General features: G+C 60.7%; 60 protein-coding genes (1 of these 60 cut by a window edge). 31 read left to right on the top strand and 29 right to left on the bottom strand.

The annotated features are described in order from the left end of the window. A protein-coding gene (locus MK745_RS14235) for an acyl-CoA dehydrogenase family protein (RefSeq protein ID WP_243613964.1) crosses the window boundary here: on the bottom strand, window positions 1-747 show its 5' portion. 399 nt of this gene lie to the left of the window's left edge; 747 of the gene's 1146 nt are visible here — the first part of the coding sequence; the start codon lies at window positions 745-747; its stop codon lies off the left edge, out of view. Window positions 748-941: 194 nt separating this feature from the next. On the opposite strand from MK745_RS14235, the gene MK745_RS14230 reads away from it, so the two are divergent. From MK745_RS14230 to MK745_RS14185, 10 genes are all read left to right on the top strand, one after another. Continuing rightward, window positions 942-1817, top strand: coding sequence for a TIGR01459 family HAD-type hydrolase (locus tag MK745_RS14230; protein WP_243613963.1), 876 nt, complete (start codon window positions 942-944; stop codon window positions 1815-1817). A gap of 102 nt (window positions 1818-1919) precedes the next feature. Then, window positions 1920-2363: a MaoC family dehydratase gene (locus tag MK745_RS14225; RefSeq protein WP_243613962.1), complete on the top strand. Its 444-nt coding sequence runs from the start codon at window positions 1920-1922 to the stop codon at window positions 2361-2363. Between the two features lie 118 nt (window positions 2364-2481). Continuing rightward, on the top strand, window positions 2482-3414 hold the full coding sequence (locus MK745_RS14220) for a bifunctional riboflavin kinase/FAD synthetase (RefSeq protein ID WP_243613961.1): 933 nt from the start codon (window positions 2482-2484) through the stop codon (window positions 3412-3414). Continuing rightward, entirely contained in the window at window positions 3411-3887 is a 477-nt protein-coding gene (locus MK745_RS14215; protein WP_243613960.1) for a YcgN family cysteine cluster protein, read from the top strand. The genes MK745_RS14220 and MK745_RS14215 overlap by 4 nt, the downstream gene beginning before the upstream one ends. Then, on the top strand, window positions 3887-4930 hold the full coding sequence (locus MK745_RS14210; protein WP_243613959.1) for a threonine aldolase family protein: 1044 nt from the start codon (window positions 3887-3889) through the stop codon (window positions 4928-4930). Before MK745_RS14215 ends, MK745_RS14210 begins: the two co-directional genes overlap by 1 nt. Before the next feature lie 12 nt (window positions 4931-4942). After that, window positions 4943-5596 (top strand): DUF2161 domain-containing phosphodiesterase, encoded by a 654-nt coding sequence (locus MK745_RS14205; protein ID WP_243613998.1) that lies wholly within the window; start codon window positions 4943-4945, stop codon window positions 5594-5596. 201 nt (window positions 5597-5797) lie between these two features. Further along, a complete protein-coding gene (locus MK745_RS14200) occupies window positions 5798-6085 on the top strand; it encodes a co-chaperone GroES (RefSeq protein WP_243613958.1) in 288 nt (95 codons plus the stop codon). A 40-nt stretch (window positions 6086-6125) separates the two neighbouring features. Further along, window positions 6126-7766: a chaperonin GroEL gene (groL, locus tag MK745_RS14195; RefSeq protein WP_243613957.1), complete on the top strand. Its 1641-nt coding sequence runs from the start codon at window positions 6126-6128 to the stop codon at window positions 7764-7766. A gap of 150 nt (window positions 7767-7916) precedes the next feature. After that, the gene (locus tag MK745_RS14190) at window positions 7917-8750 is read left to right on the top strand and encodes a DMT family transporter (protein WP_243613956.1); all 834 of its coding nucleotides are present in this window, start codon (window positions 7917-7919) and stop codon (window positions 8748-8750) included. Window positions 8751-8786: 36 nt separating this feature from the next. After that, the gene (locus MK745_RS14185; protein ID WP_243613955.1) at window positions 8787-9254 is read left to right on the top strand and encodes a GNAT family N-acetyltransferase; all 468 of its coding nucleotides are present in this window, start codon (window positions 8787-8789) and stop codon (window positions 9252-9254) included. On the opposite strand, the gene MK745_RS14180 is transcribed toward MK745_RS14185, so the two are convergent. Beyond that, a complete protein-coding gene (locus tag MK745_RS14180) occupies window positions 9230-9700 on the bottom strand; it encodes an NUDIX domain-containing protein (protein WP_243613954.1) in 471 nt (156 codons plus the stop codon). The genes MK745_RS14185 and MK745_RS14180 overlap by 25 nt on opposite strands. Window positions 9701-9759: 59 nt before the next feature. On the opposite strand from MK745_RS14180, the gene MK745_RS14175 reads away from it, so the two are divergent. Then, entirely contained in the window at window positions 9760-10503 is a 744-nt protein-coding gene (locus MK745_RS14175) for an alpha/beta fold hydrolase (RefSeq protein WP_243613953.1), read from the top strand. Then, window positions 10500-11630 (top strand): alpha-D-ribose 1-methylphosphonate 5-triphosphate diphosphatase, encoded by a 1131-nt coding sequence (locus MK745_RS14170; RefSeq protein ID WP_243613952.1) that lies wholly within the window; start codon window positions 10500-10502, stop codon window positions 11628-11630. The genes MK745_RS14175 and MK745_RS14170 overlap by 4 nt, the downstream gene beginning before the upstream one ends. Here the strand turns inward: MK745_RS14170 and MK745_RS14165 are convergent. From MK745_RS14165 to MK745_RS14155, 3 genes are all read right to left on the bottom strand, one after another. Beyond that, window positions 11627-12703, bottom strand: coding sequence for a 5-(carboxyamino)imidazole ribonucleotide synthase (locus MK745_RS14165; protein WP_243613951.1), 1077 nt, complete (start codon window positions 12701-12703; stop codon window positions 11627-11629). The two genes, MK745_RS14170 and MK745_RS14165, sit on opposite strands and share 4 nt — an antisense overlap. Further along, on the bottom strand, window positions 12696-13184 hold the full coding sequence (purE, locus tag MK745_RS14160) for a 5-(carboxyamino)imidazole ribonucleotide mutase (protein WP_243613950.1): 489 nt from the start codon (window positions 13182-13184) through the stop codon (window positions 12696-12698). Before purE ends, MK745_RS14165 begins: the two co-directional genes overlap by 8 nt. A gap of 99 nt (window positions 13185-13283) precedes the next feature. Then, complete coding sequence (locus tag MK745_RS14155) at window positions 13284-13508, bottom strand: YdcH family protein (RefSeq protein WP_243613949.1); 225 nt, start codon at window positions 13506-13508, stop codon at window positions 13284-13286. 155 nt (window positions 13509-13663) lie between these two features. On the opposite strand from MK745_RS14155, the gene MK745_RS14150 reads away from it, so the two are divergent. The 3 genes from MK745_RS14150 (at window position 13664) to MK745_RS14140 (ending at window position 15270) form a co-directional block, all read left to right on the top strand. Next, window positions 13664-14077, top strand: a complete 414-nt coding sequence (locus MK745_RS14150) for an Hsp20 family protein (protein ID WP_243613948.1) — start codon at window positions 13664-13666, stop codon at window positions 14075-14077. Window positions 14078-14079: 2 nt separating this feature from the next. Then, window positions 14080-14307, top strand: a complete 228-nt coding sequence (locus tag MK745_RS14145) for a DUF1150 family protein (RefSeq protein ID WP_243613947.1) — start codon at window positions 14080-14082, stop codon at window positions 14305-14307. Window positions 14308-14403: 96 nt separating this feature from the next. After that, window positions 14404-15270: a glycosyltransferase family 10 domain-containing protein gene (locus tag MK745_RS14140; RefSeq protein ID WP_243613946.1), complete on the top strand. Its 867-nt coding sequence runs from the start codon at window positions 14404-14406 to the stop codon at window positions 15268-15270. Window positions 15271-15333: 63 nt separating this feature from the next. On the opposite strand, the gene MK745_RS14135 is transcribed toward MK745_RS14140, so the two are convergent. Continuing rightward, window positions 15334-17412, bottom strand: a complete 2079-nt coding sequence (locus tag MK745_RS14135) for a bifunctional sulfate adenylyltransferase/adenylylsulfate kinase (protein ID WP_243613945.1) — start codon at window positions 17410-17412, stop codon at window positions 15334-15336. Window positions 17413-17703: 291 nt separating this feature from the next. Further along, the gene (gene trxB / locus MK745_RS14130) at window positions 17704-18648 is read right to left on the bottom strand and encodes a thioredoxin-disulfide reductase (RefSeq protein ID WP_243613944.1); all 945 of its coding nucleotides are present in this window, start codon (window positions 18646-18648) and stop codon (window positions 17704-17706) included. A gap of 214 nt (window positions 18649-18862) precedes the next feature. On the opposite strand from trxB, the gene MK745_RS14125 reads away from it, so the two are divergent. Then, window positions 18863-19363 (top strand): Lrp/AsnC family transcriptional regulator, encoded by a 501-nt coding sequence (locus tag MK745_RS14125; protein ID WP_243613943.1) that lies wholly within the window; start codon window positions 18863-18865, stop codon window positions 19361-19363. A gap of 77 nt (window positions 19364-19440) precedes the next feature. Here the strand turns inward: MK745_RS14125 and MK745_RS14120 are convergent, their stop codons facing one another. The 4 genes from MK745_RS14120 to lgt form a co-directional block, all read right to left on the bottom strand. Continuing rightward, window positions 19441-19584, bottom strand: coding sequence for a hypothetical protein (locus MK745_RS14120; RefSeq protein WP_243613942.1), 144 nt, complete (start codon window positions 19582-19584; stop codon window positions 19441-19443). Between the two features lie 163 nt (window positions 19585-19747). Continuing rightward, window positions 19748-20506: a peptidoglycan editing factor PgeF gene (pgeF, locus tag MK745_RS14115; protein WP_243613997.1), complete on the bottom strand. Its 759-nt coding sequence runs from the start codon at window positions 20504-20506 to the stop codon at window positions 19748-19750. Next, window positions 20503-21564, bottom strand: coding sequence for a class I SAM-dependent methyltransferase (locus MK745_RS14110; protein WP_243613941.1), 1062 nt, complete (start codon window positions 21562-21564; stop codon window positions 20503-20505). The genes pgeF and MK745_RS14110 overlap by 4 nt, the downstream gene beginning before the upstream one ends. Continuing rightward, window positions 21557-22450: a prolipoprotein diacylglyceryl transferase gene (gene lgt / locus MK745_RS14105; protein WP_243613940.1), complete on the bottom strand. Its 894-nt coding sequence runs from the start codon at window positions 22448-22450 to the stop codon at window positions 21557-21559. The genes MK745_RS14110 and lgt overlap by 8 nt, the downstream gene beginning before the upstream one ends. Before the next feature lie 96 nt (window positions 22451-22546). Between lgt and MK745_RS14100 the strand changes: the two genes are divergently transcribed. The 8 genes from MK745_RS14100 (at window position 22547) to MK745_RS14065 (ending at window position 30108) form a co-directional block, all read left to right on the top strand. After that, a complete protein-coding gene (locus MK745_RS14100) occupies window positions 22547-22786 on the top strand; it encodes an accessory factor UbiK family protein (RefSeq protein WP_243613939.1) in 240 nt (79 codons plus the stop codon). 111 nt (window positions 22787-22897) lie between these two features. After that, a complete protein-coding gene (locus MK745_RS14095) occupies window positions 22898-23608 on the top strand; it encodes an ABC transporter ATP-binding protein (RefSeq protein WP_243613938.1) in 711 nt (236 codons plus the stop codon). A 4-nt stretch (window positions 23609-23612) separates the two neighbouring features. Then, complete coding sequence (locus MK745_RS14090) at window positions 23613-25976, top strand: ABC transporter permease (RefSeq protein ID WP_243613937.1); 2364 nt, start codon at window positions 23613-23615, stop codon at window positions 25974-25976. 7 nt (window positions 25977-25983) lie between these two features. After that, window positions 25984-27201 carry an efflux RND transporter periplasmic adaptor subunit gene (locus tag MK745_RS14085; RefSeq protein ID WP_243613936.1) on the top strand — a complete coding sequence of 406 codons (1218 nt, stop codon included), beginning with the start codon at window positions 25984-25986 and terminating at the stop codon, window positions 27199-27201. A gap of 277 nt (window positions 27202-27478) precedes the next feature. Next, window positions 27479-27979: a YbjN domain-containing protein gene (locus tag MK745_RS14080; protein WP_243613935.1), complete on the top strand. Its 501-nt coding sequence runs from the start codon at window positions 27479-27481 to the stop codon at window positions 27977-27979. Window positions 27980-28011: 32 nt separating this feature from the next. Further along, on the top strand, window positions 28012-28827 hold the full coding sequence (proC, locus tag MK745_RS14075) for a pyrroline-5-carboxylate reductase (protein WP_243613934.1): 816 nt from the start codon (window positions 28012-28014) through the stop codon (window positions 28825-28827). Continuing rightward, on the top strand, window positions 28820-29158 hold the full coding sequence (locus MK745_RS14070; protein WP_243613933.1) for a tRNA-binding protein: 339 nt from the start codon (window positions 28820-28822) through the stop codon (window positions 29156-29158). The genes proC and MK745_RS14070 overlap by 8 nt, the downstream gene beginning before the upstream one ends. Further along, window positions 29155-30108 carry a 2-hydroxyacid dehydrogenase gene (locus tag MK745_RS14065; RefSeq protein ID WP_243613932.1) on the top strand — a complete coding sequence of 318 codons (954 nt, stop codon included), beginning with the start codon at window positions 29155-29157 and terminating at the stop codon, window positions 30106-30108. The genes MK745_RS14070 and MK745_RS14065 overlap by 4 nt, the downstream gene beginning before the upstream one ends. Here the strand turns inward: MK745_RS14065 and MK745_RS14060 are convergent. Next, window positions 30091-30687: a thymidine kinase gene (locus MK745_RS14060; RefSeq protein ID WP_243613996.1), complete on the bottom strand. Its 597-nt coding sequence runs from the start codon at window positions 30685-30687 to the stop codon at window positions 30091-30093. The two genes, MK745_RS14065 and MK745_RS14060, sit on opposite strands and share 18 nt — an antisense overlap. A 376-nt stretch (window positions 30688-31063) precedes the next feature. Between MK745_RS14060 and MK745_RS14055 the strand changes: the two genes are divergently transcribed. Beyond that, the gene (locus MK745_RS14055) at window positions 31064-31519 is read left to right on the top strand and encodes a hypothetical protein (protein ID WP_243613931.1); all 456 of its coding nucleotides are present in this window, start codon (window positions 31064-31066) and stop codon (window positions 31517-31519) included. Window positions 31520-31529: 10 nt separating this feature from the next. Here the strand turns inward: MK745_RS14055 and MK745_RS14050 are convergent, their stop codons facing one another. Together MK745_RS14050 and truA are read right to left on the bottom strand one after the other, a co-directional pair. Then, window positions 31530-32654, bottom strand: coding sequence for a beta-ketoacyl-ACP synthase III (locus MK745_RS14050; RefSeq protein WP_243613930.1), 1125 nt, complete (start codon window positions 32652-32654; stop codon window positions 31530-31532). Between the two features lie 87 nt (window positions 32655-32741). Next, a complete protein-coding gene (gene truA, locus MK745_RS14045) occupies window positions 32742-33509 on the bottom strand; it encodes a tRNA pseudouridine(38-40) synthase TruA (protein ID WP_243613929.1) in 768 nt (255 codons plus the stop codon). Window positions 33510-33630: 121 nt separating this feature from the next. Here truA and MK745_RS14040 point away from each other — a divergent pair, with 121 nt between their 5' ends. Together MK745_RS14040 and MK745_RS14035 are read left to right on the top strand one after the other, a co-directional pair. Beyond that, window positions 33631-35046, top strand: a complete 1416-nt coding sequence (locus tag MK745_RS14040; protein WP_243613928.1) for a YcjX family protein — start codon at window positions 33631-33633, stop codon at window positions 35044-35046. Then, window positions 35043-36035 (top strand): YcjF family protein, encoded by a 993-nt coding sequence (locus MK745_RS14035; protein ID WP_243613927.1) that lies wholly within the window; start codon window positions 35043-35045, stop codon window positions 36033-36035. The genes MK745_RS14040 and MK745_RS14035 overlap by 4 nt, the downstream gene beginning before the upstream one ends. A gap of 2 nt (window positions 36036-36037) precedes the next feature. Here the strand turns inward: MK745_RS14035 and MK745_RS14030 are convergent, their stop codons facing one another. Then, window positions 36038-36451, bottom strand: a complete 414-nt coding sequence (locus tag MK745_RS14030; RefSeq protein WP_243613926.1) for a group III truncated hemoglobin — start codon at window positions 36449-36451, stop codon at window positions 36038-36040. Window positions 36452-36573: 122 nt separating this feature from the next. Between MK745_RS14030 and MK745_RS14025 the strand changes: the two genes are divergently transcribed. From MK745_RS14025 to MK745_RS14015, 3 genes are all read left to right on the top strand, one after another. Then, window positions 36574-37284 carry a VIT1/CCC1 transporter family protein gene (locus MK745_RS14025; protein WP_243613925.1) on the top strand — a complete coding sequence of 237 codons (711 nt, stop codon included), beginning with the start codon at window positions 36574-36576 and terminating at the stop codon, window positions 37282-37284. A gap of 199 nt (window positions 37285-37483) precedes the next feature. Next, the gene (ileS, locus tag MK745_RS14020; protein WP_243613924.1) at window positions 37484-40399 is read left to right on the top strand and encodes an isoleucine--tRNA ligase; all 2916 of its coding nucleotides are present in this window, start codon (window positions 37484-37486) and stop codon (window positions 40397-40399) included. Between the two features lie 74 nt (window positions 40400-40473). Beyond that, window positions 40474-40926, top strand: coding sequence for a methylated-DNA--[protein]-cysteine S-methyltransferase (locus MK745_RS14015; RefSeq protein ID WP_243613923.1), 453 nt, complete (start codon window positions 40474-40476; stop codon window positions 40924-40926). Between the two features lie 49 nt (window positions 40927-40975). On the opposite strand, the gene MK745_RS14010 is transcribed toward MK745_RS14015, so the two are convergent. Then, the gene (locus tag MK745_RS14010; RefSeq protein ID WP_243613922.1) at window positions 40976-41665 is read right to left on the bottom strand and encodes a CDP-alcohol phosphatidyltransferase family protein; all 690 of its coding nucleotides are present in this window, start codon (window positions 41663-41665) and stop codon (window positions 40976-40978) included. Window positions 41666-41812: 147 nt separating this feature from the next. On the opposite strand from MK745_RS14010, the gene MK745_RS14005 reads away from it, so the two are divergent. Next, window positions 41813-42292: a DUF4405 domain-containing protein gene (locus MK745_RS14005; RefSeq protein WP_243613921.1), complete on the top strand. Its 480-nt coding sequence runs from the start codon at window positions 41813-41815 to the stop codon at window positions 42290-42292. A gap of 18 nt (window positions 42293-42310) precedes the next feature. On the opposite strand, the gene MK745_RS14000 is transcribed toward MK745_RS14005, so the two are convergent. The 13 genes from MK745_RS14000 to MK745_RS13940 form a co-directional block, all read right to left on the bottom strand. Next, window positions 42311-43618, bottom strand: a complete 1308-nt coding sequence (locus MK745_RS14000) for an ATPase (RefSeq protein WP_243613995.1) — start codon at window positions 43616-43618, stop codon at window positions 42311-42313. 114 nt (window positions 43619-43732) lie between these two features. Then, window positions 43733-44227: a prepilin peptidase gene (locus MK745_RS13995; protein ID WP_243613920.1), complete on the bottom strand. Its 495-nt coding sequence runs from the start codon at window positions 44225-44227 to the stop codon at window positions 43733-43735. A 20-nt stretch (window positions 44228-44247) separates the two neighbouring features. Beyond that, entirely contained in the window at window positions 44248-45096 is an 849-nt protein-coding gene (locus MK745_RS13990; protein WP_243613919.1) for a tetratricopeptide repeat protein, read from the bottom strand. 31 nt (window positions 45097-45127) lie between these two features. Beyond that, window positions 45128-45691, bottom strand: a complete 564-nt coding sequence (locus MK745_RS13985; RefSeq protein ID WP_243613918.1) for a tetratricopeptide repeat protein — start codon at window positions 45689-45691, stop codon at window positions 45128-45130. A gap of 12 nt (window positions 45692-45703) precedes the next feature. Then, window positions 45704-46657 carry a type II secretion system F family protein gene (locus MK745_RS13980; protein WP_243613917.1) on the bottom strand — a complete coding sequence of 318 codons (954 nt, stop codon included), beginning with the start codon at window positions 46655-46657 and terminating at the stop codon, window positions 45704-45706. Between the two features lie 12 nt (window positions 46658-46669). Then, window positions 46670-47638, bottom strand: coding sequence for a type II secretion system F family protein (locus MK745_RS13975; protein WP_243613916.1), 969 nt, complete (start codon window positions 47636-47638; stop codon window positions 46670-46672). Between the two features lie 5 nt (window positions 47639-47643). Continuing rightward, window positions 47644-49116: a CpaF family protein gene (locus tag MK745_RS13970; RefSeq protein ID WP_243613915.1), complete on the bottom strand. Its 1473-nt coding sequence runs from the start codon at window positions 49114-49116 to the stop codon at window positions 47644-47646. Between the two features lie 14 nt (window positions 49117-49130). After that, window positions 49131-50378, bottom strand: coding sequence for an AAA family ATPase (locus tag MK745_RS13965; RefSeq protein ID WP_243613914.1), 1248 nt, complete (start codon window positions 50376-50378; stop codon window positions 49131-49133). Between the two features lie 287 nt (window positions 50379-50665). Beyond that, the gene (locus tag MK745_RS13960) at window positions 50666-51298 is read right to left on the bottom strand and encodes an OmpA family protein (RefSeq protein WP_243613913.1); all 633 of its coding nucleotides are present in this window, start codon (window positions 51296-51298) and stop codon (window positions 50666-50668) included. A 12-nt stretch (window positions 51299-51310) separates the two neighbouring features. Next, a complete protein-coding gene (locus tag MK745_RS13955) occupies window positions 51311-52714 on the bottom strand; it encodes a type II and III secretion system protein family protein (RefSeq protein ID WP_243613912.1) in 1404 nt (467 codons plus the stop codon). A gap of 193 nt (window positions 52715-52907) precedes the next feature. Then, window positions 52908-53771, bottom strand: coding sequence for a Flp pilus assembly protein CpaB (gene cpaB, locus MK745_RS13950; protein WP_243613911.1), 864 nt, complete (start codon window positions 53769-53771; stop codon window positions 52908-52910). A 171-nt stretch (window positions 53772-53942) separates the two neighbouring features. After that, complete coding sequence (locus MK745_RS13945; RefSeq protein ID WP_243613910.1) at window positions 53943-54119, bottom strand: Flp family type IVb pilin; 177 nt, start codon at window positions 54117-54119, stop codon at window positions 53943-53945. 166 nt (window positions 54120-54285) lie between these two features. Then, a complete protein-coding gene (locus MK745_RS13940) occupies window positions 54286-54462 on the bottom strand; it encodes a hypothetical protein (RefSeq protein ID WP_243613909.1) in 177 nt (58 codons plus the stop codon). Between the last annotated feature and the right edge of the window lie 412 nt (window positions 54463-54874).

Below are 54874 nucleotides of genomic sequence, written 5' to 3'. Positions count from 1 at the left end.
GACGATGCGTTCGTTCTGAAAGTTCTGCATGATGGCGTAGAAGCCGCGCCCTTCCTCACCGAGGACGTTTTCGACCGGAACGCGCACGTCTTGAAAGCTGAGTTCTGCCGTATCAGACGAACGCCAACCATGTTTGTCGAGCGCACGGCTCACGGTGAAGCCGTCCATGCCCTTCTCAAGCAGAAACATGGTCACTGACTGGCTCGCCGGGCCGTCGCGGTCGGTCTTGGCGGCGACACAGTAGAGATCGGCATGCACCCCGTTCGTGATAAACATCTTGGAGCCGTTGAGGACGTAGTGATCCCCTTCGCGGCGGGCAAAGCTACGGATGCCTTTGACGTCAGATCCTGCGCCGGGCTCAGTGACTCCGACAGCGACGATCTTCTTGCCAGCGATCACGTCCGGCATATGGGCGGCGCGCTGTGCCTCGCTGCCCGCATTGTAGAGATGGACCGAGGCCATATCCGTGTGCACCAGCGCCGTGATCGCAAAGCCGGAATAGGTCGAGCGGCCAAGTTCTTCGGCAAGCACGGCGGTGGCGCGGGTATCCATCTCACTGCCGCCATAGTCGGCCGGATAGCGGATCCCGAAAAAGCCGAGGTCGCCCATCTCGCGCAGGATGGCGCGCGGGACCATGCCGTCTTCTTCCCAGGCGTCTGCCACGGGTTTGACCCGCTCGGTCACAAAGCGGCGGATCTGGTCGCGCAGAAGGCTGTGTTCCTCGCCAAGAAATAGGTGCTGTTCCATGGTCTTGTCCTCCCCTTCGGCACGGTTTCATGGTCGCCGCGCCCCTGTCCAGCGCGACGTTGCGCCGCCGCAGTGCAGCACTGACGCAATACCGACGTGATACCGACGCGATACAGACCCCGGTTTTCACTGGTATCGCTGCGCCCGCTTTGTCATACCTTGCGCCACCAGCGACAGGCCAACAGGACCCTCCCATGACCGAGATCATCTCTGCCCTTTCCGACGTTTCCGACCGCTACGAGGCGCTTTTCGTGGACCTCTGGGGCTGTGTGCACAATGGGGTCACGGCCTATCCCGAGGCGGTGGCCGCGTTGCAGGCCTATCGCCGCAAGGGTGGCATCGTGGTGCTTGTGACCAACTCGCCCAAACCCCGCGCTGGGGTGGCGGTGCAGATGGCCAAATTCGGCGTGCCCGATGATGCCTATGATACGATCGCGACCTCTGGGGACTCGGCCCGCGCCGCGATGTTTACCGGCGCCGTGGGCGAGAAAGTCTATTTCATGGGTGAATGGGAGCGGGATGAGGAATTCTTCCAACCCCTTGAAGTCATTGACAACCCCGTCGAGATAACCCGCGTTCCGCTGGCCGAGGCAGAGGGGATCGTCTGTTGTGGTCCGTTCGATCCGATGGCCGATCCGGCGGTGAACCGGCCCGATTTCCTTTATGCCAAGACCAAGGGGCTGAAGCTCCTTTGTGCCAATCCCGATATTGTCGTGGATCGAGGAGAGGTGCGCGAGTGGTGCGCCGGGGCGCTGGCGCGTCTTTATACCGAGATGGGCGGCGAAAGCCTCTATTTCGGCAAGCCGCACCCGCCGATCTATGACCTCGCCCGCCGCCGGTTGGCCGCGCTCGGCAAGGACATTCCCGCGGCCTCGATCCTCGCCATCGGCGACGGCGCCCAAACCGACATCCGCGGCGCCATGGGCGAAGATATCGATTCGCTTTTCATCACCGGCGGCCTCGCCGCCGAAGACACCCAAACCACCCACCAACCCAACAAAGACGCGCTAGAGGCTTATCTTGAAAAGGAAAAAGTCGCTCCGAACTTTAGTATCGGACAGCTCCGCTAGACGATTGGGGGTTGATTTTCTGCGTTTGCAAAGTAATAAAGTTGCGAAACGCGGCCTGCGGCTGCTTGAAAATTACACGAACAACCAAAGCCGGAGGGCGGAATGTTGGATAACCTGCCACGCGGAACGATCTGCATCGAAGACATCGAGATGGGCATGTCCCGTTACCTTCAGAAGGTCGTGACCGACGAAGATATCGAGATGTTCGCGCAGGTCTCGACCGACAGGAACCCCGTGCACCTTGACGATGACTATGCCAACGACACGATCTTTGAGGGCCGCATTGCGCATGGGATGCTGACGGCGGGTCTCATCTCTGCGGTGATCGGCGAACAGCTTCCAGGCCATGGTACGGTCTATATGGGGCAGACGCTCAAATTCCTCGCGCCTGTGCGCCCCGGTGACACGGTCTATGCCGAGGTCAAGGTGATCGACATCGAACACGCCAAGCGCCGCGTAAAGCTTGATTGCCACTGCTCGGTTGATGGCAAGAAGGTTCTTATTGGCGAGGCCACCGTGCTGGCGCCGTCGCGCAAGTTCGACTGATCCAGCGCCGCAGTCATGCAAAGGGCCGTCCCAAGGGGCGGCCTTTTTTGTGGGCTGGTCGCCGCACTGCCGTCGCGCCCCTCTTGCACAGTCCGAAGCAACGGGCTACCTCCGCTGCATGCGGATCATTCGGGATTATCAGTTCGTAGCCGAGGAAGACCGGGGCGCCAGTGCGGCGATCGGGAATTTCGACGGTGTGCATCTCGGGCATCGCTCGGTGATCGATCTGGCGCGCGACGCCGGACAGGGGGCACCTCTTGGTGTCATGACCTTCGAGCCGCATCCGCGCGAGTTTTTTGCGCCCGACGCCCCGCCGTTTCGTCTGACCAGCGCCGAGACGCGCGCCCACCGCCTTGAGAAGATCGGTGTTGAGCGCCTCTATGAGCTGCCGTTCAACGCGACGCTCTCGTCGCTCACACCCGAGGAATTCGCCCGCGATGTGATCCATGAAGGGCTTGGCCTGAAACATGTCGTCGTCGGTGCGGATTTCTGTTTCGGCAAGGGCCGGGCGGGATCGGCGGAGGATCTCGTGACCTTGGGCAAGCGCCTTGGTTTTGGGGTCAGTATCGCGCCGCTCCTCAAGGGGGAAGGGGGGCAGGTGTCCTCGACCGCGATCCGCCAGGCGCTGAGCGACGGGCGACCGCGCGATGCGGCGGCGATGCTGGGTCATTGGCACCGGATCGACGGGCCGGTGATCGGCGGCGCGCAGCGGGGCCGAGACCTCGGCTTTCCGACCGCGAACATGTCCATCGACGGGCTGCATCCGCCGAAGTTCGGCGTCTATGCGGTGCTCGTTGATGTGCTCGACGGGCCGCATAAGGGCAATTACATGGGGGCGGCCTCCATCGGGGTGCGGCCGATGTTCGGCAAGAACCGGGCCAATATCGAAACCCACCTTTTCGATTTCTCCGGCGATCTCTACGGCACGCCGCTTTCTGTCGGGCTGATCGACTTCCTGCGCCCGGAATGGAAATTCGAGAGCCTCGAGGCACTGGTTGCGCAGATTGATGCGGATTGCCAGCAATGCCGCGAGATCTTGGCCAAGCTATGAGTGATCCCGATCCGATCGAACGCGGCGGATTTAAGTCCCGCTTCTGGGAGCGCAAACCGCTTTCCAAGATGTCCCGTGCGGAATGGGAGGCGCTTTGCGATGGGTGCGGGCGCTGTTGCCTAAACAAGCTTGAAGATGGCGATACGGGCGAGGTTGCTCTGACCCGTGTGGCGTGTCGTTTGCTTGATGACGAGAGCTGTCGCTGTGCGCAGTATGATATCCGCCATCAGTTCGTGCCGGAATGCATTGTCCTGTCGCCGAAGAATATCGAAAGCCATGCTTACTGGATGCCACGCACCTGCGCTTATCGGCTGCTCTGGGAGGGCAAGCCGCTTTATGATTGGCACCCGCTGATCTCCGGCACGCCGCAATCCGTGCATGACGCGGGGATCTCGGTGCAGGGCTGGACGGTGTCCGAATTTGAAGTGCACGAAGACGAGTGGGAAGACCATATTATCGAGGAGATCACCTGATGTTTTTTGCCTCTGACAATGCGGGTCCGGCGCATCCGGCGATCATGGACGCGCTGGCAAAGTCGAACGAAGGCTATGCGCCTCCTTATGGTGCCGATCCGATCATGGATGAGGTGCGCCAACAGATCCGTGAGATTTTTGAGGCGCCGGAGGCGGCGGTCTATCTTGTTGCAACGGGCACCGCGGCGAACTCGCTTGCATTGGCGACGCTGTGCCAGCCGTTCGAGACGGTGTTCTGCGCGCCCGTGGCGCATATCCATGAGGACGAATGCAACGCGCCGGAATTCTATACCGGCGGGGCCAAGTTGACGCTGGTGGGGGATGCCGACAAGATGACGCCCCAAAGCTTGCGCGCGTCGATCGAGACAGAGGAAAGTCGCGGCGTGCATGGCCCCCAACGCGGCCCGGTGTCGATCACGCAGGTGACCGAGCGTGGCACGGTCTATAGCGTCGAAGAGTTGACCGCGCTGTGTGGTGTGGCCAAGGAGTTCGGCCTGCCGGTGCATCTTGACGGCGCGCGTTTTGCCAATGCGCTTGTGGCGCTTGGCTGCACCCCTGCCGAGATGACATGGAAAGCGGGTGTTGACGCGGTGAGCTTCGGCGGCACCAAGAATGGCTGTGTCGGGGTCGAGGCGGTGATCTTCTTTGATCCGGCGAAGGCCTGGGAATTCGAACTGCGCCGCAAGCGTGGGGCGCATCTCTTTTCCAAGCATCGTTATCTCTCGGCCCAGATGAACGCCTATCTGAAGGACGATCTCTGGCTCGAAAGCGCGCGTCGGGCGAATGCGAACTGCGCGCGTCTCGCCGAGGGCCTGCGCGACGCGGGTGTCACGTTCACCTATCCGCCCGAGGCGAACACCGTATTCTGCACCTTCCCGCGGGCCATTCATCAGCGCCTGTTTGATGCAGGTGCGGCCTATAATGTTTGGTCCGGATCTCTTGAAGGCACAGACCCTGACGAGTTGCTCGAGGCGCGGTTCGTCTGTGAATGGTCGATAGAGGCGGCTGAGATTGACCGCTTCGTCGGATTCTTCCGGGAGTAAGCGGTGGCCCCCTTGCGCGAAACCGACCTCTATGCGCCGATCAAGGCGTGGCTCGAGGCGCAGGGGTTCGAGGTCAAGTCCGAGGTGGGCGCGGTCGATGTCATGGCGCGCCGGGGGGACGACGATCCGGTTATCGTGGAGTTGAAAACCGGGTTCACGCTCAAGCTTCTGCAGCAGGCCGTCGCGCGCCAGAGTGTCAGCGATTGGGTCTATGTCGCGGTGCCGCGCTGGTCGGGTAAGGCGGCGTGGCGCATGTTTAAGGGCAATGTGGGGCTGTGTAAGCGGCTTGGCATCGGGGTTCTGTCGGTGCGGCTCGAGGATGGGCATGTGCAGGCGCATTGCGATCCGGTTGAGTTTCGGCCGCGCAAATCCAAGCCCCGCAAAGGTGCGCTCCTGAAAGAGTTCGATCGCCGCAGGGGCGATCCCAACGCGGGCGGAACGCGAGGCGCGATTACAACGGCCTACAAGCAGGAAAGCCTGCGCTGTGCTGCCTATCTGGCCGAACACGGGGCGAGCAAGGGCGCGGATGTGGCCAAAGGCGCCGAGGTTGCGGCGGCAACGCGCATGATGCGGGACAACCATTTGGGTTGGTTCGTGAAAGTGGCGACTGGGGTCTATGACCTTGGCCCAGAAGGGCAGGCGGCCCTTGCTGCATCGCAGCAATGAGGCCAAGGGCAAGCTGTTGAGAACCAAGGTTTTTCGCTACCCGCCAAAGGCCCCTCAAATTCCGCTCAAAAAAGTCGCGCGATCTGGTTGACTCGGGTTTGTGGCCCTCCTAACTATGCGCTGTTAGCACTCGCCGACAGGGAGTGCTAACGACTCCGCTGAGGAGTCAGGGAGACAAATTTAGTTAGGGAAACCTAGACAATGGCACTTACACCTCTGCATGACCGCGTGCTGGTTCGTCGCGTTGAAGGCGAAGAGAAGACCGCAGGCGGCCTCATCATCCCCGATAGCGCAAAAGAAAAGCCCGCCGAGGGCGAAATCGTTGCTGTGGGCGCTGGCCTGCGTGACGACGACGGCGACCGCATCGCGCTCGACGTGAAAGCGGGTGACCGCGTTCTGTTCGGCAAATGGTCGGGCACCGAAGTTTCCGTCGACGGCGAAGAGCTGCTGATGATGAAAGAATCCGACATCATGGGCATCCTGTCCTGATCGTCTGACCCCATCCAAGAATTCAAAGAGGTAAAGCACAATGGCTGCTAAGGACGTAAAGTTCGACACAGACGCCCGTAATGCAATGCTGCGCGGCGTGAACATTCTCGCAGATGCCGTTAAGGTCACCCTCGGCCCGAAAGGCCGTAACGTGGTTCTCGACAAATCCTTCGGCGCACCCCGCATCACCAAAGACGGTGTGTCGGTTGCCAAGGAAATCGAGCTTGAGGACAAGTTCGAAAACATGGGCGCGCAGATGGTGAAAGAAGTCGCCAGCCGCACCAACGACGAAGCCGGCGACGGCACCACCACCGCGACGGTTCTGGCTCAGGCCATCGTCAAGGAAGGCCTCAAGCAGGTTGCAGCGGGTCTTAACCCGATGGACCTCAAGCGTGGCATCGACATGGCAACCGCCAAGGTTGTCGCAGGCATCCGTGAGATGGCGCGCGAAGTCAAAGACTCCGCAGAAGTCGCTCAGGTCGGCACCATCTCCGCCAACGGCGAATCCGAGATCGGTCAGCAGATCGCAGACGCCATGCAGAAAGTCGGCAACGAAGGCGTGATCACCGTCGAAGAGAACAAAGGCCTCGAGACCGAGACCGTTGTCGTCGAAGGCATGCAGTTCGACCGCGGCTACCTGTCGCCCTACTTCGTGACCAACACCGACAAGATGGTTGCAGAGCTCGACGACTGCCTCGTCCTGCTGCACGAGAAGAAACTCTCGTCGCTTCAGCCGATGGTTCCGCTTCTCGAGCAGGTCATCCAGTCGCAGAAACCGCTCCTCATCATCGCTGAGGACGTGGAAGGCGAAGCGCTCGCGACCCTCGTGGTCAACAAACTGCGCGGCGGCCTCAAGATTGCAGCTGTCAAAGCACCGGGCTTCGGCGATCGCCGCAAAGCCATGCTTCAGGACATCGCGATCCTCACCGGCGGTCAGGTCATCTCGGAAGATCTCGGCATGAAGCTCGAGAATGTCACCATGGACATGCTCGGCTCGGCCAAGACCATCAACATCACCAAAGACGAAACCACCATCGTCGACGGTGCTGGCGAGAAGGCAGAGATCGAAGCGCGTGTCGCTCAGATCCGCAACCAGATCGAAGAAACCACCTCTGACTACGACCGTGAGAAGCTGCAAGAGCGCGTTGCCAAACTGGCGGGCGGTGTTGCTGTGATCCGCGTCGGCGGCATGACCGAAGTCGAAGTGAAAGAGCGTAAGGACCGTGTGGACGATGCTCTGAACGCGACCCGCGCAGCCGTGCAGGAAGGCGTGATCGTTGGCGGCGGTGTTGCCCTCGTTCAGGCTGGCAAGACCCTCGAAGGTCTCGAAGGTGCGAACCCCGATCAGAACGCCGGTATCGCCATCGTGCGCCGTGCGCTCGAAGCGCCGCTGCGCCAGATCGCTGAGAACGCAGGCGTCGACGGGGCCGTTGTTGCGGGCAAAATCCGCGAGTCGGAAGAAAGCTCCTTCGGCTTCAACGCGCAGACCGAAGAATATGGCGACATGTTCGCATTTGGCGTGATCGACCCGGCCAAAGTGGCCCGTACCGCTCTGGAAGACGCGGCATCGGTTGCTGGCCTGCTGATCACCACCGAGGCGATGGTTGCCGACAAGCCGGTCAAAGACGCACCGGCCGGTGGCGGCATGCCCGACATGGGCGGCATGGGCGGCATGATGTAATCCCGCCGTTCCATCCGGAACACTTCAAAGGGTCGCCTCCGGGCGGCCCTTTTTCTTTGCGGTGGCGTCACGTCGGGCGCTTGTGCGGGTTGCATGGCGCCGCAGCCTCGCGCAGGTTGTCTGCCTTGGACATTTTCACCCGGACCCCCCATGAAGTTGCTTCTCCTGACCGCCCTGACCATGGTCGCCTTTGCGGCCAACTCGGTTCTCAATCGCCTTGCGCTCGCTGATGGCGCAATGAGCGCAGAGGCGTTCGGTGTCCTGCGCCTTGTGTCCGGCGCGGTGATGCTCCTCGTGCTGCTGGCATTGCGGCGGCAAGAGGTCTCGCTCGGCGGGTGGCGCAGGGTTTGGCCCGTTGCGGCGCTTCTTGCCTATATCTTTGGTTTTTCTACCGCCTATGCCGCCCTCGCGCCGGGCTTTGGCGCGCTCATCCTGTTCTCGGTCGTGCAGGCCACAATGTTCCTTGGGGCGCTCGTTGCGCGCGAAGACGTTCCCCCGGCGCGCTGGGCCGGGGCGGGGCTTGGCCTAATCGGTCTTGCGTGGCTCTTGTGGCCGGTGGGAGGCGTGGTCCTGTCTTGGCCCCACATCTTTGCGATGGCAGTGGCGGGGATCGGCTGGGGCCTCTATTCGCTTTTCGGACGTCGCGCGGGCGATCCGCTTCAGGCCACGGCGCTCAACTTCGCCTTCGCGGCAATTGTCGCTGTGATCTGGTTGCTGATGAGTGGTGGTCTTGAGACCTGGCCGCTCAAGGGGGTGATCCTTGCCGCAGTGTCCGGCGCGATCACCTCCGGCCTCGGATACGCGCTTTGGTATCATATCTTGCCTGCACTCGGCGCTACGCGCGCCGCCGTGGCGCAGTTGAGCGTTCCGGTGATTGCATTGGCGGGTGGGGCGCTTCTCGTCGATGAACCTCTGACACTGCGTTTCGCGCTCGCCTCGGTGCTCGTCATGGGGGGCGTGCTCCTTTCCTTGCGGCGGGGCTGACTTGTTGCGCCGGGCGGATGGCCCTAGTGTCGCGCCATGATTATTCGTGGATATGGTCCCAAGGACGAGCCCAAGGTGCGAGACGTCGTGAAACGCGCTTTTGGACAGGATGATGAGGCGGTGCTTGTCTCGGCGCTGCGCCACGGCGGGCATATGGCGCTCGAGCTTGTGGCCGAGGATCGCGGGCGGATCGTCGGGTATGTGGCACTTTCAAGGATGGAGGCGCCTGACGGGTGGCTTGCCCTCGCGCCGGTTTCTGTCGATACGAAACGCCAGAAGAAAGGCATAGGGTCGGCGCTCTGCCAGATGGCCGTGAGCTATGCCAATGCGCCGGTCGTGGTACTTGGCGATCCGACTTACTATGCGCGGTTCGGGTTCGACTATGAGCGTGCGGCGAAGCTCCAGACGCCGTTTCCCGTTGCCTATACGGGTCTCTACGCGCCCAAGCTCGACATGGCGCAGCCCGAAGAGACCTTGCGCTATGCGCCGCCTTTCCGGGCCTGACGCGGCTTCACCAAGAGCTCCAGCGGATCATAGCTGATCCCAGCCGCACTCCATGCGACCTCTGGCAAGCTGTCGGGTTTGAAACGAATCCCGGCCATCTCATTGCGCGCAAAGAACCGTCGCCGCGTGACGATTGCCTCAGGGTCTTGCCAACTGTCGTCGAGCGCACCTTCTGTGATCGTGCACCGGAAATAGAGATCGACCTGATGGAAGCGATCCTCGGGGTTGTGAAACTCATTCACGAGGCACGGCGCACCCACCGCGATCCGAAGCCCGGTTTCCTCCCACACCTCCCGCGCGAGGTTCTCGGGCAGGGAGGCGTTCTTCTCAACCCCTCCGCCGGGCGCGCACCAAAGATCATCAACCTCGCCGGGAAACGCATTCACGAGCAAAAGGCGATCCTCCTGCATGATAAGCGCGCGCACGGCGAGGCGAGGGGAGAGCATGGGCGGTTTCCTCTTGGACAGGGCTTTTGTAGACGCCCAACAGGGCCTATCTCAATAGGATGCGTCTCTTCGTCTTCATATTGGCCCTGATTCCGGGTCCGGCACTGGCCGATTGCGTGATCCTGCTACACGGATTGGCGCGTACCGAGGCGAGCTTTGTCGTGATGGAGGCCGCGCTGCGCCGCGAAGGGTATGATGTGGTGCGTCCGGGCTATCCCTCGACCAAGGCCGAGGTGCAGGCGCTGATCGACCCGCTCTTGCCCAAGGCCGTGGCGCAATGCGGAGAGGGCAAGGTGCATTTCGTCACCCATTCCATGGGCGGCATCCTGACCCGGCTCTGGCTCTCGCAGAACAAGCCTGAAACCCTTGGGCGCGTGGTCATGCTCGGCCCGCCCAACAAGGGCACGAAACTGGTCGACGAGATGACCGCCTGGGGCAAAGAGGTCGCGATCTGGGGCGAGGCGTTCGAATGGTTCAACGGTCCGGCTGGGGCTCAGTTGGGCACGGACGGTCTCCCGTCTCATCTGCCGCCGGTTGATTTTGAGCTTGGCATCATCGCCGGGAACCGCTCACTCAACCCCATCACTTCGATGATTGTGCCCGGCGCCGATGATGGCAAGGTCTCGGTCGCGTCTACACGTGTCGCGGGGATGGCGGATCATATCGTGTTGCCGGTGACCCATACCTTCATGATGAACAATCCGCATGTGATCGCCGAGACCATGTATTTCCTTGCCCATGGCCGGTTTCATCACGATATGTCCTTCGGGGATGTGCTTTCCGGGGGACGAGGCGGACGATGAAATTCTGTAACGCGACACTTCTTGCGCCCGATGGCTTTGTTTCGGGCGATATCGCGCTTGTTGAAGGCAAGATCGCCGAGGATGGCGATGGACGTGAGATCGACCTCGCGGGGCTGTGGGTCTTGCCGGGGATGATCGATCTGCATGGCGATGGGTTCGAGCGCCATATCGCACCGCGACGCGGGGCGCTCAAGGATCTCTCGCCGGGGCTTCATGCCGCCGATGCAGAGCTTGCATCAAGCGGCATTACAACAGCTATGTTGGCGCAGTTCTTCTCGTGGGAAGGTGGTATGCGCGGCCCCGATTTTGCCGAGCGGTTCGCCACGGCCCTGCGGGAAGAGCCGGGGCTTCTCACCGATATGAAGCTGCAATTACGTCTCGAGACCCATCTCCTCGAGGACTATGCGCGCTTCGAGGCGCTGGCGGAGAGCAGCGGCGCGCCCTACGTCGTTTTCAATGATCACGTTCCACATGATGCGCTGGCCAAGGGCAAACGCCCGCCGCGCCTTACTGGGCAGGCGCTTAAGGCCGGCCGCAACCCAGAAACGCACCATGCGCTCCTGCAATCTCTGCACGACAATCGCGACGCGGTGCCCGAGGCCGTGAGCGCGCTTGCATCGCGGCTTGCCGCGAAGGGCATCTTTCTCGGGAGCCACGATGACAACTCAGCCGAGCAGCGCGCCGAGTGGCGCGTGCGAGGCGCACGGCTCTCCGAGTTTCCGGAAACGCGAGAGGCCGCTGCGGCGGCGAAGGCGGCGGGGGATGCCGTGGTGCTTGGGGCGCCGAATGTAGTGCGGGGCAATTCTCACAAGGGCAACGTCTCGGCGACCGATCTCCTGCGTGAGGGGCTCGGAGATGCGATTGCCTCGGACTATCATTACCCGGCGATGCGCCAAGCCGTGTCCCGGCTCGTGGCGCAAGATATCCTGCCGTTTGAGGCCGCTTGGAAGCTCGTCTCCGAGGGGCCAGCCGATGTTCTGGGGTTTGCGGACCGAGGGCGCATCGAGATCGGCAAACGTGCCGACCTCGTGGTGATGGACCCGGAGACGGGGCGCATCGGCGCGACCTTCGTTGCGGGCAAGATCGCCTTTATGGCCGGGCCAATCGCGGCCCGGTTCCTGAGTTAATCCGCTTTCGGGCGAATGCGATTCACATGGCCCATCTTTCGGCCCGGTTTGGCTTCGGCCTTGCCGTAGAGGTGCAGCGCGGTATCGCCACTGCGCAGGATCTGTGGAATTTGCGCAAGGTCGTCGCCAATCAGGTTTTCCATCACGACATTGGCATGGCGCTGACCATCACCGAGCGGCAGGCCGGTCACGGCGCGGATATGCTGTTCAAACTGATCGACGGCACAGCCGTTTTGCGTCCAGTGCCCCGAATTGTGCACACGCGGCGCGATCTCGTTCACGACAAGCCCTTGGCCCGTCACGAAAAGCTCGACCCCCATGACGCCGACATAATCGAGCGCGTTGAGGATGTTGGCGGCCAGAAGCACCGCGTCCATCCGCTGTGAGGCGGTGAGGGTCGCAGGCACGGTCGTGGTGCGCAGGATGCCGTCGCGATGCACGTTCTCGCCGGGATCAAAACAGGCGACGTCGCCGGAAAGGCCGCGCGCCGCGATGACAGACACTTCGTGGCTGAAATCGACAAACCCCTCAAGAAGGGCCGGAGCGCCTGCCATGTCCTTGATGGCGCTGGCAAGGTCGTCGGTATTCTTGATGCGCGCCTGCCCCTTGCCGTCATAGCCAAAGCGACGAGTCTTGAGGATCGCGGGCGCGCCGATCTGCGCGACGGCCGCCTCGAGCTCTTCAAGGGTCTCGACGGCGGCATAAGGTGCGGTTCTGAGGCCAAGCCCTTGCAGAAAGTCTTTTTCGGTCAGGCGGTCTTGGCTCACGCGGAGCGCCTCGCGGCCCGGACGGATCGGGCGATGCGCCTCAAGAATGTCGAGCGCCGAGGTCGGGATGTTCTCGAACTCATAGGTGATGACGTCGACCGAGTCGGCGAAACGCTTGAGCGCCTCGGCGTCCTCGTAGGAGGCAGTGGTCACCGTATCGGCGACCTGCCCGGCGGGCGGGTTGGCGCCCGGCTCGAAGATATGCGTGATATAGCCAAGGCGCGACGCCGCGACCGAAAGCATCCGGCCAAGTTGGCCTCCGCCAAGAATACCAATGGTGCTGCCGAGGGGGAGGGTGTCAGTCATCTTGCGGCTCGTCGGGAATAGAAGCGGAAAGGGCCTCGCGCCACGCATCAAGGCGCTCTGCGAGGGCGGGATCGGAGGTGGCGAGAATACCCGCGGCCATCAACCCGGCATTGGCCGCGCCCGCCGCACCGATTGCCATGGTCGCGACCGGAAAGCCCTTGGGCATCTGGACGATGGAATAAAGGCTGTCGACACCGGAAAGCGCCTTGGTCTGGACCGGCACGCCGACGACCGGCACACGGGTCTTGGAGGCCATCATGCCCGGAAGGTGCGCCGCGCCGCCCGCACCGGCGATGATGACCTTGAGACCGCGGCCCGCGGCCTCCTTGCCATAGGACCAAAGCCGGTCCGGCGTGCGGTGCGCCGAGACGATCTTGGCCTCGTAAGCGATGCCAAGTTCATCGAGAATATCGGCTGCGAGTTTCATGGTCGGCCAGTCCGATTGGCTCCCCATGATGATTCCAACTTCTATGTCGCTCATTTCTGCCTCTGACGCCTTGAAAACAGGGTTTATAGACGATGCGGCGCGCGGCGCAATGCAACAGGGCAAGAAACCGTCATGGCGCGCTCCGGTCCGGGATCAGGCGATGATATCGGGGGTCAGGCGGTCCTCGATCTGCGAGATGATATCCTTGAGGCGAAGTTTCTGTTTCTTCAGCCGCTGGATCGTCAACTGATCGCCCGTGCCGCGTTCACTCAGGGCATGAATCGCCTCGTCGAGGTCGCGGTGTTCCTGCCGGAAGACTTCCAGCTCCACACGCAACACGTCATCGGTTTTCATGGACAGATCACGGGGGGCGTTCATCTTCGGATTTCCTGAGACTCGTCAGGCCTCTAACATAGCGAATAGCATCCTTGCTGCAAAGCCCTTGCAGTCCTCGCGCGGCTTTCCCATATTTACCTGAACGGGTCGCCATAACGGGGCCTGTTCTGGACTGTCGCTTACGCAAGGACGTGTCGATGAGCAAACTGACTCTCAATGCCTACCCGAACATGCTCGGGTTCGAGCAACTGGAACGCCTCTTGGAACGCACCGCAAAATCGGGCAACGAAGGCTATCCGCCCTACAATATCGAACAAACTTCGGATTTCTCCTATCGCATCACGCTGGCAGTGGCCGGCTTTAGCGAAGCAGACCTGTCGATCACCGTGGAAGACCGCCAACTCGTGATCCGGGGCCGCCAACAGGATGACGACGATGGCCGCATCTTCCTGCATCGCGGAATCGCCGCCCGCCAGTTTCAGCGCAGCTTCGTGCTCGCCGATGGCGTGGAGGTGGGCGACGCCATCATGGAAAACGGATTGCTACACGTAGACCTGAGCCGCACCCGGCCGGAAACCGTTGTACAAACCATAGAGATCAGGACGAAGTAACCATGTATACCGAATACGATTTTGGCCAAGAAGATCAGAACCGGATTGTCTATGTCCGCGAAGTCGCGGTGGACGATCTTCCCGAAGAAGTCCGCGATCAAGCCGAAGGCGCAGAGGTGCTCTATGCCGTGCATTCCGCCGATGGCGAACGCCTCGCGCTTGTGAAAGAGCGCAACCTTGCCTTTGTTCTCGCGCGTCAAAACGATTTCGCACCCGTGGCGGTGCACTAAGCCTTGCGTGGGTGCAGGCCTCGGGGCTTGCACTCTGCGCGCAGAGAGGTCACTGCTGTTTTCCGATCGCCCGGATGAGGCCCAAGGAAGACCAGGATGACCAAGCACGCCCCCGCAGTCGCGGTTTTACCCTATGGGACCAAACTCGGCGCGCGTCCGGGGCGCTTTTCGCTCGATGCGCTGAACTGGCCGCTGGGGCAACCTGACCGTTTGCGTGGCAAGACGCTCCGCGATATGGGGCAGGACGATCACCTTGTCATCTATCCCAAGGGGAGCGTGCATTTCCGCCCCTCTTTTGGAACGCCCGCGAAGGTTTCCATGATGGTGGTCGAGCCGCAAGCCGTTCAAGCGCGCCACTTCCGCCACCTGCGCTGGTCGCATCGCCGGTTCTTCCGGGTGCTCTCGGCACAGGAGGATTTCCTTGCCACGATCCCAAACGGGCTTTTCTTTCCATTCGGGAGCACTTGGGTGCCCGAATGGCGCGACCTCGACACGACCAAACGTGCCAACATCTCGCTGATTGCCTCGTCCAAGCGTGATCTCGAAGGGCATGTGTTGCGCCACGACATCGTGGAATGGGCCGCGCAGGCAGATATCGCGCTGGATGTCATGGGGCGCGGTTATAAGCCCTTTGATCGCAAATCTGATGGCCTTGCCCCCTATCGCTTTTCGGTCATCATCGAGAACGTGCGCGAGCCCAACTACTTTACCGAGAAACTTGTCGATGCGATCCTCTGCGAATGCGTGCCGATTTACTGGGGCTGTCCCAATATCGGACGCTTCATGGATGCAGAGGGGATGATCCTCTGCAAGAGTGCGGCCGAGCTGCACGAGGCGATCCGCTCGGCGGATGAGACCCTCTTTGCCAAGAAGCTGCCGGCGTTGCGTGCGATCAAGGAAAAGGCGGCCCACTGGGGCGATCTCGAAACCCGCGCTGCCGAGGCCGTTCTCGCGTCAAGTTGACCCTCCCCAAAAGAAAAGGGCCGCCCCGAAGGACGGCCCTTTTGATTCGTGAAGTCGCAGGGATCACTGCGCCGCGATGAGGCCCATGCTTTCGAGCTTGAGGATCACCTGATGCGCGCAGTTGTCGACGTCGACATTTTCGGTTTCGACGCTCAGCTCGGGGTTGGCGGGAACGTCATAGGGATCGGAAATCCCGGTGAATTCCTTGATCTTGCCTTCGCGGGCGAGCTTGTAGAGGCCCTTGCGGTCGCGGCGTTCGCATTCTTCGATGGAGGTCGCGACATGGACCTCGATGAAGGCACCGAACTGTTCGACATCTTCGCGCACCGCGCGACGCGTGGTGGCGTAGGGCGCGATCGGGGCACAGATGGCGATGCCGCCATTCTTCGTGATCTCCGAAGCGACATAGCCGATGCGGCGGATGTTGAGATCGCGGTGTTCCTTCGAGAAGCCAAGCTCGCTCGAGAGGTTCTTGCGCACGATATCCCCATCGAGAAGCGTCACCGGACGGCCCCCCATCTCCATCAGCTTGACCATGAGCGCGTTGGCGATGGTCGACTTGCCGGACCCGGAGAAGCCGGTGAAGAACACGGTAAAGCCCTGCTGCGAACGCGGCGGCTTGGTCTTACGAAGCTCTTCGACCACCTCGGGGAAAGAGAACCAATCGGGGATTTCGAGGCCTTCCGACAGGCGGCGACGCAGTTCGGTGCCCGAGATGTTGAGGATGGTCACGTCATCCTTGTCCGCGATCTCGTCGATGGCTTCGTACTGGGCGCGTTCCTGCACATAGACCATGTGTTTGAAATCGACCATTTCGATGCCGATCTCTTCCTGATGCTGGCGGAACAGGTCTTGCGCGTCATAGGGGCCGTAGAAATCTTCGCCTGCCGAGTTCTTGCCGGGGCCTGCGTGGTCGCGGCCAACGATAAAGTGGGTGCAGCCGTGGTTCTTGCGGATCAGGCCGTGCCAGACCGCCTCGCGCGGGCCTGCCATGCGCATGGCGAGGTTGAGGAGCGACATGGTCGTGGTCGAACCCGGATACTTGTCGAGTACCGCCTCGTAGCAGCGCACGCGGGTGAAGTGATCCACGTCGCCCGGTTTGGTCATGCCGACAACCGGATGGATGAGAAGGTTGGCTTGCGCTTCTTTCGCGGCGCGGAAGGTGAGTTCCTGGTGCGCACGGTGCAGCGGGTTGCGGGTCTGGAAGGCCACGACCTTGCGCCAGCCGAGTTTGCGGAAATAGGCGCGCAGTTCGTTCGGCGTGTCGCGACGGGCGCGGAAGTCATAGTGGACGGGCTGCTGGATGCCGGTGACCGGGCCGCCGAGATAGACCTTGCCAGCCTGATTGAGCAGGTAGTTGACGGCAGGGTGCGCTTCGTCGTCGGCGCCAAAGACCTTCTCGGCTTCGCGCGATTTGTTCGGGGTCCAACGGTCGGTCACGGTCATGGTGCCGAGGATGACGCCTTCTTGATCGCGCAATGCGATATCCTGACCAAGCTCGAGCGACTCGGCAAAGTCTTCGGACACGTCGAGCGTGATCGGCATGGGCCAGAGCGAGCCATCCGCGAGGCGCATATTTTCGACGACGCTGTCGTAGTCTTCTTCTGACAGGAAGCCTTTCAGCGGGTTGAACCCGCCATTCATCAGAAGCTCCAGATCACAGATCTGGCGCGGCGTCAGGTCATGGCTGACGAGATCGGCGGCTTCGACTTTGAGTTTCTGCGAGCTCTCGTAGGACACGTAGAGTTCGGGGATGGGCGCGAGATTGTTCTGCATGAGTTTTGTCCTGTACTTGAACGGGGAAGGGCCACTGGTCGTGCCGGTCAATTCGGCGTGGAGTGCGTCGTATTCGTCGAATTTGCGGGCGAGGAACTGGTCGGTCAGGCGGAGTTTCTCCGCAGCGCCACGCGCGGTGAGCGCATAGGCAAAGCGTTGTCGCTTGTCCGGCCCGGAACGTTCGGAAATCCTGATCAAACCAGTCTCGGCAGCTGTGCGAAGCTGAGCGTTGAGGCGGCCAAGCGATATGCCAAGCGCCGCTGCCGTGACTCGCTGCGAGGCTTCCGGCGCAAGGTCAAGCTGGCGCAGGAGGCGAAAGAGCTGATCTTGCTCTTCCGGTTTGGATGTCGCGGTGGTCAAGGCCATGGTCTGGGACTCGAGATGTGTTCACGGATGAACGCATTGCATATCTCGCAGGCGCAGAAAAGAAGAAATCACGGCATTTTTAGGGAATCCACCAACGTGGCATGATTATCACAGCCGTTTGCGAGCCCTCAAGAGACACGCATGTCTCGGGCCGTGGGCGGGATCGGAATGTTGTCTCTAACGGAGGGAAGAGGGCTGGGAGATGCGCCCATGTGCGCCCGGCGCAGGGGAAAATCGGTCTTTTCTGACCAGAGGCCGGGGCCGCGCGGCCGTTGCGCGGCCCCTGTTGGTTCAATCGTCCTGTTCGGCGAGCCAGCGCTCGGCGTCAAGCGCCGCCATGCAGCCCATGCCCGCCGAGGTCACGGCCTGGCGATACTTGTGATCTGTCAGGTCGCCTGCTGCAAAGACGCCCGGCACCGAGGTTTCGGTGGTGCCTGGCTTCACCGCGACATAGCCGCCATTGTGAAGTTCGAGCGTATCCTTGACCAGTTCGGTCGCCGGCGCGTGCCCAATCGCGACGAAGACACCGGCGCAGGGGATTTCTGTGATCTCGCCGGTCTCCACGTGCTTGACCTTTACACCGGTCACGCCCTTGGGGTTGTCGTCGCCGACAACTTCTTCGAGCGTGTGGAACCAAAGCGGCTCGATCTTGGGGTGTTTCTTGAGGCGGTCCTGCAAGATCATCTCGGCGCGCAGTTCGTCACGGCGGTGGATGAGCGTCACCTTGGAGGCGAAATTGGTTAGGAAAAGCGCCTCTTCCACGGCGGTGTTGCCGCCCCCGATCACAACAATCTCTTGTCCGCGATAGAAGAACCCGTCGCAGGTTGCACAGGCCGAGACACCAAAGCCCTTAAAGGCCTCTTCCGACGGCAGGCCGAGCCATTTGGCACGCGCGCCCGTGGCAAGGATCACAGCGTCGGCGGTGATCGTGTTGCCACTATCGCCCTTGGCAGTGAACGGGCGCTTGGACAGGTCGAGGTCGGTGATGATGTCCGAAACGATCTCGCAGCCCATGGCGCGCGCGTGTGCTTCCATGCGCACCATCAGGTCCGGACCTTGCACCTCGGTGTCGCCGGGCCAGTTCTCGACCTCTGTCGTGGTGGTGAGCTGTCCGCCCGGTTCGATCCCCTGCACGAGAATCGGCTCGAGCATGGCGCGGCTCGCATAGACGCCGGCGGTGTATCCCGCAGGGCCCGAGCCGATGATGAGAACCTTGGTGTGTTTCGTGTCGGCCATGAGGCACCTTTCCGTTCTTCAAACTGGGTTGCCGAAAGGATATAGCGATCCGAACCACCGGCGAAAACCCCGATGGCGTCGCAAATTCGCGCCGGTCAAATGTTGGGCGGTCAGGCGAAGCACAATAAAATGATCTTGCGCCTGCGTGAAATAATATTGCGCGTGCGCCGGGCGGTGGTATAAGAACCGAAAATCTGACAGCGAGAGAAACTTCATGCCCGGAACACGGCTCGATCCGATAGATCGTAAAATCCTGGCCGAACTGCAGGCCGATGGCCGCATGACAAATGTCGAACTGGCCAAGCGCGTCGGAATCTCGGCTCCGCCCTGTCTGCGCCGCGTGCGCACGCTTGAAGAGGCGGGGTTCATCCGCGGCTATCACGCCGACGTAGACGCACGTGAACTCGGTTTCGAAGTGCAGGTCTTTGCCATGGTTGGCCTCGTAAGCCAGGCCGAGGCGGACCTCGCCACCTTTGAAGAGCGCTGCCGCAACTGGTCGCTCGTGCGCGAGTGTCACATGTTGAATGGCGAAGTGGATTTCATCCTCAAATGCGTCGCCCCGGACCTATCGACCTTCCAGAGCTTTCTCACCGAAGACCTGCTCAAGGCGGACAATGTGGCGAGTGTGAAAACCTCGTTGGTGATCCGTGGTGCCAAGGATGAACCGGGCGTACCGTTCGATGTGCTCGAAGACCGCCTGAGTCGCGACGCCTGATCTTCTGATCCCTGAATTGCAAAGGCCGCGCCCGGATCGTCCGGACGCGGCCTTTTTCGTTGTGCTGCCTGTATGACTTAAGCCGCTTTGACTTCGAGCTCGCCTGCGGTGCGCTTGGCAATGAAAGCCGCTCGGCGCGCGCCACGTGCCCACGGCATGGCCGGAACGTCGGTTTTCGCGCTTGCCGTGATGGATTTGATAAAGCGTGTTTTGCCTGCCATTTGTTTTCTCCTTCGTTCCGAACCCGGGCTGTCTCGCCCGCATTGTTTCTTGGTTTCTTGATTGAAACCAATGTCGTCCCGAAATGGGGCAGGGATGGGGCGGAACCGGTCTGATTTTAGGAAAATGCCCGGTTCTTTTCGGGGCAGGTGGGTCGTCCCGCGCTCAGAGACGGATGGTCGAGATGAGACGCCCGTAATCCGCCTCGCCGGCATGGGTCGCGCGGCGATAAGAGAAGAACCGCGCTGGATCCGAATAGGTACAGTGGCGGGTCCATTCCGCCGTCCCGACCCCTGCCTTCCGCAGCCGGTGTAGACCATAGCCCTGAAGATCGAAGAGCATCTTCTCGCCGCCATCGCCTGCGAAGAAGCGGCTGTTCTCAACGTCTTCTAGGAGGAAGTCATCCATGAACTCCGGACCAACCTGATAGGCGCGCTGGCTGATCGACGGACCGATCACGGCGGCGGTCTGGTCCCGCTTGGCGCCAAGGGCCTCCATCGCATCAAGCGTCGCCTCGAGGATGCCACCAAGCGCGCCGCGCCATCCGGCATGTGCGGCCCCGATAACGCCCGCCTCGTGGTCTGCGAAAAGCACTGGCTGACAATCGGCGGTCAACACGGCCAGAACGACACCCGGTGTCTTGGTGACCATTGCGTCTGCTTCTGGGCGTGGATCTTGAAGCGGGCCGTCAACCGTGACGACATCGCTGGAATGGGTCTGGTGCACAGAAACAAGGTGCTCCGGTGCGACGTCCATTGCGCCCGCAACCCGGCCCCGATTGATACGCACGATCTCAGATTGATCCGACGACCCGGCACCACAGTTCAATCCCGAGAACACACCCGAAGAGGCTCCGCCCTTGCGGGTAAAAAAGCCATGCCGCAAAGGCGTCAGGCGATCGGATGTCACGATTTCAAGCATCAGGCCTCGAATCCGGGGGGCGGGGTTGCGTCTGTCGGATAGACCGCCAGCGTTTTGAACAGGTTTCCCATTTCCTCCGGGTGCGTCAAGCGGCGATGTGCGGCGATATGGCTTTCAAGCGCCGCCCCGCTGAGTCCCTTGGCGAGCGCTTGGGCGCGGGCCGTGATCCCGAGCCGTTCAAGGAAAACGCCCTGCGGCGTCAGTCGGCTATGGGCCGAGGGCGTGGCGTTGGCGAGCGCCTCGAAATCCACATGCGCCGTAAGGTCCGCCGTACCGGGCGCCTCAAGTGGAGCGACTTTTTCATGCGCGCGCATCGCCTGTAGCGTGTCGCCGAGAGAGCGCCAGTCGCCATAGTCGATTACGATCCCCACGCCGCCATGTGCTTCGATTCGTGTCCCTATGGCGGCCATGATCGGCGCTGCTTGCGGGCAGATTTCCACAAGATCGCCCTCTTGCGTATCCGCGAGACGGTGGTGCAGCGCGGGCTGCGCCAGAAGATCGCCAAGACCGAACCGCAGGCTTTCATCCTCCAGGCCGACCAGACGCTCACGCCACCCCGGTCCACTGCGCAGGAATTGCCGGATCGGTAGCGCATCAAAAAACTCGTTCGCAACGAGGAAAAGCGCTCTGTCCTCGGGAAGGGTGTCGATGCTGTCATGCCATGTGACCTCCTCCCCGAGCGTGGCGCGTTGTGCCGCGCGCAGGGGCGGAGAGGCCTCGACAAGGTGGAGCGTGGCCGCTTCCGTGAATCCCGGCGCAGCGCGGGTCGCGCGTAGGATATCGGCCATGAGTGTACCGCGACCGGGTCCAAGCTCGGCCAGAGCAAACCGCTCCGGACGTCCTTGGTCGAGCCAGCTTTGCGCGAGGCAGAGGCCGATCATCTCGCCGAACATCTGCGAGATTTCCGGCGCAGTGGTGAAGTCGCCAGCGGCGCCAAGGGGATCGCGCGTCGTGTAATAGCCATGCGTCGGATTTAATAGCGCCTCGGCCATGAATTCCGAGACGCGCAGCGGCCCGCCCGCCCGAATCCGCGCCGCGAGATGGGCTTCGAGATCAGACATGGCGGACACGGCGCGCGCGTTGAATGAGCCAGAGCCCAAAAAGGATCATCGGCAGCGACAGAATTTGCCCCATCGTCAGCCCGTAGCCTCCCATTTCGAGCGCGAGGCCAAGCGGGTTGCCTTCGGAAATGAACTGCGGATCGGGCTGGCGCACGAACTCGACAAGGAACCGCGCAAGGCCATAGCCCGCAAAGAACACCCCCGCGATGAGGCCCGGCGTCTTGAGCGCCCCGCGCCGGAAGGCGAGGGTGATGAGCAGCGCTCCGAGGATTAGCCCTTCAAGCAGCGCCTCGTAGAGCTGCGATGGATGGCGCGCGCAGATCTCGCCCACGGCTTGGCCGCATTCCTGGGCGTAATAGCCGGGAAAGGCGACGCCCCAAGGCAGGTCGGTTGGTCGCCCCCAAAGCTCGGCATTGATGAAATTGGCAATCCGGCCGAGGAGAAGCCCCGGCGCGACCCCGAGAGACATCGCGTCGGCCAGCGACAGGCGTGATACCTTATGGCGCGCCGACCAGGCCCAGGCCGCGATCACGACACCAAGGAATCCGCCATGGAACGACATGCCCCCTTGCCAAATGACAAGGATTTCCGCGGGGTTCACGAGGTAATAGGCAGGCTTGTAGAATAGGACATAGCCAAGCCGCCCACCTAGGATCACGCCAAGGATGACCCATGTTAGCAGGTCTTCGCATTGCCGTGCATCCATCGGCGCACCCTTGTCCCCCCAAAGGGCCGGGCGCTTCAAGGCAGCAACGACAAGCCGCCAGCCAAGCAGGATGCCGACGATATAAGCCATCGCATACCAGCGGAGCGCGATCTCAACGCCAAACAGGCTGAACGCGAAAATTTCGGAGGAGATATCGGGAAAGGGGATCATGGCGCGCATAGGCGAAGTTTTGTCCATGGCTCGCAGAGGAAGTCAACCTTGTGCCGCGCCGCATCTGCCCCCATATAGGGGCCAACGCAATTGCCGGAGACGATCATGCAGACCCGCAACAAGATCATGGACGATATTTCCCAATTGATGACCAACGCCATGGGCGTGGCGCAAGGGGCCAAGGACGAAGCCGAAACCGCGATGAAGTCGATGATGGATCGTTGGCTCGCGGACCGCGATTTCGTCACCCGCGAGGAATTCGATGCCGTGCGCGCCATGGCCCAGAAGGCCCGAGAGGAAAACGAGGCCCTGAAGGCACGCCTCGATGCGCTGGAAAAGAAGTAAGATTTGAAGGGCGCCGCGAGCGCCCTTTTTCTTTACGGTATGCCTGTCATGACGCCGCGGGCATCGATTGTTCTTGCCGGGCACGCTGGGCCGGGTAGCCTTGGACCTGATATGAGTCGGGACATTACATTCAGGACGGAAGACCTCACCAAGACCTATGGTGAGGGCGCGGCCGCCGTGCATGCCCTGCGCGGTGTCGATCTTGAGATTCCGCGCGGCGAGATTGTCGTGCTCCTCGGGCCGTCCGGCTCTGGCAAATCCACGCTTCTCAATATTCTCGGTGGGCTTGATCGTGCGACAAGCGGTGACGCCTATTTCGAGACAGAAAACCTAAGCGATATGAACGACCGCGCGCTGACGCGCTATCGGCGCGATCACGTCGGGTTCGTGTTTCAATTCTATAACCTCATGCCGTCGCTAACGGCGCGAGAGAACGTCGAGCTTGTGACGGAAATCGCCAAGGATCCGCTCGGCGTCGAAGAGGCGCTGACGCTCGTCGGCCTCGGCGATCGCATGGATCATTTCCCGGCCCAGATGTCAGGCGGCGAACAACAGCGTGTCGCCATAGCCCGTGCCGTGGCCAAGAACCCGACCGTGCTTTTCTGTGACGAGCCCACGGGGGCGCTCGATTCGACCACCGGGCGTGCGGTGCTGCATGTGCTGAACGATGTGAATGCACGTCTTGGCGCGACCGTCCTGATCGTGACCCACGCTGCCGAGACCGCCCGCATGGCGCATCGCGTCATCCATTTCGCGGATGGTGCTATTCGCGACGTGGTGCAGAACGAAACCCGCCTCAGCCCTGACGAGATCGAATGGTAGGACAATGCGGGCGCTCGATCATAAGCTGATGCGCGATCTCTGGCGGATCCGGGGGCAGGCGGGAGCCATTGCCCTCGTCGTCGCCGTCGGGGTCAGCCTTCTGGTGATGATGTCGGGAATGCTGCAATCGCTGCGCGAAACACGGATTCAGTATTACGAGAGCTACCGCCTCGCCGAGATTTTTGCGCCAGTGACCCGCGCCCCCACCCCGATGGTCGAGCGTGTCGCCGATATCGCCGGAGTCGCCGCCGCAGAAGGCCGTATTCGGGGCGCCGCGCTTCTCGACATGCCGGGGCAGGCGCTTCCGGTGCGGGCTGCCGCTCTGTCTTTGCCGCGCTCCATGGTGCCGCGCCTCAACAATCTGTACCTCAAGGATGGGCGTCTCCTCGCTCCCGGCCATATGGACGAGGTGGTGGTCCTAGAGAGTTTCGCAACCGCGCATGACCTCGCGCTCGGCGATCACTTGACCGCGACCATGCAAGGTAGCCGCCGCGACTTTCAGATCGTCGGCTTTGCCGCTTCTCCGGAGTTCCTCTTTACCACGGCGCCGGGCGAGTTCGTGCCTGACGATGCCCGCTTCGCCGTACTTTGGATGCATGAGGAGGCGCTTGCTGCTGCCTTCGACGTGCAAGGCGCGGTGAATGAGGTTCTGATTGCGCTTGAGCGCGAGGCGAATGCCAATGACGTTCTGGCCAAGGTCGATCGGCTTCTGGATCGCTATGGCGGACAGGGGGCCTACCTGCGCAAGGATAGCATGTCGGACCGTTTCATCTCTGAAGAGATCGCCGGGCTCTCGGCAACATCCGTTGTCGTGCCGCCGATCTTCCTTGGGGTGGCGGCTTTCCTTCTTTACATCGTCATCACCCGCCTGGTGCAGGCCGAGCGCGAACAGATCGGTCTTATTAAGGCGTTCGGCTACACCGACTTCGAAGTGGCACTGCATTACTTCAAGCTGGTGATCATCATCGCTGTGATCGGCGCGGCGCTGGGCTGCGCGCTTGGGCTTTGGGGGGGGCGACTTATGGCGGGGGTCTATCAATCGGTCTATCATTTCCCCTTCCTCGTGTTCCGGGTCGAGCCCTCGTCCTTTGTCACAGGCATCATCACCTCGGTTTTTGCCGCCTCTGCCGGGGGCATTCTTGTGCTGCGCGGGGTCTTCCGTCTGACGCCCGCCGTCGCCATGCGCCCGCCTGCGCCAATGGACTTTTCGCGCACGGGCGCACTCAACAACCGTTTGCGCCGCTGGCTCGATCAACCGACCCGTATGGTTCTGCGCCGCATCCTGCGCAATCCGGGGCGGATCGGCGGTGCGGTGCTCGGGATCGCCGTCGGCATGGGTCTCTCTTCGGCGCAGATGTCGCTCATGTCGGGCTTTGATGACACGCTCGATCTGACCTTCGGGGTGATCGACCGTTCCGATGTTGCCGTGACCTTTTTCGAACCCATGCCCGCCAAGACGGCGTTCAATATGGCGCATCTACCTGGCGTCCTCGAGGTAGAGCCCGTGCGCAGCGTCTCTGCCGTGATGCGCAACGGACGGCAGAGCTATCGCGGCTCGGTCACAGGGCTTGTCGAAGAGGCGCGCCTGAACCGCGCCGTGCGCAAGGACATGAGCGATATTACCATGCCGACCAAGGGCATCGTGCTCGCTCGCGCGCTTGCCGACACGCTCGATATTGGACCCGGCGAAACGTTGCGTGTCGAGGTGCTCAACGGTCGCCGCCCGACGATAGATGTGCAGGTCGCGGAGGTGGCCGAGACGCTGCTTGGTGCCCCCGCCTATATGCGGTTCGAAGGTCTCAATGCCGCGCTTGGTGAAGTCGGGCGCGTTTCGGCGGTCTACTTGCGGGTGGACGCGTCGAAGATGGATGCGCTCTATGCCGCGCTGAAGGATATGCCGACAGTCGCTGGCGTGACACAGCGCGAAGACGCCCGCGCCGCGATGCAAAAGCTCATGGATACGGGCGCGGGCGCAATGCGCTATGTGATGGCGGCGATTGCTGGGATCATCACATTCGGCATTGTCTATAACGCCGCCCGCATCGCGTTTGGCGAGCAATCCCGCGATCTGGCGAGCTTACGGGTCATGGGGTTCACGCGCGGCGAAACCTCTTATGTGCTGCTCGGTGAGTTGGTCGTGGTGGTGCTATTGGCAGTGCCGCTTGGTGTTGGGATCGGCTACTACCTGTCTTTCCTGATCGCTGCCGGATTTAGCACCGACCTCTACCAGATCCCGACGGGATTCCGCCCAGATGCCTTCGGTGCGGCGGGGGTGGCCGTGCTTCTGGCGACGGTTGTGTCGGGGGCTTTGGTGCGACGGGATATTGACAAGGTCGACCTCGTGGAGACCCTGAAGACAAGAGAGTGAGGCGAAAATGGCGACGCGGAAATCGAGAAATGTGCTCATGATCGGGGTTGTCGGGCTGGTCGCGGCGGCGCTTGCCGCAGCCTTCTGGCCACAACCGACCGAGGTCGACCTCGGCACGGTCAAACGCGGTGCCATGCGGCTGACCGTGGATGAAGAGGCCCGCACACAGGTGCGCGACCCCTATGTGGTCTCGACACCCATCGCGGGCCATCTCTTGCGCGTGGACCTTCAGCCCGGCGATCGTGTGACGCAGGGCGAAACCATCGTCGCACGCATGTTGCCCACCAACCCTGCCGCGCTCGATATCCGGACGCGGGAACAGGCCGGAGCCGCTATCGACTCGGCCAAGGCCGCGTTGCGCGTTGCCGAGGCTGACCTGAACAAGGCCCTTTCAGATCGCGACCTCGCCCAAACCGCCCTTGAACGTGCCCGCAAGCTCTTTGCGCAAGGCAATATCTCACAGGCTGCGATGGAACGGTCGGAAAGCGCGATGCGGACGGCGCAGGCCGTGGTCGATACCGCCCGCGCGGCCATCTCGATGCGGGTCGCCGACCTCAACAACGCCGAAGCCAATTTGATCTCCTTTGACAATATCGGCCAAGCCAGAAGCGCCAGCGAGGCCATTGACCTGCCATCTCCGATCACTGGTGTGGTGCTGCGGGTGATCCAAGAAAGCGAAACCATCCTTCCGGCCGGTACGCCGGTGCTCGAGATCGGCGATACCGCGAATGATCTCGAAGTTGTGGTCGAGTTGCTGAGCAGCGATGCCGTGCGTGTCGCAATCGGCGATCCTGTCGAGATCGACAATTGGGGCGGCGACGGCGTGTTGAATGGTATGGTGGAACGGATTGACCCCTTCGGATTTACCAAGTTCTCCGCGCTCGGCGTCGAAGAACAACGGGTCAACTCTGTGATCCGCTTCACCGATCCACCGGAACAGCGTGGCGGGCTAGGCCATGGGTTCCGCGTCGAAGCCCGCATCATCGTCTGGCAGGATGAGGACACGCTCATCGCCCCTTCAAGTGCCTTGTTTCGTCATGATGACGGCTGGGCCGTCTTCGTCATCCGCGAGGGACATGCGGTCCTGACACCCATCGAAATCGGACGCAACAACGGGTTTTCCGCGCAGATTCTCGACGGGCTCGACGTGGGAGCAGAGGTTGTTCTCTACCCATCGGCGACGCTCGTGGACGGGGCCCGCATTACCGCCAGAAGCGCCGGCTAGATCGTCTTTCGATAGCGCCATAGGTTGCGCGTTCTGCGGGTTTTCCAACAAGGGAAACGCGCCCGGCGCTCTCTGTGGTATGTGACAGTTTCTTGTGCCTCGGTGCGATTAATCCACAACTTATTGCGTTATCCACAAATATTTTGCTTTACAGCAGACCCTCTCTACCGCCACCATATCTAGTAAGGGAGGCGGAAAATCCCGCTGTCCCTAGAGCAGGCACCAAGCGCTAGGGGCGCTGCCATTCCCCCGGCGCAAGAGAGAAAGAGGTGGCGCCATGGCATTGTCTGAGCAGTTCTTCGAAGAAGATATTCACCCGATCGACATCGTCGAGCATATCGCAGAGCACCACGACTGGAGCTTTGACAGACTCGGGGACGATCAGATCGCGATGGCTGTTGAAGGACAGTGGCGCACCTACTCGATCACCCTTGCCTGGTCCCACTATGATGAAACGCTTCGCCTCGTGTGTTCCTTTGAGATGGAGCCGCCCGAAGAGAAGCTGAGCGCACTACACGCGGCGCTCAACGCGGTCAACGACGAATGCTGGGCCGGGGCGTTTACCTTCTGGGCCGAGCAAAAGCTGATGATCTATCGCTACGGCCTCGTCCTTGCGGGCGGCCAGATGGCGAGCCCCGATCAGGTTGATACGATGATCCGTGCCGCCGTCCTGAGCGCCGAACGCTTCTACCCCGCGTTTCAGCTTGTCGTGTGGGGCGACCGCAAGGTCGAGGACGCGATGCAGGTCGCCATTGCAGAGGCTTACGGTCGCGCGTAACACTTCCCCCCAAATACGAACAGGGGGACATCATGGATATGAAACATGTCGCCGAGCGGGGTTTGGTTCTGCTCGGATGTGGCAAAATGGGATCGGCCATGCTCGAGGGCTGGCTCGCGGGCGGACTTCCTGCAAACTCTGTCTGGGTGCAGGATCCGTTCCCGAGCGATTGGGTCAAAGGTTCTGGCGTGAACGTCAATGAAACGCTGCCCGCGAAACCCGCCATCGTCCTTGTCGCGGTCAAACCGCAGGTCATGGCCGAGGCGCTTCCGGTGCTCGAACCGATGGGCAATGGCGAAACGCTCTTCATTTCGGTTGCGGCTGGGATCGGTTGCGCCACCTACGAAGACATGCTCGGAAGCGACACTCCGATCATCCGCGCCATGCCGAACACGCCCGCAGCCGTCGGGCGGGGCATCACCGCGATCATCGGCAACGCCCGCGCTAGTGCCGATATGCTCGATCTTGCCGAAAGCTTGCTCAAGGCCGTGGGACAGGTCGTTCGCCTCGAGAGCGAAAACCAAATGGATGCGGTCACCGGCGTGAGCGGCTCTGGCCCTGCCTACGTTTTCCATATGATCGAATGCATGGCTGCAGCGGGCGAAGCGCAAGGTCTCGCGCCCGATCTTGCCATGGCGCTCGCCAAGGCGACCGTGGCCGGGGCAGGGGCGCTGGCCGAGGCCGCGGATGAGACGCCCGCGCAACTGCGCGTCAACGTGACGAGCCCTAACGGCACGACACAAGCTGGTCTTGAGGTGTTGATGAACGCCGAAACCGGCCTGCCGCCATTGATCCGCAAGACCGTCGCAGCAGCAGCAGATCGCTCGCGGGAGCTGGCCAATGGCTGAGATTTCCTTTGACGACTTCCTCAAAGTCGACATCCGTGTTGGCACTGTGACCCGCGCCGAGCCCTACCCGGAGGCGCGCAAACCCGCGATCAAGCTCTGGGTCGATTTTGGCGATGAGATTGGCGAGCGCAAAAGCTCTGCCCAGATCACCAAGCACTACGATCCCGAGGCCCTTGTCGGTAAACAGGTCATGGCCGTGGTCAATTTTCCCCCTCGCCAGATCGGCAAGTTCATGTCGGAAATCCTTGTTCTCGGTTTGCCGGATGCAGATGGCGAAATCGTCCTTATCGGCCCAGATCAACCCGTGCCAAGCGGCGGGAGAATGCATTGAAACGGCTGTTCGTGACACGCCCGTTGCCCGACCTCGTCATCGACAAGGCCCGCGAGGCTTGGGATGTGACCGTCAGGACGAGCAACGCGCCGATGTCCCCGGACGAGATGCGTGTGTCCTTGCAGGACTACGATGCCGTCTTGCCGACCCTTGGAGATCTCTACGGTGCCGAGGTCTTTGCCGCCGTGCCCGCCCCGCGCTGTCGTATCCTCGCGAACTTTGGCGTCGGGTATAACCATATCGATGTAACCGCCGCCCGCGCTGCCGGGATTGCTGTGACCAACACGCCTGGCGCGGTGACCGACGCCACTGCCGATATCGCCCTGACCTTGATGCTGATGAGTGCTCGCCGCGCGGGCGAAGGCGAACGGTTGGTGCGCGCCGGGGCTTGGAGTGGCTGGCACCCGACCCAGATGCTCGGGCTGCACCTTTCAGGCAAGACGGTCGGCATTGTCGGCATGGGGCGCATCGGTCAGGCCATCGCCAAGCGCTGTCACCTCGGGTTCGGTATGGCAGTGCGATATTTCAATCGCTCGCCGAAGGACTTGCCCTTTGACGCGACCCGTGTGGACAACCTCCACGAACTCGCGGCTGAGGTCGACATTCTCGTGGCGGCGGTGCCCGGTGGGGCCGAGACGCGGCACCTAATGGATGCCGGTATCTTTGCAGCGATGCAGCCTCACGCGCATTTCATCAACATCTCGCGCGGCGATGTCGTCGACGAAGCCGCCCTTATCACCGCGCTTGAAAGTGGGGCCATTGGCGGCGCGGGGCTTGATGTCTATGAACAGGAACCCATCGTTCCGGACGCGCTGAAACAGATGGAAGACGTGGTGCTTCTACCCCATCTTGGCACCGCCGCGCTCGAAGTGCGGACCGGCATGGGGTTGATGGCCGTGGAAAACCTTGCCGCCTTTGCCATCGGAGCGCCGTTACCGAACGCCGTCTGATCCGTCGTCCATCGCTTCACGCCAATGACGGCGGCAGAGGGAAACATAGCTTTCATTGCCGCCGATCTGCACCTGTGCACCGTCATGCAGCACGTCTCCAGCCTCATCGAGCCGCACCACCATCGTCGCTTTCTTGCCGCAGTGACAGATCGTGCGCACTTCGCGCATTTCGTCGGCAAGGGCGAGCAACGCGGCAGAGCCGGGAAAGAGTTTGCCCCGGAAATCGACGCGCAGCCCGTAGCACATGACCGGCACGCCAAGATCGTCCACGGCCCGTGCCAATTGCCAGACTTGCGCCTCCTCGAGAAACTGCGCCTCGTCAAGGAACACACAGGCGCAGGGCCCTTCGTCAAGCCGGGCCTCGATCATCGCGAATAGATCGTCTTCGGGGCCAAACCCAACCGCCGGGCTTTCAATCCCGATCCGTGACGCGATCTTGCCGCGACCGGCGCGCGTATCTAGCGCCGCAGTCAGAAGGTAGGTCTCCATGCCGCGTTCGCGGTAGTTATGCGCGGCTTGCAAGAGCACCGTCGATTTGCCGGCGTTCATTGTCGAATACTGAAAGTAGAGCTTGGCCATGGCGCGGTCATAGGCTGGCGAAGGGCTTGGATGCAAGAGGCTCTGGTGGGCGAGGCGGGGCCGAGGCGATCGCATCCACGATCGCCCCGAACCTGCCGTCTACTCTTAACTCAAGCTTTCCAGGAGACAGGGTCTCTGGGGATGGCTGGAAAGCGCCACTCGCAACGATGTAGACAGGTCGCCTGCTACGAGACTTGTTCGCATATGGACGCCCCTACACTCCGAGCACGTGTCCGAGGGATTGTGCCCGAATGTCCACGCGTTTCCGCATGTGAACACTTTACCAATGACATTATGAATGTAAGTCTTTAAGGGGAAACAAATTGCAGGTTTCCCCATGCGCTAAGGGGATTATTCGTTTCGGGGGTAGAAGAGCATGAACGCGATCGGGTCGTACCTGAAGAAGCACTCCGAGGCTCTGGTCAAGGATGTTGGGATCGAGGCCGCTTGCGAGCTGACGGGAAAATCCAAGGCCACGCTCGGACGCTACTACTCGCAACATCCCGAGCACGAAGACCGGTTCATGCCGATTGATGCGGTCGCCCTCCTCGAAGAAGCCTCGTCTTACCCCCATGTTACGGCGGCTCTGGCCGAGTTGAAGCGCATCACCCTTTCCTATGACGACCGCCGCAAGAACGATCGCGAAGGTGGGGTCAATTCCGATGTGGTCGCCCTGAGCCAGCGGTTCGCCATGCTGATGGCCGAATATAGCCAGTCGATCGAAGACGGGATCATTACCGTGAACGAGGCCAAGCGCCTTCTCAAGGAAACTGTCGCGCTTCAGCAGGTGCTGATCGACATGAAACTGCACCTCGAAGAAGAGACCGTCTGATCTTTGGCTCTCAGGCCTCGCGCCGTAGCAGGACAGACCCGACCGAATAGCCCGCCCCGAAAGAACACACGAGCCCAAGATCGCCGGGGTCGAGATCGTCGGAATATTTCGCGAATGCGATAATGGACCCGGCCGAAGACGTGTTGGCATAGTCCTGAAGGATGTTCGGCTGTTCCTCGCGTTCCGGCGTGCGGCCCATGACCTTCTTGCCGATGAAATCATTCATCGATTTGTTCGCCTGATGAAGCCAGAGCCGGCGCAGGTTCTCGCCGCCAAAGCCCTCGTCGTCGAGATGGGCAAGGATATGCGCCGACACCATCGGCACCACTTCCTTAAAGACCTTGCGGCCGTTTTGCATGAACTGCATATCGCGCCGATCCTCGACACCGGACGGACGCGAGCGGCGCAGAAAACCGTTATTGTTGCGGATATTGTTGGAGAATTCCGTCGCGCAACGGGTCGAGAGGATATCGAACCGCGCGCCCTTGGCATCTTCCGCGCGCTCAATGACTGTTGCCGTCGCCACGTCGCCAAAGATGAAATGGCAATCCCGGTCGCGCCACTCGAGGTGCCCCGAGCAGATCTCGGGATTGACGACGATGGCCTTGGTGGCCGAGCCGGACCGCACCATGTCCGCCGCCGCCTGAATGCCGAAGGTGGCCGAGGAACAGGCGACGTTCATGTCAAAGGCAAATCCGCCCGCGCCAAGCGCCTTCTGGATTTCGATGGCAATCGCCGGGTAGGCGCGCTCCATGTTGGAGGCGGCACAGATCACAAGGTCGATCTCTTCCGCCGCGATGCCCGCCATATCGAGCGCCTTCTGGCAGGCATCGAGCGCCATCTCTGCCATCAGCGAAAGCTCATCATCACTGCGCTGGCGCAGATGCGGATGCATGACCTCCGGATCAAGAACCCCGCTCTTGTCGATCACATAGCGTTGTTCGATTCCCGAGGCCTTGAAGATGAACTCCGACGAGGAATGTTCCATCGGAGCCATTTCGCCCGCCGCGATGGCCTCGGCGTTCTTTGCGTTCATCCGATCGGCATAGGCATTGAACGCGACGACAAGTTCGTCGTTGGTGATGACCTGTTCCGGGGTGAAGACACCGGTGCCGGTGATGGCGGGTTGATACATGGCTGACCTCTTGCAAGCAGTATCCTAGCAATCCCCAACCCTGACCAGTTGGTCAAGGGGCGCGCGGTAAAAAACGCTCGACTGACCTTAGGCGAACGGGTCTTCCGGGTAGCCGACCCCGGCAAGGTAAAGCCCCTGCGGCGGGCAAACTGGACCACAGGCCGCCCGATCCCGTGCCTCGAGCGCCTCGCGTACCTGATCGGGTGTCCATGCCCCCGCGCCAACGCGCTCCAGAGTCCCGACGAAACTGCGTACCTGATTGTGCAGGAACGACCGCGCCCGCACATGGAAATGCATCTCAGGCCCCCAAAGCGTTTCAACCCGCTCGACCCGCAACGCATCGAGCGTTTTGACCGGGCTGGCCGACTGACAGATCGAACTGCGGAAGGTGGTGAAGTCGTGATGGCCGATGAGAAAATCCGCCCCGGCCTGCATCGCTTCAGCATCTAGGCTGTGATTGATCTGCCAGACCAGTCCCGCCTGATGCGTCGCAGGGGCGCGGCGCATGAGGATGCGAAATAGATACCGCCGCTCCGCCGCCGAGAACCGCGCGTGCCAGTCCTCGTCCACCCGCGCCGCGGCAACAATGGCCACAGGATTCGGTTTCAGATGATGGTTGAGCGCTTCCGAAAGGCGGAACGGTTCCCAGTCCTTTTCCATATCGCAATGCGCCACCTGCGCCAGGCCATGTACCCCTGCATCCGTGCGCCCGGCGGCCGCTATCGTGTGCGGCCCCGGCTCAAGCCGTGCCAGCGCAGCCTCAATCGCGCCCTGAACCGAGGGCTGATCGGCCTGTCTTTGCCATCCGGCAAAGGGCGCTCCGTGGTATTCGACTTTGAGGGCATATCTTGGCATGGCCTGCGCATAGCCCATGTTGCGCGCCGCGAAAAGAGGGGGAGGACATGGGCCAGACTCCCCCCTAGCAATGTTACGCGCCGACACATAGCTTGAGAGCGAAGCAAACACAGGGGGCCGCGTGGTCATCTCAACCCTTGCCGACGGCCTGACGCGCAGCGTCGAATCCGTCGGCGACACCATCTCCGAGACCTTCTTCGAGCCGGTGATCCGGCTCGGTGTGACGGGGCTTGCGCGGTCGGGCAAGACGGTGTTCATCACCTCTCTGGTCGCCAACCTCCTAGATCGCGGGCGGATGCCCGGCCTTTCTGCCGTGGCCGATGCGCGTATCACCGCTGCCCACCTGCAACCCCAACCTGACGACACCATTCCCCGGTTCGACTACGAAACCCATCTCGCCGCGCTCACACGTCCCGATCCGCATTGGCCCGAAAGCACCCGCGCCGTGAGCGAGTTACGCCTGTCGCTCAAGGTTCGGCCCACGGGTCTCCTTGGCGGCGTGCAGGGGCCGCGTACCGTGCATATCGACATCGTGGACTATCCCGGCGAGTGGCTCCTTGACCTTGCGCTGCTCGACAAAAGCTATGCCGAGTGGTCCGCCGAGACCCTCGCCCGGCTCGAGACCCGCGAAGAGGCGCTACCCTTCCGCACCGCGTTGCGCGAAACGGATGCGCTTGCGCCGCTTGACGAACCCGTTGCCCAACGCCTCGCCGCGGCCTTTACGACCTATCTCAATGCCGCGCGCGATGCCGGGGTCTATGATTGCACACCGGGCCGTTTCCTCCTGCCCGGTGATCTCGAAGGCTCGCCCGTTCTCACCTTTGCGCCCCTGCCGCCCGAGACCGGCGCGCCCCGCCGCTGCCTCTGGCGCGAGATGGAGCGCCGCTTTGAGGCTTACAAGGCGCGTGTCGTCAAACCGTTCTTCCGCGATCATTTCGCCCGCATCGACCGTCAGATCGTTCTCGTCGATGCGCTCGGCGCGATCCATCGCGGTCCACGCGCGGTCGAAGATATGCGCGGTGCGATGGCCGATATCCTGACGGCCTTCCGTCCCGGTACCAATAGTTTCCTCTCGCGCCTCCTGAGGGGGCGTCGCGTCGACAAGATCCTCTTTGCCGCGACCAAGGCCGACCACCTGCACCATACCCAACACCCCCAGCTCACCGCGATCATGCAGGCCCTGACCCGCGACGCCGCCTCGCGCGCGGAATTTGCAGGTGCCGCGACCGACGCGCTTGCGCTGGCCTCGGTGCGGGCCACGACCGAAGACAGCCTGCGCCATGACGGCCGCACCCTCGATTGCGTGCGTGGTACGTTGCTCGAGACCGGCAAACAGGCCGCCTTCTACCCCGGTCGCTTGCCGGATGATCCGTCCCAACTCCTGACCCCGGCGCGCGACGGGGCCGAGAAATGGCTCGACGGGGATTTCCGGGCGATGCAATTCGCGCCCGCGCGCCTGACGCTCAAACCGGGTGAAGGCCCTCCGCATATCCGCCTCGACCGCGCGGCGGAATTCCTCTTGGGAGACCGGCTATGACCAATGGCCCCGTTCTGATCGACCTCGAAGACAAGGACGCCGCGCCTTCCGTGCAAGAGGCCGCGCCAGTGCCGGACCTGGCGTCCCCGACGCCAGAAGGGCAGGCGATGGTCATGGCGAGCCGCCTGGCCGCCCGCCCTCCGTCCCGGCTCGCGCGTTGGTTCTGGGGGCTGCTCGGTCTTTTGCTTGGCACTGTGGTGTCGCTGACCGCTTGGGAGTTCATCACCGCGCTTCTTGAACGCACACCAATCCTTGGTTGGGGTGTGACGGCGCTTGTCTGTGTGTTCCTCCTCGTGGTCTTGATGATCGCCCTACGAGAGATCGCGGGATTTGCGCGCCTGCGCCGTGTCGATTCCCTGCGCCACGCGGCCGAGGCTGCGCTGGCCAGCGGAGAGACCAAAGCTGCCCGGGATATGGTCGAGACGCTTGACCGGTTCTATCGCGGTCGTCCCGATACAGAATGGGGCCGTGCCCGCCTTGCAGAACGTAAGGGAGAGGTGATGGACGGCGATGCGCTACTCGCATTGGCCGAGACAGAGCTTCTCGCCCCCCTCGACAAGGCCGCCACGCGTGAGATCGAGGCCGCCTCGCGGCAGGTCGCCACGGTGACGGCGCTTGTCCCTCTGGCGCTTGTCGATGTGGTGACAGCGCTTGGCACCAACATCCGCATGATCCGTCGCATTGCCGAGATCTATGGCGGACGCGCCGGCACCCTCGGAAGCTGGCGCCTTCTGCGCGCGGTGATGACTCACCTTGTCGCAACAGGCGCGGTGGCGATTGGTGATGACATGCTCGGCTCGCTTGCCGGGGGCGGGGTGCTGTCCAAACTGAGCCGCCGCTTTGGCGAAGGCCTGGTGAATGGCGCCCTGACTGCGCGAGTCGGCGTTGCGGCGATGGAAGTCTGCCGCCCCATGCCCTTCACACGCGCCCGCCGCCCCTCGGTCAGTGGCATCGTGAAACGCGCGCTGACCGGCTTTTTCGGGGGCTGACCCTAGTCCAGAACGGGCGGCGCCGCCTTGGTCTGACGGACCTGCTGAAGACCGAGGCGCAGTCCCTTGCCAATCCGGTGGGCCAGCGCCGAAAACTGGGTTCTGGTCGGCTCAGGCAGGGTTTCGGCGAGGGTTTCATCGAAGAGTCCGAGCCAGAGTTCGAAGTGTTCGGGCTGCACATGCGGGCTTTGCATATGCGCCATCATCGGGCTCCCGGAATAGCTCCGTTCCTTAAGGATCGCATTGCGCCAGAACCCGGCGATTTTGGCCTCATGTGCGGGCCACGCCCCGTCCTTGATATGCGCCGAGAAAACCGGCCCAAGAACTTCATGCTGGCGGATTCGGGCATAGAACAGGCGCATCACGTCGTCGATTTGTCCGGGTGTAATCTCAAATAGCTGCAACGGGTTGTTCATTTCGCGCTCCTTTGAAAGAAGGCGCAGTCTGCGCCTTGTGCCTTGCGGGGAAAATAGGCCATTTCGCCACGTGGGTGGCCTTTGGAGTAGACCCTCACGCCGGGCTTTGGCACTCTGCCCACATGACCGAGCACGGACACAGCCAAGCAGAAGTAGAACAGCGTATTGGCGCACCACAAGGGCGCGGATACCTGCGCGATGTGGTCTATGGTGCGATTGACGGCTCGGTGACGACCTTTGCCATCGTCGCAGGCGTCGCCGGGGCGGGGCTCTCGCCTTTTATCATCGTCGCGCTCGGCTTTGCCAACGTGCTCGCGGACGGGTTTTCCATGGCGGTCGGCAATTACTCCGGCACTAAGGCTGAACTCGATGACGCCGAGCGCCTGCGTGCCGTCGAACGCCGCCATTTGCGCGACCATCCCGAAGGTGAACGCCGCGAAATTCGGGAAATCCTGCGCCTCAAGGGGCTGGAGGGGCCTGTGCTCGAGGCCGCGACCGATGCGATCTTCAAGGACGAAGAGGCCTCGGTCCAGCTCATGCTCGAGGGCGAATACGGCATCTCCTCTGTCGACCCGCATCCATTTCACGCAGCCTTGGCGACCTTTGCTGCCTTCCTCGTGGCTGGTGTGATCCCGCTCTTGCCCTTCGTCTTTGGCATGGAGAACGCCTTTCGCCTTGCCTCGATCCTGACCGCCTTCGTCTTCTTCGGTATTGGCGCCCTCAAAAGCCGTTGGGCGCTTGTGCCGTGGTGGCGCTCCGGGCTCGAGACCTTGCTCATCGGTGGGGTCGCCGCGCTGATCGCCTTCGGAGTCGGGAGCCTCTTCAACGTCTGAGCCTCGGCCGCGCCAGTTCCGCCTTGCCGCGCTTGCGGCACAGGCCTATAACGCGCCCCATGACCCGCCATTTCGCGATCATTATTCGAATTACATGCCCGGCGCTCTGAACCAAACGAGCCGCCGGGACAAGGCGTATGGGAAACCGCGCCGACTTTCACACTTCCCAACATGATCCGAACCGCAAGGACGCCGAAAGATGTGCGCCGAGACGCCTGACTACAAAGACACGCTGAACCTTCCCAAAACCGATTTCCCCATGCGCGCGGGACTGCCCAAGCGCGAGCCGGAATGGCTCGCCCGCTGGGCCGAAATCGGTATCTATGACCGCCTGCGCGAGAAAGAGGGGCGGGCCCCCTTTATCCTCCATGACGGCCCCCCCTATGCCAATGGTCATCTGCATATCGGCCACGCGCTCAACAAGATCCTCAAGGACTTCATCGTCCGTAGCCAGCAGATGCTTGGCCGCGATGCGCGCTATGTGCCGGGCTGGGATTGCCACGGGTTGCCGATCGAATGGAAGATCGAGGAACAGTACCGCGCCAAGGGCAAAGACAAGGACGAGGTTGACGTGGTCGAATTCCGCAAGGAATGCCGCGATTTCGCCGCCGGCTGGATCGATATCCAGCGCGACGAGTTCAAGCGCCTCGGCATCACCGGCAAATGGGAAAAGCCCTACCTGACGATGGATTTCCACGCCGAGCGCGTCATCGCCGAGGAGTTTATGAAATTCCTCATGAACGGCACGCTCTACCAAGGCTCCAAACCGGTCATGTGGTCGCCTGTCGAGGAAACCGCGCTGGCCGAGGCCGAGGTGGAATACCACGACAAGGAGAGCTTCACCATCTGGGTGAAATTCCCCGTCGCGACCGAGGGTGACCTCAGCGGCGCCAACGTGGTCATCTGGACCACCACCCCCTGGACCATCCCCTCGAACAAGGCGGTGGTCTTTGGCGAGGACTATTCCTACGGCCTCTATGAGGTGACCTCCACGCCCGAGGAATGTTGGGCCAAGCCGGGCGAGCGCTTCTTGCTCGCCGACAAGCTTGCTGGCGACGTAATGGGCCGCGCGCGTCTTGACGACGACATGTGGACCCGTGTGCGCGATGTGCCGACCTCGGAGCTTGCGGGCCTGACCCTGCGCCACCCGCTTGCCGGGGCCGAAGGGGCCAAGGGCGAATGGGACGACCTGCGCGACTTCCGCGCCGCCGATTTTGTCACCGACGAAGAAGGCACCGGCTTTGTGCACTGCGCCCCTTCGCACGGTATGGAAGAATTCGAACTTTACCGCGATCTCGGGATGCTCAAACAGGTCATCACCTATAACGTCATGGACGATGGCTCTTTCCGCGAAGACCTGCCGTTCTTTGGTGGCAAGCGCATCCTGCGTGCCAAGGCCAAGAAAGGCGATTGGGAAGGCGACGCGAACGGCGCTGTCATGTCCAAACTGGCCGAAGTGGGCGGTCTTCTCGCCCGAGGCAAGATCAAGCACAGCTACCCCCATAGCTGGCGCTCCAAGGCCCCGGTCATCTACCGCAACACACCGCAATGGTTCGCCGCCATCGACCGCGAGGTCGGCGACGGACAGGATACCTACGGCAAGACGATCCGCGATCGTGCCCTGAAATCCATCGACGAACTCGTCACTTGGACGCCGAAGACGGGCCGCAACCGCCTCTATTCGATGATCGAAGCGCGCCCCGACTGGGTGCTGTCGCGTCAACGCGCCTGGGGCGTGCCGCTGACCTGCTTTGTCAAGAAAGGCGCGCTGCCGACGGATCCGGACTTCCTCTTGCGCGACGATGCCGTGAACGCCCGCATCTGCGAAGCTTTCGAGGCCGAAGGTGCGGACGCTTGGTATCTGGACGGCGCCAAGGAGCGCTTCCTCGGCAACGACTACAACGCCGACGATTACGATCAAATCTTTGATGTGCTCGACGTGTGGTTCGATTCTGGCTCGACCCACGCTTTCGTGCTGCGTGACCGCGAAGATGGCGTCCCGGATGGCATCGCCGATCTTTACCTCGAAGGCACCGACCAACACCGTGGTTGGTTCCATTCTTCTATGCTTCAGGCCTGCGGCACCAAGGGCCGCGCGCCCTATCGTGGCGTGCTGACTCACGGGTTCACGCTCGATGAGAAGGGCAACAAGATGTCCAAATCCTTGGGCAACACCATCGTGCCCGAGGAAGTGGTCAAGCAATATGGCGCCGATATCCTGCGCCTCTGGGTGGCCCAGACCGACTATACCAACGACCAGCGGATCGGCCCGGAAATCCTCAAAGGGACCGCCGACAGCTATCGCCGCCTGCGCAACACCATGCGTTTCATGCTCGGCGCGCTCGCGCATTTCGACGAGAAAGACCGCGTTGAACCTGCCGATATGCCCGAACTGGAACGCTGGGTTCTGCATCGCCTGGCCGAGTTGGATCACAAGGTTCGCACTGGCTACAACGCCTATGACTTCCAAGGCGTCTTTAGCGCGATCTTCAACTTTGCCACGGTCGAGCTTTCGGCGTTCTACTTCGATATCCGCAAGGACGCGCTTTATTGCGATGGCGACACTGCGCGTCGCCGCGCCGCGCATACCGTGCTTGATCTCCTGTTCCATCGTCTGACCACATGGCTTGCGCCGGTTCTGACCTTCACGATGGAAGAGGTCTGGCTCGAACGCTTCCCGGGTGAGGGCGCGTCGGTGCACCTGACCGATATCCCAGAGACGCCCGCCGATTGGATCGACGAGCCGCTTGCCGCGAAATGGGCCAAGGTGCGCGAGGCGCGTCGTGCCGTGACCGCCGCCCTCGAAGTGCAGCGCACGGATAAGGTCATCGGTGCGTCGCTCGAAGCATCGCCCGTCGTCCATGTGCGCGAGGCCGAGGTGCTCGAGGCGCTGAAGTCGGTGAACTTCGCTGATATCTGCATCACGTCTGACATTCGCCTGACCGGCGATCCGATGCCTGCCGAAGCCTTCCGCCTGCCGGAAGTCGAAGGCGTGGGCGTGGTGTTCGAGAAAGCCGAGGGCGAGAAATGCCAGCGTTGCTGGAAAATCCTCCCTGATGTGGGCCGTCACGCACATACGGGCGTCTGCGGCCGCTGTAGCGACGCGCTCGGCTAGATCGCGCAGACCTGTTGATGCACTCAGAAAACGTCCCGCTTGCGGGGCGTTTTTTTCTGGGCCACGGTCATCTCATGACAGAACGCACGATAGACAGCCCGGTCGGCGCCCTGCGCCTTGTCGAGAGCGACGGCGCGATCACGCGGCTTGCTTGGGGGCAGGGCGCGCGGGACTCCACTCCGCTCCTCCTCGAGGCCGAGGCCCAGCTTGCCGCCTATTTCGCCGGCACCCGCGAAGCGTTCGATATCCCGCTCCATGTCGACAGGAGCGAATTTCAGCGCGCGGTCTGCGATGCCATGCTTGCGATCCCCTTTGGCTATACCCGGACCTATGGCGAGATTGCCCGCGACCTTGGCGTCCCGGCGCAGGCCGTGGGGCAGGCCTGCGGTGCAAACCCGATCCCGATCCTCATTCCCTGTCACAGGGTCATGGGGGCGAAAGGCCTGACAGGGTTTTCCGGAGGGGGCGGTGTCGAGACGAAGGTGACGCTGCTGCGCCTCGAAGGCGCGGCGGGACTGCTCATCTGAAATGCGCACATACGCAATACCGACGTAATACCGACGTGATACAGACGCGCTATTTTGCCGGAAAAATCTGCTGCGCGATGCCTGCGAACAAGAGATAGATCGAGGTCACGACAAGCCCCCAATGGGCCCAGCTCTCGGGGTGAAAATCAACCCAAGCCGCCCATCCCGCGAAGAAGGTCCAGGCAAACGCCACCGGCAGCGACACGTTACGCCACCGCTCTGTGCGCACCGGATGGATGAACTTGAGCGGCAGGAACATCGCCACCGCAAGCAAAGCCACAAGCGCGAACGAGACCCAGAAATTCGGCTCCAACGCAAAGATCACGAGCACCAGCATGTTCCAGCAGCCGGGAAAGCCGTGAAAGGAATTATCCTTTGTTTTCATGCGGGTGTCGGCAAAATACATGGCCGAGGCAAAGGTGATCACGATGATCGACGCCCACCCGGTCCAGCCGCCCATCAGGTCGGATTTGAAAAGCGCGAAGGCGGGGATAAAGACATAGGTCAGGTAGTCGATGATGAGATCAAGAAGGACGCCATCGAACTCTGGTGCGTTGGTCTTGACGTCATATTTCCGCGCCATCGGCCCATCAAGCCCATCCACCGCAAAGGCCACAACGAGCCAGAGGAACATCAAGCTCCACTTCTCGTCCACCGCCGCCAACATCGCCAACATGGCAAACACGGCACCGGTCGCAGTAAACAAATGAACAAGCAAGGCACGTAGATGATCTGTCATCCATCCGTCATGACGCAATTCTCCATATAGCGCAACGCCGGGCATTTGTTTTTCGACCTTTAGAACTTGGGAAAATGCGCTCTCGTGGCGACGGAATTTGCCCCTGCCACGTTATACGATTGAAACAGGTTTCGGAGAGCAAGAACCATGTATCTACGTAAATGGGCGACACCACTCACAATCGGAAGTTTCCTTGTCATGGGGGTGACCGGCACTTTGATGTTTTTCCATCTGGATGAAGGGCTTAACAAGCTTCTGCACGAATGGGCAGGGTGGGCCATGTTGGTTGCGGTCGGAGCGCATGTGCTGTTGAACTGGCGCGCGTTTCAGATCTATTTCAAACGCCCTGTCGCGTTGGGGATTATGGTCGTGGCGGCGGGTGCGCTTCTCTTGTCTTTTGTACCGGTCGACGCAGGGGGCGGCAGCCCCGTTCCCCATGTCATGCGCGCGTTGTCTGACGCTCCTGTGGAGCATGTCATCGCCATTGCCGGGGTTGATCTTCAAGAGGGTTTGACCCGGCTTCGTGAGGCCGGGTATCCGATTGAGGCTGGGCAGGCGATTGCGGATGTCGCTCAAGGAGATCGCGGTGCAAGCATGACAGCAATGAAGTCGCTCTTTGTTCCCTGACCAACTGGGGACGCCCCCTCATTTCACGATGTGTTCATCTTTCACGAACATATTGGCCCATGCGCGATCAATCAGATCAGGGTTCATCTGATAAGGGATGCCTTCGAACTGACAGATCGAAATGATCTGATCGATGAGGAAAATCGGCTGGTAGTTGGCGTAGACATTGTCGATCGCCGGGTATTTTTCTTTGAGCAGGTAGATCAGCGAGGCTTCGTCGAGGGGCACTTTCTTCTTCTTCGCGACGAGTGCAAAAATCTTGAGGAAGTTCTCCTGGCTCGGTCCGTCAATCTTGATCTTAAAGAAAATCCTGCGAAGCGCGGCTTGGTCGAAAATCTCGTTCGGGTGAAAGTTGGTTGAGAAAATCACAAGCGTGTCAAAGGGCACTTCGAATTTTTCGCCTGATTGTAGCGCGAGGATGTCCTTGCCTTCTTCGAGCGGAACGATCCAACGGTTCACGAGCGCCTGTGGCGGCTCTTCCTGACGTCCGAGGTCGTCGACGATAAAGATTCCGCCCGTGGATTTGAGCTGTAGCGGCGCCTGATAGGTGCGCGCGGTTGGGTTGTAGACCAGGTCCAGCATATTGAGAGAAAGCTCCCCGCCGGTGATCACCGTGGGGCGCTCGCATTTGACATAGCGGCTGTCGAACCGACCGACACGACGTAGCGAGGTCTTGTCATCCTCGTCGGCTTCGGCGGCGGAATGCACAATCGGGTCATAGACCGTGATGACTTGTCCGGCATATTCAATCGCGCGCGGAACATAGATCTTGTCGCCCATCGCATCACGTATGCCGTTGGAAATAGAAGATTTCCCGTTGCCCGGCGGGCCATACATGAGGATCGAACGCCCGGATCCGACTGCGGGGCCAAGATGATCGAGAAGACTATCAGGCAGGATCAGGTGTCCCATCGCCTTGGTGAGTTGTTCGCGCGTAATCTGCACGTTCTTGATCGATTGGCGTTCCACTTGTTCGCGATAGACATCAAGCGGTACAGGCATCGCTCCGTAGTACTCCGACTGGGACAAAGCATCGAGCGCGCGGGATTTGCCGGCCTCGGTCAATTGGTAGCCCATCTCATTGCCGCTATTCGCATTGAGCGTCCCGGTCGCCTCGATCAGGCGCTGTTCGCGGCCCATATCGACAAGCTCCTGCGTCACAGCAGAAGGCAGGCAGATTGCCTTGGCGATTTCCGAGACCATATCGACGTTCTTCCGGAACATAGTCTTCAGAAGTATGTCCCGCATCATCACGATGGGGAGCTGCATTTCGGCCAGACGCTTTGGCGCCGGCGGTGCTATGACATTGGAGACCTGCATGTTCATTGGTGTCACCTCGCCATCCTTGGTGCTTCCTGTGAGCAGGTGCGCCTAGGCATAGCTCACTTGCCGCGTTCCTCGCAACTAGACCCTAGAAAGAAGGCAATTTTCGGGCCGGGATCAGGCGCCGTAGAGGAAACCAAGCGCAAGGTAGAGCGCCAAGGTGCCGCCGAGGGCGAGGCCCATGGGGAAGTCCCAGCCCTGTTCCCAGCTTTCCCAGTCAGGGACCATGCGCCGGATCGGAGAGTGCTTGGCAATCCTGTGCGTGACCCAAGCCGCAAGGAGGGTCGCGGTAAAGATCGCCATCAGGAACCGCAGGTCTGAGACAAAGACAAAAGGTGCCGCGGCCGTCGCGAACTTAGCGTCGCCTGCCCCCACAAGGCCGCCTGCATTCAGCAGGATACCGATCAGAAGCACGATGACCACGTGCAGCAGGTGCCAAAGATAGATTGGAAAGGGGAGGGCGATCAGACCCACGACAACATAGACACCGAGCAAGAAAAGCACGCTCGTATTCGGGATACGCATGGCGCGCATATCTGACCATGCGACGTAGAAACAGACCGGCAGCACGAAAGGCATGAACCAAAGCGCGGCGCTCGTGGGGATCTCCATAGACATCCGCCCCTAGCCTATCAGCTTTCTTCCAACGCGCGCAGGGCGCGTACGGCGGCTTCGAAATGCTGCGGGTGGGTGTCAATCGCTTCACGCAGGAGCGTTTTGCCGGTTTGTGTGTCGTTCTGCTTGATCGCGGAAAGCGCCATCGTGTGAAGAAGCTGGGCCCGCTCGGTCTGGTCCATGGGGATCACGGGAAGGGTGTACTTACGCTGTGCGCCGCGTGCGAGAACCATGTTGTTCTTGGCGGTGAACAGGGCGTTGTCCTGCCGGATCGCATCGCTGAACAACCGTTCGGCGTCAGCGTAGTCGCCCCGTGTGAGCTTGGAATACCCCCAGTTGTTGAGCACGCCGGCCGGGCGCGTCGTCAATCCAACGGCCGTCTCATAGTAGCTGTCGGCCTTGCTCCATTCGTTGTTGGAGTCGGCGATCATCGCCTCAAGGCGGTAGCGCTTGAAGGTCTCGTGTGTGGGCGGAATCGTGTCGAGCTGTTTCTCGGCCTCTTGCCATTTACCTGCGCGGATCAGGGCATCCGCATAATCTACGCGGTCTACGCTCGTCGATTCTGTATTCTTCACGACACGCTGCCAAGCGGGAATGGCTTCGGAGTAGCGCCGTGCGCGCACAAGTGACACCGCGAGACCGCGTTGGATGTCGATCCGGTCCGGATTGTCCTTGAGCGTGCGCTGAAAATAGGAGACCGCCTCATTGGGGTCTGCCACGGTCAGCATGATGTCCGACAGGTTGCTTTCGTCGATCGCGTTCACGTCTTGAAGCGCTCGATCTACGGACGAAGTGCCTGTGTCTTCACAGCCCGCAAGCGCAAGTGCGCTCACAAGACTTATGGATACGATAAATGGCTGGCGCATTGTTGCGACCTCTTACTGCTCTTGCCACTTTTTAAGGTGTTTGCCGGATCAGGTAGCTCGACCGTCCACGGCGCACCATTTTATATTCGTTTGCCTGTTCATCATCATAAGACGGATTTTCCAATTTTGCGAGTGCTAACCGCAGATTGTCCCGAATCATGTCACTATCGCCATTGTCGAGCGCGTAGGCCTTGCGAAAGACCTGAACCGATTGGGCGACTTCGCCTTTCTCGAGCAAAATAACACCGAGGTTGTTCCAGGCGTCCGGGCGAGTTTCGTCTTTCTCGAGAGCGCGTTTCAGGAAGCTCTCGGCCTGTCCGAGGCGGCCAAGCGCAAGGTTCGCAGAACCCAAGGAAATAAGGACGTCAGGCGTCATCCCGTGATCCCCAGCGGCACGGATATAGGCCTTGAGCGCCAGTTCGTGCTCGCCCGCATCCATGAGCCGATCCCCGACGACGAGGCCATCAACGGCTTCTTCGCTATGATCCACACCCGGTGCAAATGGGCCAGTGCGAGACTCGGAAAGGCCGCCCGTGTCACAGGCGGCCAATGCCAGAAGGGAGGTCAGAAGCGCCGGTCGTAGGGCGGATCGCATGGGGCCTCGTCTTTAGTTGCCGAGTTTGGTGATGTTGTAGACCGACGGCCCCACGAGGATGATCAGGAGCGGCGGCACCGTGAGCATCATTGTGGCAAGCGTCATCTTGGTTGGCAACTTGTTTGCCTTTTCCTCGGCGCGCATCACCCGCTTGTCACGCATCTCGCCCGCATAGACGCGCAACGCTTCGGCGATGGACGTCCCGAAAGAGGCAGACTGGATGAGAACGGTCACAAAAGACGACACATCCTGCACGCCGCAGCGTTCGCTCATGTCCCCAAGGACGGCGGCTTTGTCTTTGCCAGCTTTCATCTCATAGGAGACGATTTCGAATTCGTCTGCCAGAGAGGGATAGGAGGCGCGCAGTTCGCGTGCGACGCGGATGATGGATTGGTCGAGGGACTGGCCTGCTTCGACGCAGACCAGCATCATGTCCAAGGCATCGGGAAAGCCTGAGGTGATTTCTTCTTTGCGTGTCTCCACACGACGGGTCACCCAGTATTTTGGCAGCAGATAGCCAGCTCCCGCCGGGCCGAGAATGTGCAAGAGCGTGTCTTGTGTACCAGTGGAAACACCCCCTTTGACAAAGAAGAAATATGCGAGGCCGAGCACAAGCCCACCGATGCCAAGCCCCATCTGGGCAAGGTGAAAGGCGCGCACGGCATCGCGGGAATGGTATCCGGCCTGAAGCAGCTTCAGGCGCAGGCTGGACAGTTCTTCTTCGTTCTTCGGCTCAAGGAACGCCTTATATTTTGCCAGGCGCTCGTTGTTGGACCCACGGCGGAGCTTTTCCTTGCGGCCATCTTTGCCCGCGACCCGGTCGCTCTCGCTTTTCTTAAGCTTGTCGATCGGATCGTTTTGGGCCTTGAGCATCATTGGGATGGTCGCGGCGATCATCAAGAGACCGAGGACACCAACAATGATGAGGGGGCCAAACGGGCCGAGCATATCGGTTAGGAACTGCATGAAATGACCTCCTTAAACCTTGATGTCTGTCAGGATGCGCATCACGAAAAGGTTCGCGGCAAGGAACAGGCCGACAGTGATGCAGGCCGGGATGAAGAGCGAGTGGGTCTGCACCTCGTCGTAATAGTGCGGGTCGCTCAGGTTGATGAAGATAAGCGCCGCGACGGGGAAGCCGGACAGGAACTTTCCGGACCATTTCGCCTCGGCCGTAATTGCTTTCACACGGCGGAACAGACGGAAGCGGGCACGGATCACCTTTGAAAGACCGGCGAGGATTTCGGCAAGGTTGCCGCCCGACTGCTGTTGGATCGTCACCGCGACCGCGAGGAAGCGCAAATCCTGCATGTCGAGACGTTCGGCCATATCCTTAAGAGCCTCTCCAACATCCCGCCCATAGGCGCTTTCATCTGCGATGACGCCGAATTCGGTCGCCAAAGGATCTTCAACCTCGCGAGACACGATCTGAATTGCGGATGAAAACGGGTGTCCCACACGCAGCGACCGCACCATGAGTTCGATCGCGTCAGGAAGCTGTTCCTCGATCATCGACAGGCGCTTGCCCGCTTTCATTGACACCCAGAAGTAGATGCCTCCAACGCCCATCATGATTGAAATGATGACGGTCATCAGGAGCCCGGTGTTGGTCCCGATTGTGAGGCCGATGAAGGCAAAGACAGTGACGCCCGCCATCATCATCATGAGTTGCTTCGGCGTGAAGGCAATAGCTGCTTTTTGTGCCTTGGAGGCGAGCATGGAGTAGAGCGGGATCGAGCGCACTTTCCCGTGCTGTTGCATCTCCTTGCGCAGCTGCTCCAGAACTTCGGCACGCTTTGTGCCTTTGTCGAGCATCTCGAGACGGCGGTTGACCCGGCTGTTCAAGCTGATCGAGCGTCCAAAAACCGTCAAGTAGACACCTTCGACCAAGGCGAGCACCGCGATAAAGATCACACCGTAGATAATGAGTTCAGGGCTAAAAGGCATCGTGATTATCCCGCGGTTGGTTCGTAGATAGCTGGCGGCAGATCAAAGCCCCAGAGACGGAATCGCTCGGAGAAGTGGCTGCGGACGCCTGTTGCTGTGAAATGGCCGATGATCTTGTTGTCAGGGCCAAGGCCCGTCCGCTGGAAGCGGAAGATCTCCTGCATCGAGATGACGTCGCCTTCCATGCCAGTGATCTCGGTGATCGAAGTCATGCGGCGAGAGCCGTCCTGCAGGCGCGAGGCCTGTACGATGAGGTTCACAGCAGAGGAAATCTGCGAGCGTTGCGCCTTGATTGGCATTTCGATCCCGGCCATTGCGATCATGTTTTCAAGACGGGCGATCCCGTCGCGCGGGTTGTTGGCGTGAATCGTGGTCATCGAGCCGTCGTGGCCCGTGTTCATCGCCTGAAGCATGTCGATCACTTCCTCGCCACGCGTCTCGCCAACGATGATCCGATCCGGGCGCATACGAAGAGCGTTCTTGAGACAATCGCGCGGTGAGACTTCGCCTTTGCCCTCGACGTTCGGCGGGCGGCTTTCCATGCGACCGACGTGGATTTGTTGCAGCTGGAGTTCGGCCGTGTCTTCGATCGTGAGAATCCGCTCGGAATTGTCGATGAACGACGAAAGCGCATTGAGCGTCGTGGTTTTACCCGAGCCTGTCCCGCCAGAAACGATCACATTGAGGCGTGTCGAAACTGCCGCTTGCAGATATGCAGCCATCTCCTCGGAAAAGGCACCGAAGTTCACAAGATCGTCGATCCCGAGTTTGTCTTTCTTGAATTTACGAATGGAAACCAGCGAGCCATCGACGGCGATTGGCGGCACCATAGCGTTGAAACGCGAGCCATCCTGTAGACGCGCATCGACATAGGGGTTCGACTCATCGACGCGACGCCCGACAGCCGAGACGATCTTGTCGATGATCCGCAGAAGATGCTTCTCGTCTTTGAATGTCGTGTCCGAGATCTGGAGTTTACCGTCGCGCTCGACAAAAACCTGTTGCGGCCCGTTGATGAGAATATCGCTGATGGTGTCGTCTTTGAGCAGCGGCTCAAGCGGACCGAGACCTGTGACTTCGTCGTAGAGCTCTTGGTTGATGAGCGCGCGCTCTTCGCGATTGAGCACGATGGCGCGTTCCTGAAGAACCTCGGAAGCGATGGCGCCGATTTCGTTACGCAGGTCCTGCTCGGATGCGCTTTCGAGTGCGGAGAGGTTCAGGTTGTCCAGCAGTTCCCGGTGCAGTTCGACCTTGATTTCACCGAGGCGTTCTTTGCGTTTGCGCTCTTTGTCGACCGGAGCCGCTTTTGCGGGCGCGCGTTGCACGGCCTTGCGCATCGAGGGCTTGGGTTGTTCGGGGGCAGGGGTGGCCGGCGCTGCTTGCTTTGCTGTCGGAGCGGCGGCAGGGGCTGCTTTCGGTGCGGCGCCACCTGCCGGGTTGACTGGCTTCGCAGGTTCTTTCTTGTATCGAGAAAACATCTAGTATCTTTCCCTCACGCGGCTTTCGGATCGCTTTGATCCACTTCGAGCAGGCTCTCAGCCAGCTTTGCGATTTCTTTGCGTAGCGGGTTCTTCGGCGCGGCAATGCCCAATGGTTGCCCATGGTCGGCCCCGTTCATGACCTGCCGGCCGCCATCCGGAAGAAGAACGTCGATTGAAATCGAGAGGCTATCGGCCAAGCGCTTGACGCGGCTCTTCCCGGCGAGGTCCGTAAACTTCGGCGCGCGGTTGAGCACATAGCGCAGCTTTTCAAATGGCAGGTCCTCGGCTTGGAGCGCGCGCTTGATCCGCATCGCGTTCTGCGCCGAACGCATGTCGATCTCCATGGTCGCAAGGTAGACATGTGCGGCACTCAAGACAGCTTCGGTCCAGACAACCAGGGTCTTGGGCATATCCACAATGACATAGTCATAGTGCTGTCGCGCCATTGCGATGACGCGCTCAATGTCCTCAGAACTCAATAGATCAAGCGGAATGATGTCGGGCGGCGCGGTCAGAACGCTGATCTTGCCTTCGTATTGCTGAAGCGCTTGCCCAAAGCTCTCGCTGTCCATGCCTTCGGTGTCGGTGATGAGCTCAAAGACGGCTTCGCGGCGCGGGAGGTCGAGATAGGTCGATACAGAGCCGAACTGAACATCGAGGTCAATCAGACAGACGCGCGGCGCGTTGTCCTTGGAGTTGTTGGCAAGTTCCCAAGCGAGGTTGACGGCAAGTGTCGTCGCGCCGGTTCCGCCGGAAAGGCCATGTACGGCAAGAACGACACCTTCCCGAGATTGCGCGTTGTTTTGAAGTGCCACGGCCGCGGGGGCGGGAACGACCTCGGCCGGCTCTTCCGCGTTCCGCATCCGCGCGATGACTTCTTTCAGTTCACCTTCGGGAAGCGGATAGGGAATGAAGTCATCCGCCCCGTTGCGCAGGAGCTTATGAAGCGAAGCAGGAGTGACATCCTCAGCAATGAGGATCGAGTGGATGCCCCGGGTTTTTGCCGCGTTGATCACGTCGAGCAGAAGATCGAGGTTGTCCTCATCATAGTCGTCGATCGCGATGGCAATGAATTCCAGCGCCTCCGCATCAGGCTGCGCGAGGAATTGTAGAGCGTCGTCAAACCCTAGATCACCCCACTGTTCGCCCATGATTTCCTCCATGTCGACGATCAGAAGCTCAAAGTTCTGAACGTCCCGGCACACAGTACATGCCAGGACCGGGCTAGGATCAGATTGTATCGTCGAGCTACTCGTCATCCTTGACCTCAAGTCCTTTTGCTTTGGCGGTTCCGGAGCGGTCTATCGGTGTGCTGCAAGACACAAACACGTCCACGACGCACCGCCACCCCGGAAGCCAACGTCCGACTCACGCCGGACGTACTACTCCCTTTGGAGACAACTTCGCTTGGAACTTGGGCAACATTTGGGCCGAATTACCGAAATTGTGCGTTATTCGGAGACGATGCCGAGGCGTGCACTATGCGCATATCAAAGCGCCCCTTGTGTTCAGGGGCGCAGCCACTGCGTTGCTTCTTGCGCTGAGCTTACTCTTCGCCTTCGATCGAGGTGCCGCTTAGCTGCGTTTGCGCCTGACCACTTGCAACATAGTCGCGATAGACGATCTCAGCGTATTTTCCATCAAGAACAGAAGGGTGGCGTTCAACAAAGCCCGAAACTTCGGTCACAGTGCGGCGATTTCTGCGTTCGCGGCCTTCAGTCACGATCAATGGCTGTGTCTCGCCGCGCGAGACCAGTGCCTCTAGGCGATCGCGTCCAATGCCGAGGCTCGCAAGGTAAGCAACAACCGCGCGTGCGCGCCGTTTGCCAAGCGCATGATTATACGATGTGGAACCGACAGCATCGGTGTGGCCATAGACACGGAACCTGACTTCTGGGAACTGGCGAATCCAATCCGCCTGTTGGCGCAGGACGGTACGCGCTTGCCCATCGAGTTGCGCGCTGTTGAACGCGAAGTTCACCGTCGAGGTGACCTCGTTTGAGAATCGTCTTGCGAGATCAATGGTATAACTCTTCTCTCCGGTCTGGATCCCAGAGTTGTTCGCGGTCGCGAAACCAAAGTTCCCATGCCGGTCAACGTCCCGGCCAGCTTCTGGATAGTTCTCCCAGCTACACGCAGCGAGAGCGATGATGGGGAGGACGGCAAGGTAGCGTTTCATGGCGGTCTCTCCTTAGTCCATCACATAGCCGTAGGATCCAGAGAAATCCTGTTTGGCGACTTCTCCGGCAGCGCCGCGTTTCGGAGCTTTCTCTTTGGCCACGCGACCAAAGAGAAAAAGGTCTTTCTCACTCGGCGGTTTGACGCGATCCGTCGGAAGCGCAAGAGCTTCGCCACGTGTCGGCGTTACCAAATGCGCGGTTACGATGATGACCAATTCCGATTGCGAGCGCTGATAATCTGCGCTGCGGAACAATGCCCCTAGGATCGGGATATCACCAAGCCAGGGCACTTGCGCATTGTTGTCTTGGAAATCGTCTTGAAGCAGGCCAGCGACCGCAAAGCTCTCACCATCTCTGAGCTCAACCGTTGTCGAGGTCTCGCGTCGTTTGAAGGCCGTGATCGAGAACGTGCCGTCGCTATAGGCGTTCGTTGCATCAAGGGATGATACCGCAGCCTGCAGCTCGAGGTTGATGAGATCCCCATCCACCACGCGTGGGATGAAGTTAAGCTCGACGCCGAAGGGTTTGAACTCGACCGTGACCGTGCCGCCTTCCTGGCTCACGGGAATCGGGTATTCACCACCCGCGAGGAACTTTGCTTCTTGCCCGGAAAGGGAGATCAGGTTGGGCTCGGCCAAAGTGCGGACAACCCCTTTCTCCTCAAGCGCTTCAAGCAAAAGACCAACTTCTAAGGATCCGACGCCGAATTGGAATGCCAGCGCGCCAGCTGTGCCGGGCTGAACTTCGATCGGGTTGCCGAGGCCATTGGTGCCGGAAAGCCACGTTCCCGTTTCCCCGGTCACATCCGTACTACCAAGGGCGATGGAGGATGAGAGCGATTTCGACACAGAGCGCTGCATCTCGGCAAAACGTACTTTGAGCATGACCTGTTGAACGCCGCCGACCGTCATCAGGTTCGAGACGCGTTCAGGCGCATAGCGCTCGGCAAGGTCCAACGCGCGTTGCAGACGCTGCGCGCTCGAAACAGTGCCGGAAAGGACGATGCCGTCATTGGCTGTGCGGACTTCGATTTTTTCGCCGGGAAGAATCTGACGGAGGCGTTCTTTGAATTCGGAAATATCAGGCGCGACGCGCACTTCGACATTCGTAATGAGGCGACCGGAGGCATCCAGAAGGGTAAGTGTCGTGGCGCCTGGTGCTTTGCCGAGGACATAGATGGAGCGATCCGAGAGAGAAGAGATATCGGCGATCGCCGGGTTGGCGATGCTGAGTTCTGCGAAAGGAGAGTCGCTCTCGACGACCACTGCCCTGTTCATAGGAACATTCAACACGGATTCTGTTCCGTTGCGCACAACACGCAGCGCTTCGGCCTGAGCCGACAATGGGGCCAGTGTTGGCACTCCGACGACAGCCAGCCCCAAGAGGGCGGCGCCGATCAATCTACGATATGTCATGTGACCTGCCTTTTTGATCACGCCTCGGTCGTGGATCTTTTGCCCACTCTTTCGAACAATGTGCGGCATTTGGCATTTATTTGCAAGAATCAATGACTTTGCCGCCGTTTTGCATGTGTGAGACGAGACACACTGCCTTTGAGCCCAAGAGGGCTCCGCAACGTGCGAAGCCCACCAAGTGCCTGATAAAACGTTAGTTTGTGCAGGGGATCGGGATTTCGACAACCTCAGATCCCTTCCGCGTCCGTATTGTACACTCCGGCTCCGGCTTGTTGAATTCCACGACTTCGGCCTCTTGTTCAATTCCGAGGAGGCTCCGCTGATCGACTTCGATCGCCTCTGCAACCGTGTCGTCTTGTGCGCCGACAAGGGCCAGCGACAGACTTCCGGTGGATTGCGCTTGGGCGAGCGCCGCAACCTGGTGTGGCTTGACGGCGACCGTGACAGTGCGCGCAACGCGGCTCGCCTCGAAATCCTGGTTGGCTGTCTGGTCAATCGCGATCAGGTCGATGTTCGCTTGAATGAGTTTGGTAATGTCGTCGTTGCCGATCTCGCCGCCAGAGCCTTTGACCCGACCGGTCCAATAGACATCGACGCGATCACCCGGGCGCAGGAAGCCGGCAACCCCGCTGGCCACGTCGACTTTGATCGCAAAGGCGCGCATGCCCTTCGCAAGACGCGATTGGATGCCTGCGTCTTCGCCCGGCATTGTGATCTTGGCAGCCAGGAGCGGCTCCATGGGTTCCAGTTTGCGCAGGATAATGCGTTTACGATCATCATTTTCGGGAAACAGGGCTTCTTCGCTTGTGAAGATGCCTTCCGGGAGAGATTTCTTGGGATACTTCACCATCTTCACGTCTTCTTGCGTGAGGGTATCGCCATACTCCATGGCGCGTGCCATCACATAAACCTCGATGGTTTCGATATCCGGTTTGCGGGCTGCCTTCTCCTTGGCGAGGGCGGATTGATAACCCTCGATGTAGTTCTGTGCCATATAGACGGCGAACCCGGCCAGGCCGAGGCCGACCAAAAGAACCAATGCAAAGATCACTCGCATGACGTTTCCTCTCGAAGCTGACATGTTGCGATGGACCAAACCGAGATCGGGTCGGGCACATGTATCCATCAACCAAGATGGTGCTCAAATGTGGCGAAATAGGGGGCAAAACGGGAAGCTTTGAAGGAAAGCAAATCGGTTTGCCAAACGGAAGGCGCGCCTTCCCGGGGGTCAGTCAGTCCCTTTGGAGATCTGCTCTCCAGTGGTTGTCGCAAGGCTTGTCGCCTCGGTTTCAATCAGGGTCATGACCGCTACACCGAGGGATACGACGCCAGCCGCAATCACAACCCAGTCAACTGTGACTGCGCCGCGTTCGCTACCGCGAAATCTTGCAAAAAAACGCTTCATTGCATCATCCCTGAAAGTAGATCGATCACCTGATGGCATTCGCTGCCTGACTATGTCGACCTAGTGTTAAGAACTCGTAATCTGAGACGGAGGTCCGTCTGAAAAGGCCGCGCCGTCAAGTGAGGCGCGGCCTGGTCTTAGTGCGCTGTAGGAACGCGGCGTTCTCTTAGTCGAGCTCGCCCGAGATGTCCGACGCGGCCTGAGCTGCGAGCGACTTGGTGTTGGTTTCAATGGCGGTGTAGGCTGCCACTGCGAGGCCAACAACAGCTGCGGTCAGAACGACCCAGTCAACAGTCACGGCGCCGTTTTCGTCTTTGCGGAAGTTTTTGATGAACTTGATCATGGTGTGTCCCTCCAAAGGATCATTTAGGTTTCAGTCTCAACCCGGCCGGGCAATGTTGGGCGTCTCTCTCATGCCCGTGTCCGACTTGGTATGAGGGTAATATCCCCCTTGAATGGGGCGCGATTTGGGCGCGTTTGGTGCCATTTTGTAGAAATTCAGTGGTCTTTCGGTGTAGTTGTTCGCGTCTTGCGGGTACTCGCGTGACGTGATCATCGCCTGTGACCTGGAGACAAAAGAAAAGGGCCGCATCAAACGATGCGGCCCCGAAGCTCTGCCCGAAGGCGAGCGGCGTTCTCTTAGTCGAGCTCGCCCGAGATGTCCGACGCGGCCTGAGCTGCGAGCGACTTGGTGTTGGTCTCAATGGCGGTGTAGGCTGCCACTGCGAGGCCAACAACAGCTGCGGTCAGAACGA

Source organism: Shimia aestuarii (assembly GCF_022814865.1).
Lineage (GTDB): Bacteria > Pseudomonadota > Alphaproteobacteria > Rhodobacterales > Rhodobacteraceae > Shimia > Shimia aestuarii_A.
Note: the sequence above shows the minus strand (reverse complement) of the source record. Positions and strands in the feature narration are given on the sequence as shown.

Excerpts from the sequence above, each read along its gene's own strand:
- MK745_RS14230 (WP_243613963.1), top strand. The coding sequence starts at position 942 with ATGACCGAGATCATCTCTGCCCTTTCCGACGTTTCCGACCGCTACGAG.
- MK745_RS14225 (WP_243613962.1), top strand. The coding sequence starts at position 1,920 with ATGTTGGATAACCTGCCACGCGGAACGATCTGCATCGAAGACATCGAG.
- MK745_RS14220 (WP_243613961.1), top strand. The coding sequence starts at position 2,482 with ATGCGGATCATTCGGGATTATCAGTTCGTAGCCGAGGAAGACCGGGGC.
- MK745_RS14215 (WP_243613960.1), top strand. The coding sequence starts at position 3,411 with ATGAGTGATCCCGATCCGATCGAACGCGGCGGATTTAAGTCCCGCTTC.
- MK745_RS14210 (WP_243613959.1), top strand. The coding sequence starts at position 3,887 with ATGTTTTTTGCCTCTGACAATGCGGGTCCGGCGCATCCGGCGATCATG.
- MK745_RS14200 (WP_243613958.1), top strand. The coding sequence starts at position 5,798 with ATGGCACTTACACCTCTGCATGACCGCGTGCTGGTTCGTCGCGTTGAA.
- groL (WP_243613957.1), top strand. The coding sequence starts at position 6,126 with ATGGCTGCTAAGGACGTAAAGTTCGACACAGACGCCCGTAATGCAATG.
- MK745_RS14190 (WP_243613956.1), top strand. The coding sequence starts at position 7,917 with ATGAAGTTGCTTCTCCTGACCGCCCTGACCATGGTCGCCTTTGCGGCC.
- MK745_RS14185 (WP_243613955.1), top strand. The coding sequence starts at position 8,787 with ATGATTATTCGTGGATATGGTCCCAAGGACGAGCCCAAGGTGCGAGAC.
- MK745_RS14180 (WP_243613954.1), bottom strand. The coding sequence starts at position 9,700 with ATGCTCTCCCCTCGCCTCGCCGTGCGCGCGCTTATCATGCAGGAGGAT.
- MK745_RS14175 (WP_243613953.1), top strand. The coding sequence starts at position 9,760 with ATGCGTCTCTTCGTCTTCATATTGGCCCTGATTCCGGGTCCGGCACTG.
- MK745_RS14170 (WP_243613952.1), top strand. The coding sequence starts at position 10,500 with ATGAAATTCTGTAACGCGACACTTCTTGCGCCCGATGGCTTTGTTTCG.
- MK745_RS14165 (WP_243613951.1), bottom strand. The coding sequence starts at position 12,703 with ATGACTGACACCCTCCCCCTCGGCAGCACCATTGGTATTCTTGGCGGA.
- purE (WP_243613950.1), bottom strand. The coding sequence starts at position 13,184 with ATGAGCGACATAGAAGTTGGAATCATCATGGGGAGCCAATCGGACTGG.
- MK745_RS14155 (WP_243613949.1), bottom strand. The coding sequence starts at position 13,508 with ATGAACGCCCCCCGTGATCTGTCCATGAAAACCGATGACGTGTTGCGT.
- MK745_RS14150 (WP_243613948.1), top strand. The coding sequence starts at position 13,664 with ATGAGCAAACTGACTCTCAATGCCTACCCGAACATGCTCGGGTTCGAG.
- MK745_RS14145 (WP_243613947.1), top strand. The coding sequence starts at position 14,080 with ATGTATACCGAATACGATTTTGGCCAAGAAGATCAGAACCGGATTGTC.
- MK745_RS14140 (WP_243613946.1), top strand. The coding sequence starts at position 14,404 with ATGACCAAGCACGCCCCCGCAGTCGCGGTTTTACCCTATGGGACCAAA.
- MK745_RS14135 (WP_243613945.1), bottom strand. The coding sequence starts at position 17,412 with ATGGCCTTGACCACCGCGACATCCAAACCGGAAGAGCAAGATCAGCTC.
- trxB (WP_243613944.1), bottom strand. The coding sequence starts at position 18,648 with ATGGCCGACACGAAACACACCAAGGTTCTCATCATCGGCTCGGGCCCT.
- MK745_RS14125 (WP_243613943.1), top strand. The coding sequence starts at position 18,863 with ATGCCCGGAACACGGCTCGATCCGATAGATCGTAAAATCCTGGCCGAA.
- MK745_RS14120 (WP_243613942.1), bottom strand. The coding sequence starts at position 19,584 with ATGGCAGGCAAAACACGCTTTATCAAATCCATCACGGCAAGCGCGAAA.
- MK745_RS14110 (WP_243613941.1), bottom strand. The coding sequence starts at position 21,564 with ATGTCTGATCTCGAAGCCCATCTCGCGGCGCGGATTCGGGCGGGCGGG.
- lgt (WP_243613940.1), bottom strand. The coding sequence starts at position 22,450 with ATGCGCGCCATGATCCCCTTTCCCGATATCTCCTCCGAAATTTTCGCG.
- MK745_RS14100 (WP_243613939.1), top strand. The coding sequence starts at position 22,547 with ATGCAGACCCGCAACAAGATCATGGACGATATTTCCCAATTGATGACC.
- MK745_RS14095 (WP_243613938.1), top strand. The coding sequence starts at position 22,898 with ATGAGTCGGGACATTACATTCAGGACGGAAGACCTCACCAAGACCTAT.
- MK745_RS14090 (WP_243613937.1), top strand. The coding sequence starts at position 23,613 with ATGCGGGCGCTCGATCATAAGCTGATGCGCGATCTCTGGCGGATCCGG.
- MK745_RS14085 (WP_243613936.1), top strand. The coding sequence starts at position 25,984 with ATGGCGACGCGGAAATCGAGAAATGTGCTCATGATCGGGGTTGTCGGG.
- MK745_RS14080 (WP_243613935.1), top strand. The coding sequence starts at position 27,479 with ATGGCATTGTCTGAGCAGTTCTTCGAAGAAGATATTCACCCGATCGAC.
- proC (WP_243613934.1), top strand. The coding sequence starts at position 28,012 with ATGGATATGAAACATGTCGCCGAGCGGGGTTTGGTTCTGCTCGGATGT.
- MK745_RS14070 (WP_243613933.1), top strand. The coding sequence starts at position 28,820 with ATGGCTGAGATTTCCTTTGACGACTTCCTCAAAGTCGACATCCGTGTT.
- MK745_RS14060 (WP_243613996.1), bottom strand. The coding sequence starts at position 30,687 with ATGGCCAAGCTCTACTTTCAGTATTCGACAATGAACGCCGGCAAATCG.
- MK745_RS14055 (WP_243613931.1), top strand. The coding sequence starts at position 31,064 with ATGAACGCGATCGGGTCGTACCTGAAGAAGCACTCCGAGGCTCTGGTC.
- MK745_RS14050 (WP_243613930.1), bottom strand. The coding sequence starts at position 32,654 with ATGTATCAACCCGCCATCACCGGCACCGGTGTCTTCACCCCGGAACAG.
- truA (WP_243613929.1), bottom strand. The coding sequence starts at position 33,509 with ATGCCAAGATATGCCCTCAAAGTCGAATACCACGGAGCGCCCTTTGCC.
- MK745_RS14035 (WP_243613927.1), top strand. The coding sequence starts at position 35,043 with ATGACCAATGGCCCCGTTCTGATCGACCTCGAAGACAAGGACGCCGCG.
- MK745_RS14030 (WP_243613926.1), bottom strand. The coding sequence starts at position 36,451 with ATGAACAACCCGTTGCAGCTATTTGAGATTACACCCGGACAAATCGAC.
- MK745_RS14025 (WP_243613925.1), top strand. The coding sequence starts at position 36,574 with ATGACCGAGCACGGACACAGCCAAGCAGAAGTAGAACAGCGTATTGGC.
- ileS (WP_243613924.1), top strand. The coding sequence starts at position 37,484 with ATGTGCGCCGAGACGCCTGACTACAAAGACACGCTGAACCTTCCCAAA.
- MK745_RS14015 (WP_243613923.1), top strand. The coding sequence starts at position 40,474 with ATGACAGAACGCACGATAGACAGCCCGGTCGGCGCCCTGCGCCTTGTC.
- MK745_RS14010 (WP_243613922.1), bottom strand. The coding sequence starts at position 41,665 with ATGACAGATCATCTACGTGCCTTGCTTGTTCATTTGTTTACTGCGACC.
- MK745_RS14005 (WP_243613921.1), top strand. The coding sequence starts at position 41,813 with ATGTATCTACGTAAATGGGCGACACCACTCACAATCGGAAGTTTCCTT.
- MK745_RS14000 (WP_243613995.1), bottom strand. The coding sequence starts at position 43,618 with ATGAACATGCAGGTCTCCAATGTCATAGCACCGCCGGCGCCAAAGCGT.
- MK745_RS13995 (WP_243613920.1), bottom strand. The coding sequence starts at position 44,227 with ATGGAGATCCCCACGAGCGCCGCGCTTTGGTTCATGCCTTTCGTGCTG.
- MK745_RS13990 (WP_243613919.1), bottom strand. The coding sequence starts at position 45,096 with ATGCGCCAGCCATTTATCGTATCCATAAGTCTTGTGAGCGCACTTGCG.
- MK745_RS13985 (WP_243613918.1), bottom strand. The coding sequence starts at position 45,691 with ATGCGATCCGCCCTACGACCGGCGCTTCTGACCTCCCTTCTGGCATTG.
- MK745_RS13980 (WP_243613917.1), bottom strand. The coding sequence starts at position 46,657 with ATGCAGTTCCTAACCGATATGCTCGGCCCGTTTGGCCCCCTCATCATT.
- MK745_RS13975 (WP_243613916.1), bottom strand. The coding sequence starts at position 47,638 with ATGCCTTTTAGCCCTGAACTCATTATCTACGGTGTGATCTTTATCGCG.
- MK745_RS13970 (WP_243613915.1), bottom strand. The coding sequence starts at position 49,116 with ATGTTTTCTCGATACAAGAAAGAACCTGCGAAGCCAGTCAACCCGGCA.
- MK745_RS13965 (WP_243613914.1), bottom strand. The coding sequence starts at position 50,378 with ATGACGAGTAGCTCGACGATACAATCTGATCCTAGCCCGGTCCTGGCA.
- MK745_RS13960 (WP_243613913.1), bottom strand. The coding sequence starts at position 51,298 with ATGAAACGCTACCTTGCCGTCCTCCCCATCATCGCTCTCGCTGCGTGT.
- MK745_RS13955 (WP_243613912.1), bottom strand. The coding sequence starts at position 52,714 with ATGACATATCGTAGATTGATCGGCGCCGCCCTCTTGGGGCTGGCTGTC.
- cpaB (WP_243613911.1), bottom strand. The coding sequence starts at position 53,771 with ATGCGAGTGATCTTTGCATTGGTTCTTTTGGTCGGCCTCGGCCTGGCC.
- MK745_RS13945 (WP_243613910.1), bottom strand. The coding sequence starts at position 54,119 with ATGAAGCGTTTTTTTGCAAGATTTCGCGGTAGCGAACGCGGCGCAGTC.
- MK745_RS13940 (WP_243613909.1), bottom strand. The coding sequence starts at position 54,462 with ATGATCAAGTTCATCAAAAACTTCCGCAAAGACGAAAACGGCGCCGTG.